Source organism: Bacillus sp. 11C, assembly GCF_055486375.1.
In genome coordinates this window covers 1-57,671 of record NZ_JBUPVZ010000017.1, presented here as the reverse complement: position 1 = coordinate 57,671, position 57,671 = coordinate 1, and the positions used below count along the sequence as shown (strand labels likewise).

The window sequence follows — 57,671 nt, the reverse complement described above, 5'->3', positions numbered from 1 at the left end:
CAAGTATACCAAACAACAATGAAGGTGAAGGAACTTGCACGTTTCAATCAGCATTGGGATCAAAGGGATGTTGATGTTCCTCTGCTCTACTATTTAGTATTCGATAGCTGGACTCTCCAATATGAAGCGGAATATCCAGCTTCTCTAAATTTGGCATTCCATTTTTTAAGAAAAGCTCTTTATCTTGATACCTCTGTAAAACTTCTCCCACAACCCACTCTTGATCGCCTAAAGTGGATATACAGTGTACTTTACACTCATAAGCAAAATACGCATCTGTTAAAATCGGTATCTTAGCTTTTCGTCCTTCTTCGTATTGAATATGAAATGCTTCAAACTTATTTATATCTCTGCCGCTATGTGTGCCTAATGCTTGAATTAATTCCGAACATCTCCCTGGAAGAAAATTCACACCGAAAACAGCACTTTTCTCAATCATTTTGTAAGTATATGTCCCTTTGCCTATTGAGACCCCATACATGCCAGGAGAAGATCCAATATACGTGTGCCATCCAGAAGCCATTGCGTTTTTTTCACCTTCATATTGAGCCGTAACGACAGCTACCATTCCAGGGTAGGAGTACCAAGTTGGTTCGTCTATCGGTGCTCTCATATTCATCGCTCCTTTTGTTTTAGATTCATTTTTTATTAGAATTTGAAATACGATAAAACGTGTTTCAACGTCTTTTTGTTGATATCCTCCAATAATGGAAGTCACTGCAACATATTTTGTAAGTTATACGCATCCCATGGAAAATGTTCTGTAATCCCAAGTCCTGCAACATCATAGGCTTTGGCTACATCCAGGCACTTCTTCAAATGAATCATTCGTTTTAGGTGCAAGCCCGTTAAATAAATGGGCTCCAAGTACATACGGAGGGTTGTTTCCGCCTTGCCATTGCCGCATAAGTAAGCGAAGCGTCTTACCTCTTTTATTTTTCATCTTATACATCCTTCCTTTTCCAAATTCATAAGAACGATGCATAAATCATAAACCCTATAGCAACGATAGGGTCAAGGGGTTCGTTATTTTTTCCGCACTCTAAATTCTGTGAGGAAGTCTTCTTCTCTTAATGAGTCGTAGCTGTTTGGAAGAGAAATTTGATATACTTTTTCATCCGTTTGGATGCCATGAGATTCAATAAAATGGTACAGTTTTTGATAGTATGAAAAATAATTTGTTGCAGAGCAATCAAATGAGATACACACATATTCACCGGATGGGAAAGAATCGATCGTCATGTTTTGTCCTCCTATCTCTATCTTTACTCCATCATGAATGGTCGTATAAACACTGTTGCAATAAATACCACCGGAATCTTTATAAGGCTTTAAATCATAAATAAGTCCATAATAGTTATCAACCAAATCTCCTCTTTCTTCAAGGACTTCAGCCAATTTTCGGTAATACAAATCTGATTGGTCATGAGGATTCACTTGAGGTGTCGCTGCTTTTAAAATGGTTTGGCCTTCTATATGTCGAACATAAACTAGACCTTCTTCTTTTTTAGTGCGTATCTCCACTTGTTCATGAAGCTGGTTCTTTCTTCTATGAAGCAATTGCCTGGCACGTTCGAGTCTTTCCATTTCACGTTCAATCACGCTTTCTTGCTCGTCAAGAAAGGTTTGCATCCGTTCAGGGGTACATGTATGTGAGATCATGCGCTTAATGTCTTCCAAAGGTGTTTTAATACATTTGAGATATTTTATGATATCTAAATAAAAGAACTGTTTAACATGATAATAACGATAGCCGTTGTTCTGATCTGTATATTGAGGCTTGAAAATTCCAATCTTATCATAGTAGCGCAATGTTTGAATTGAAATGTGATTGAGACGGGCTGTTTCCCCAATCGAAAAGTATTCCTTCATCAAACTCATCCTTTCTTCTTTGTTCGTTCTTAAAAATTTCATTATGCACGATGACAGTCAAAATCCTAACTGAACGATCTCCGAGAAAAAAACCGTTTTAAGACAATCTTCTTTTTCCTCCAGTTCGTTTTTAATCCTACGTCTAATCTTGTCTACAGATGATCTACTGTCAGATCTTCCTGAGCAAAACCATCCCTTTCTTTACCACTTTAATACGATAAAAATGGTAACCCTTTTAAGACTTTGAAATAAAAAGCATCTCTAGAAACCCATTTTAGAACAAATAAAAAGAATCCATTTCGAAAAATGTTTGATCAAAATGGATGTCTTTTTTGTGAATTCGTATACATTTTTTATAAAAAAGGTTGATCATTAATGACTTAAAAGTAAACCTATATAAATCAGTGTCTCTTTGTCATTATTATTTCCGCAAAATCTTCTCCATCGATTTCCCTTTTGCTAGCTCATCGATTAATTTATCCAAATAGCGGATTTCCCGCATCGTTGATTCTTCGATATCTTCTACTCGGACACCGCAGACTACACCTTTGATCAAAGCCCGGGAAGGATTCAGTTGGGGGGCTTTCGCAAAGAAGGTTTCAAAGTCTGTCTGTTTTTCCAGTTGCCCTTCTAACTCTTCCTGGCTATATCCTGTCAGCCAACGAGTGATTTCATCGACTTCTGATTTTGTGCGTCCTTTTTTCTCAGCTTTCGAAATATAATAGGGATAAACTTTTGCGACACTCATTGTATAAATCTTATGTTTAGTCATGATAATCCTCCTTTGTGGCTTGTTTGGGGAATAGTTACAATTCAGCTATTAACATAATTGTATCAAATTTTATTTCGATGCCACATATGTTTTTGACTTCAAAGCTTGATACAAAATAAGCACCACCTTTCGCTATAGAAAGATGGTGTTTTTATATTCAAAATCCTTATCTCTAAGAGTAAGATTCATATTCAGATGAGCAAGGATTTATTCTATTTCCGTATAGTGGTAAAATAATTATGACTTTAGGAAAGATATGATGAATGCAGATCTATGAGTTAACACTTTATTAGTTTCAAAATAATCAATACCTATATTCTTACATTGACAAGGGTATGCCTCCTCCTTAAAATGAAAATGATTATCAACATCACTTAGGAGGAAATACAGATGTATAGCGGGAAGATTCGTTCGAAAATTAAAATTACTTTCTTATCCATGCTCATCTTTTCTATTTTATTAGCAGGATGTACTAATGCAGGAAATTCAACAGAGATGAAAAAACATAACAATATGGTCACAATTGCTTGGCCTAGAGATATAGGCGAAATGAACCCGCATGTCTATAACCCTTCCCAATTGTTTGCCCAATCAATGGTATACGAGCCTTTGGTCACTTATGGAACGGGCGGGAAGCTTAAACCGCATTTAGCTGAGTCTTGGGATATATCTAATGACGGTAAAGTGTATACATTTCATTTGCGTAAGGATGTCAAATTCTCGGATGGAACAACCTTTAACGCAAAAATCGCGAAAAAGAATTTCGACTCCATTTTAAAACATCCTGAGTTGCATAGCTGGCTAGGATTTATGACAAAAATAGCTCAAACAAAAGTGATCGATGATCATACATTTCAATTGACACTGACTGAACCATATTATCCAACCATTCAGGAGCTGGCAGTTGTACGGCCTGTTCGATTTTTAGGAGAGGCTGGATTCCCTCAGGATGGCGATACATCAAAAGGTGTCGCAAAACCGGTGGGAACGGGTCCATGGGTATTGGACGAATATAAAGCTGATGAATATGCGATTTTTAAACGCAACGAAAATTATTGGGGGGAAAAGCCTAAAGTCGAGAAAATCAAGGTGAAAGTCATCCCAGACGCAGAAACAAGAGTGCTCGCATTTGAAAAAGGTGAATTGGACTTAATTTACGGTGAAGGCGTCATCAGCTTGGATGCATACAAGCAGCTGCAATCGACAGGTCAGTATGAAACTAGTCTTTCTGAACCGGTAGCGACGAGACAGCTTGTCATGAATACGAAAAAAGAACAACTTTCTGATGAACGTGTGCGCCAAGCCCTGCACTACGGTTTTGATAAAGACGCCATGGTGGAAGGCATTACCTCCGGGTTAGAAGAAAAAGCAGATCATATTTTGCCGACAACTTTCCCATACACGTCTGATATTGATGTAAAGCCAGTAAAATATGATGCAGAAAAAGCGAAAGCGTTATTAGATGCGGCCGGCTGGAAACTTCCGAATGGCAAGACGGTGCGTGAAAAAGACGGAAAGCCTCTTGAATTTAGTTTAATGTATGATTCAGCGGAATCCATTCAAAAAGCAATGGCAGAAACGCTGCAAGCAGAGTGGGCAGCGATTGGAGTGAAGTTGAATCTTGAAGGAGTAGAATTGGCGACTCAGGTTAAACGGTTCAAAGCGAATGAATTTGATATGAACTTCTTTAGCAACTATGGCGCGCCTTATGACCCGCATACATTTGTAAACATTGTCGCCTCAAAAGGATTTGGATTTAATGAAGCGATTTCTGCCTATCCAAACAAAGATAAGTTATTGAAGCAGATGGCAAAGGTTCCTCAAACAACTGATGAAAAAGAGCGTCAAAAGCTTTACTCATCTATTTTAACATCCCTTCAAGATCAGGGAGCCATCGTTCCGATCTCTTATATTAAAAAGACAGCGATCTACCAAAAGAATATGACAGACTTTACTTTCCCTGCCAACCGTGACGAACATCCATTTACAGGTATTCGCATGAAGCAGTAGGAGGCTTTTATGGGTATCTATATATTGAAACGAATCATGTCCATCATTCCAGTGTTTCTTTTAGCTGCGCTTCTGACAACTGGAATGATTCAACTCTCACCGGTTGACCCGGCTGAAGCGTATGTAGCAGCAGCGCATATCCAGCCAAACGATGACATTTTAGAACAAAAGAGACATGAGTTTGGCTTAGATCAACCATTCTTTATCCAATATGTAAACTCTATTTTGAAGATATGCCAATTCGATTTTGGCATATCTTATGTTTCGAATAAGCCGGTTTGGGACGAGGTTGCCCTCCGAATGCCAGCAACGATCGAACTTGCGCTTGGGAGTTTATTGATCGCGGTGCTTGTCAGTGTGCCTCTCGGCTTCTTTGCTGGAATCAAAAGAAATCGCGCAATTGATCATATCAGTCGCTTCATTTCCTTTTTCGGGGCATCCATTCCGACTTTTTGGTTAGGGTATATGTTGGTTTTTTTCTTTTCTGTTCAATTAGATCTTTTTCCAGTAGAAGGAATTGGGACATGGCAGCACCTCGTACTGCCGTCAATGACGCTGGCGCTTCCTTTAATTGCAATGTATACAAGGCTTTTGCGCGCCAGTGTGATAGAAAACCTGCAAGAACCGTATGTCCAATACGCAAAAATCAGAGGACTGAAAAATAAAAGCATTATGGCTAAGCATGTATTGAAAATGGCCATTTCTCCGATGATTACAGGACTAGGAATGAATCTTGGCAAACTTCTCACCGGAACAATTATTGTTGAAGTGGTTTTTTCTTGGCCTGGCTTTGGCCGTTATTTTATTGAGGCCATTTTCAATCGTGACATCCCTGTCATTCAATGCTATGTGTTCATAGCCGCCGCCTTTTTTATATTGAGCAGCTTAATCGTTGATCTCATTCAAATGTATATTGATCCGCGCATTTCCAGGAAAGAAGGGCAGTATCGATGATTATAAGCATACGCAGGATATACAAAAGTCAAAAAGTGATAACGGCATGCATCACCATATTATCCATTCTGTTTCTCATCGCTGTATTTGCCCCTTGGATTGCGCCGAATAATCCTGTTGCTGTTCATTTGGCATATAAGCTGCACCCTCCATCCTTGGAGTTCCCTTTAGGAACTGATCATTTAGGAAGATGCAACTTATCCCGCCTTTTGTACGGAACACGGATTTCTTTGGGATTTGCAATGCTCATTTTTATTTCCTCACTCGTGATCGGTCTCATTGTCGGTACGATTTCAGGGTATAAAGGCGGATGGGTTGATCAGCTGTTAATGAGATTTTGTGATGGTGTGATGGCCTTTCCAAACTTAATTTTAGTTCTTGGTCTAGTGGGCATATTCGGACCTGGACTTCCTCAAGTCATTCTTGCCCTCATGCTGGTGCAATGGGTCTATTATGCGAGAATCTTTAGAGGAATGGTGCTTAGCCTGAAAGAGGAAAACTTTATTAAAGCCGCAAAAATCAATGGATCATCACAATGGAAGATTCTGAAAAAACATATCATACCTAATGTGCTCCCTCCCCTCGTTGTCATGGGTACATTGGAAATGGGCTGGGCCATTATGGACATATCCGCTATGTCGTTTCTTGGATTAGGCGTCCAGCCCCCAGCTGCGGAATGGGGAGCGATGATTCATGAAGGTAAATCGTATATTCGGACGAACCCTGAGTTGATGATTTATCCAGGGCTGATGATCATGGTTGTCGTTGTAACATTCAATTTATTGGGCGAGAGTTTATCAGAAAAATACGGAGTTAAACGTCGATGATAAAAAGGAATGAGGAAGTTGGGAACAGAACAATCACCGGTGCTCAAAGTGAGAGATTTGCATGTACAGGCCAAAACGCAAAAAGGAGTTTCAACCCTAGTGCAAGACGTCAATTTCGAACTGAAGCGAGGTCAAATCCTTGGTCTGATTGGTGAGAGCGGATGCGGAAAAACAGTAACGGGCATGTCCATTCTTCAGATGCTTCATCAGAAAACAACCAAGGTGGAAGGAAGCATTTCCTTACAAGGCCGAGAATTAAACGGATTGGCAGATCAAGAAATGCGCAAGATCCGCGGCAAAGATGTTGCCTATATTATGCAAAATCCGATGAACGCTTTTACACCCGTTTTTACGATTGGTCATCAAATGGTCGAAACGATTCGCTCTCATACGTCTTTTAACAAAAAGCAGGCGAAGGAGCTTGCAATCGAAGCATTGCATAATGTGAACTTATCCAATCCTGTTAAACTTTTAAAATCTTACCCTTTTCAATTAAGCGGCGGAATGCTTCAACGGGTGATGATTGCAACCGCTGTTTGCTTACATCCGGCCATTCTGATTGCGGATGAACCCACAACTGCACTAGACGTCAATAATCAGAAGACCGTGCTGAAACATTTAGACGCCATGCGCTCCGAATGTGGAACGGCAATTTTGCTTATCTCTCATGATCTGGGTGTCATTGCTGAAATGGCGGATGAAGTCGCTGTGATGCAGAAAGGAAAAATCGCAGAAAAAGCAGATGTGTTTCAGCTGTTTGATGCACCAAAGCATGAATATACAAAGAAGCTATTGGGTGCACGTTTGACATTGCCAATAGATAAACGTTCCATTGGATTATGTTGACAGAATTTGATAAGGGGTGATGAAGTGAGTTTATTACAAGTGAGAGGAGTCAGTCATTGTTATGGGGCTCGGACATTGTTTAAATGGCAAACCCAATCTAAACAAGTCCTTTCCGATGTCAGCTTTTCGATTGAGCAGGGTACATGCTTAGGCATGATTGGGCCAAGCGGAGCCGGTAAGAGTACATTGGGAAAAGTATTGCTTGGTTTAGAACGGCCGCAATCAGGTCAAATCCTTTTCCAAGGCCATGATATGTATAGCGCAAATAAATCGATCCGGCGAAAAATCCGTCGTGACCTTCAAGCTGTCTTTCAAGATTCATACTCGTCCGTCAACCCGCGAATGACAGCGGAACGGATTATCGCAGAACCATTAGAAAACTATGAAACACTTACAATAGCGGAACAAAGGCGAACCATCATCGAGCTGTTGGAAAGAGTAGGCTTAAGTGAACAGGATTTAACAAAATACCCGTACCAATTCAGCGGCGGTCAATTGCAGCGGATCAATATCGCTAGAGCAATCTCGCTCAAACCGAAGCTGATCGTATTAGACGAATCAGTCAGCAGTCTGGACATGGTAACCCAAATGCTTATACTCGATTTGTTAAAAGAGCTCAAAGATGAGTTTGGGTTATCTTATTTTTTTATTACGCATGATTTGAAAGCCGCTTATCAATTGAGTGACACACTAGGTGTACTGGATAACGGAAAATTAGTTGAACTTTACGAGTCCAAACATCAGTTCTTTGCATCAGACCATCCAGCAGTAAAAGAGATGAAAAGCTCCATACTTGCAGAACACCCGCGCTTTCGTTCGATAGGAACAAAAACGGTTCAGCGATAAACTTGCTTAAGCCCTTTCATTACGTCAACTAGAAATGCCTCTTTCCTATGACAAAGGCAATGAAATCGTTCTTCGGTCAGCCTGATCATCGGCGCAATCAATCAGCACGAACACTGACAAACACAAAAAGCTGGCGCTAACGAGCACCAGCTTGATACTCTTTATGGTAAAACCCCCAGGCATCAGCACACCACGCAAACTTAATTTCCCTTGACTTTTAATTGGATACTGTTGAACTGATAGACGAGCTTCACTTTGTACTTGCTTGGCAAGCCCGTGGTTTCGATTGAAGAAAAGGATCCATTACGCTTATGATAGGTAATGGTTGTGGATCCGTCAGCCGGTACATAATTGTCCGAAAAATGGAGACGTAATGTCCCTTTTTTTTTGCCTTGCCCTTGATTTTGAGCAGATCATGCTTACCGCTGAGATTGAGTTCAAGTATACCCTTGGCTGATTGTTTGTAGTCTCCGCCGATGATCAGTTTTCCTGAGACATCTTCCTTCAGGATGCCTCTGTTGTTTGAAACATCACCTCTCCCAAAAGCTGTCTCGGAGCCGCCCTCAAGCGTACCCTGATTAATCCGCGTGCCGCCGGAGTATGTATTGTTCCCCTCCAGCTTTAACGTGCCTGTCCCCTTTTTGGTAAGCTTTCCGATGCCGGAGATATCGTTGCGCCAGCGATCGAGTGCATAGAAGCCGCCTTTGGAAGAATCCATGGCCACGATAACATTTTTGTCAAAAGCGCCATAGCCATCAGCGCGGAAAAGAGATCAAGCCTTCCCCACCCTTCCGCATCATCAAGAACAGGATAGCCGGAAGAGGACGAAAAAGCTGCTGACTCCTCGTCAGCAGCTTTTTAAAGACATCTAAGTAATCACTCTCTACAAAGGTAGACGTGTTTCCCTTTCTATCTATTTTCACAGTGGAAAAATGACCGTTTGTTTTGTGTAAAAGAAATAATACACTTCGTGGGCATGTTACTCCCCAATTAATGCGCCATCATCTCATGGGCAATATCATGTCCGTCCATTTCTGACGGATAGTAGGTAGGCCAGTTTTTGACTTCATCAAGTAAAGCTTCACGGTCATCACCCCAATACAGATGGTAATGACTAGCTTTAGTCGGATAGATACTATGATCACTAAACTGAATATACTGAGGAAGGCCTTCAGCTTTTTTATCCAGTTTGAAGATGTATCTTACCCCTCTATTGCCCGCATCATATGTTAAAATTTCATACCCGTCATAAGTATACTTACCAGAATATCCCTTTCCGTTTTTGAAGAACTTTACAGTATCTTGCTGGATTAAGATACGGTCAACATCTGTTTTATACCCTTTTTTATAATACTCTTTATATTCTTCAGCTGTCTTGTCACCTTCATGTTCTGATTTATGCGAAAATACTTCATCAAGAGTGCCATCTTGCAGGTACGGATATACTGATTGCCAGTCTCCTTCCCAATCAGAAAGTGACCGATCCTTTACTTGGCTGTTTTTAAAATAGCCTTTATAAATTTTTTCTGTCTCTTTATCATGTGCATGTGCATGACTATGATCGTGATCATGATCATGAGATTCAGATGTTTGCTCTTGGGTTTTAGAAGAGTCTTCTGCAACTGATGAACTTGTTTTATGAGACTCACCTTTTGATGAATCTGAAGCCTGACATCCTGCCAATACTAGTAATGAACCAATCGTTAATATACCTAACCTCTTACCAAATAAAATTCCCATTACAACACTCCTTCTCATCAAACCGAAATAATTACGATTTGTATTATACAACGATCTTGTTAAAATATCAAAGGGAAAATGACCGAATAATGACTGAGTGCACTTTCCAGCCCCTCTCTCCTTATAAACACCGTGCGTCTGACTTGCCTACATCCGATTAATTTGCCATAAATCAAGTCCTTTAAAAGTGGAATCATTCCTAAGTTTTCGTTTCAAAGATACCCTATCCTTATAGAAAACCCCCTTTTAATCAGTTGTTTGTAATCATTTCATTAACTTGCAGCAGGAGCCGTTAGGCCGACGTCACCGTGTACAGACTGTTCATCATTCAATTTATATTGAATATGCAACTTTTTGCGGCGCAATGTTCTTTCTGTATGCTTCAAATTCATTTAGGGAAAAGTAACGTTGATTAAAGGAGGTTAAATCAATATGGATCATCATACATTAGCTGCTCACGAGGCTGTAGATTTACATGAAATCGTGAACTTTAAAACACTTTGTATAGCGAAATCGAAATTAATGCAGGGACTTGTGTTTGACCAAGACCTGAAGGACTTGATGCAAAAAGATGTGCAGCAATCCATTCAAGACCTTACTGACTTACAAGCGGTTTATGAGCGTGCGCCATTTCAGGCCCCTGTCCCTGAAAGCCGCCCAACGCCAATCATCAATTGAAAGGAAGGTAAGCACCTTTGAACCATGATCATTTAGACCCTATTAATTCGCTAAATGTGCCTGAACTTGCAGACACTACATTTGCATTGGATTTTCTTATACGAGCAAAAGAAGGCGTGAGAAATACAGCTGTAGCATTGACTGAAACCGCATCACCTGATGTAAGAGCCTTGTTGCGGAAACAGCTGATGCAAGGAATCGCGATGCACCAAGAGATTACAGAACTGATGATAAGCAAAAAATGGTTCCACCCGTATGAGCTGAGCGAACAATATAAGCTGGATCAGCTCTCTGCAAAAAACACGATCATGGTCGGCAACATGGATCTCTTTCCTGTTAAAACAAATCGAAAAGGGATGTTTGACCGGACACCTGATGAACGCTAACACTGGAGGTTTTACAGCATGAAGGCAGTAACGTATCAAGGCATTAAAAATGTTGTTGTCAAAGATGTGCCAGATCCAAAGATTGAAAAATCCGATGACATGATTATAAAAGTTACCAGTACAGCCATTTGCGGATCGGATTTGCATTTAATCCATGGATTGATTCCTAATCTGCAAGAAGACTATGTCATCGGCCATGAACCGATGGGAATCGTTGAAGAAGTTGGGCCGGGAGTGACAAAGGTGCAAAAAGGCGATCGCGTCATTATTCCTTTTACGATCGCCTGCGGTGAATGCTTTTTTTGTAAACACCAGCTGGAAAGCCAATGTGATCAATCTAATGACAACGGCGAAATGGGCGCCTATTTCGGCTATTCAGGGGATACTGGCGGTTATCCAGGCGGGCAGGCAGAATATTTAAGAGTGCCATTTGCGAATTTTACCCATTTTAAAATTCCTGAAACCTGTGAGGAGCCCGATGAGAAATTAAGCGTGATATCCGATGCCATGACCACCGGTTTCTGGAGTGTAGACAATGCCGGTGTAAAAGACGGCGATACAGTTATTGTTCTCGGCTGCGGGCCAGTCGGCCTTTTTGCTCAAAAGTTTTGTTGGTTAAAGGGCGCAAAGCGTGTCATAGCTGTTGACTATGTAAACTACCGCTTACAGCATGCCAAACGAACAAATCAAGTAGAAATCGTTAATTTTGAAGACCATGAGAATACAGGGAGTTACTTGAAGGAAATCACCAAAGGCGGAGCGGATGTTGTCATTGACGCTGTTGGGATGGATGGGAAAATGAGCGACCTTGAGTTCCTTGCCAGCGGATTAAAGCTTCATGGCGGAACGATGAGTGCATTGGTCATTGCTTCCCAAGCCGTTCGCAAAGGAGGAACCATCCAAATAACAGGTGTGTATGGCGGCAGATATAACGGTTTTCCGTTAGGAGATATCATGCAGCGAAACATCAATATACGCTCTGGACAAGCTCCGGTAATCCACTATATGCCATACATGTTTGAATTAGTGTCAACGGGTAAAATTGACCCGGGAGATGTTGTAAGCCACGTCCTGCCCCTTAGCGAAGCCAAGCATGGTTATGACATCTTTGATACAAAAATGGATGACTGTATAAAAGTAGTGTTAAAACCTTAAAAAAACGGAGGTTGCAGAAATGGAATATGCCTTACATGAAGTGCTTGAGGTCCAAGAAATAACAGCTTTTAAGACGCTTTGTTTGACGAAATCCAAAACAATGAAAGCGCTGGTATCTGATCCGAAGCTTAAAGAAATCATGCAGCAAGACGTTGATATTACCACACGGCAGTTACAGGAATTTGCCTCTATTTTATCTAATGCAAAGCATGAATGAGGAGATGAATGATCATGAATCCTATCATTGAATATCTGACCGGCATGAACGTTTTAACAGACCAAATCATAGCCATGGACTTATTGATTGCAGCAAAAAACGGAGTCAGAAATTATGCGATGGCCGCAACGGAAGCTGGGACGCCTGAAGTGAAAGAGATCCTTACCCGTCATTTGGAAGAAGCCCTTGATATGCATGAACAAATCTCAAGCTATATGATGGAAAAGGGCTGGTACCACCCTTGGAACACAGACGAACAAGTCAAGCTGAATTTACAAAATATTAATACTGCGATTAAATTACCCACCCTTTAATACATTGATTGATTTGCTGAGGAACAGTATTGATCAACTCAACCGTTCCTCAGCTTCTGTTTTTATTAAACGCTTAATTTAGTTTACTACATGAAGATCCCGCTATTTCAAGACCCCTTGTTTACATTTTGAAAGACGGCAGTCGCATCCCACACATTTAAGCCGAATTGACCTTCGGAGAATGTTGAATCATTCGTATCAATTACAAGACGATCATCTAAATAGATTTTGAAGTGATCACCCCGAGCCTCAGTTTTCAGATGATACTTTTTATTTACGTCTATCGGTGTTTTGTATTCGGCAATGACAGAAGCAGCACCGTTCTCAAATTTAAAGAATTTCACTAAGTCATGTTTCGCATCCACATTGGCAAGATAACCGTTTTGGGCATCTTTGTCAGAGCGAAACATAAGCGCTCCTGCCCCCCTTCCGTTTCCATCCTTAATGGTGATATCAGATTCATAGGTGAAGTCAGATCCGGATGCTGAAGACAAAATAAAGGAATCACCCTCCGATCTTCCTTGTTTTCCTTCAATTGTGTCGGCCCACGTGCCATTTACAGTCGTCCAGCCAGCCAAATTAGAGATGAAAGGTGATGTTCCCCATACCTTTTTTAAAGGGTATATCGTTAAAGATTTCAGCTTTACACCGCCATTCGCCGCATATAATTCTAGACCGTTGCTTGATCGATCCGGGAGAATGATATCGGTTATGACCTGCTGTCCGTCATTCCCAAATACTTCAACTGAAGAGCGGTCGACAAAAATGCGCATCTTTACCCTTCCATTTACCGGTTTCAGCGGAGCTGTTTGTTTTCCGGTGTTAAAGGTCGGATTAAAGGTGACGTTCCCCGACTCGCTCCGGTCAACGAACAGTTTGGCATTTTTTCGATCATAGCCGACTTTTGTGAATTGATTTCGGCCTATTCGAACTTTAAAACCAAATTCAGCAGCTGAACGTGGTGTCACTTGAAATTCTGCATGTAATTCATACGCATCTCCAGATAGGCCCGCTAACACATTTTGGCTTGTGGTCGATATGGTCTGATTCTTCCACTTTTTAGAGGTTCCGCGAATGGTTTGCAGCTCTTTTACTGGTGTTTGGACGACCCTGACTCCTCCAGTAAGCGTTTTCAATTTTAACTCTCTTGGAATGGACGCCGCACTTCTCCATGGGGAGGTAGGAACATCATTCGCATATTGCCAATTGCTCATCCACCCTAACCATAGCCGCCGGCCGTCTGAGGATGGAATATCGGACCAGGATACAGCCGCATAAAAGTCTTTGCCGTAATCCGTCCAGAGAACTTTGTTTGACGGATTTTCATTTTTAAAATGAGTTCCATCAAAGTCCCCTACAAAATATTGCATGCCTGATCCTCCCGAAACCGCTCCGTTTCCGACACTGACCTGCATCACCCATTTTTTTTGATTCGGATTGCCGTCTACCGGAAGCTCAAACAAATCCGGGCACTCCCATACTCCCCCATGGCTCCCTTGTCCCTGTCCAAACTCACTTGCATATGTCCACTGCTTCAGATTTTTTGATGTATAAATGAGGATTCGGTCACCGGCCGCAAGCACCATCACCCACTTGTTTTCTTTTTCATACCAAAAGACCTTTGGATCGCGAAAATCTTTTTTTCCCGGGTTCGGAATGACAGGGTTGCCAGCGTATTTCGTCCACGTTCTTCCTTTGTCATTGCTATAAGCAATGCTTTGCACTTGATGGCCTTCCCTGTCCTGTGTATAAACAGCCACAAGCGGCTTCTCTTCGCCTGTTTGAAAACCGCTTGTGTTATTTCTATCTACAACTGCGCTTCCAGAAAAGATCGTGCCTTTGTCATCCGGAGCCAGCGCAACAGGAAGGTGCTTCCACGTAACCAAATCTTTGCTCACGGCATGCCCCCAATGCATGGGCCCCCACTGAAGTCCGTATGGATGGTATTGATAGAACAAGTGATATTCTCCAGCATAATATACCATCCCGTTTGGATCATTCATCCAGTTTGCCTCCGGCGTGAAATGATATTGAGGACGATAATCCTCATCATAGTAGCTTGAATCAGCTGCCTCAACCGAAAATGCCATAGTGAATAGCAGGGTGAACATGATGATGACTTGAGAAAGTCTCTTTTTCATTTGTTTCTTCGCTCCTCTCTTCATGTTTGAACACTTCAAGAGAGACTGCTGCACAAGTTGGTCCGTTTCTGGCAATTCTCCTCTGTTTCGCTGTTATCCGAATGATTGATATGTGATAGACTGCCGCAGTTTCCCTCTTCGTTCTTACTTCACACAGAGCTTATGCTAAGAATCCAGCCCAATACCCAAGAATTCCGATGATAAAGATGCCGCATATAATGAGAAGAGGATTCACCCCTTTCCGCAGCATCCATGCCACCAATAACGTTAACCCTAGAGGCAGCGCCCCCGGCATGATGCTGTCTAACACATTTTGTACGGTTTGAACATCCACTTTTCCGCTTTCATCCTTAATCCTGGACACAACGATGGGAATGTTGATGGTGGTCCATTTGGAAACGAGAGCTCCCATTACAAATAACCCGAGAATTGAAGCGCCCTCTGTCAGCTTTTGAATGCGATTCCCCGCTAAATCCTGCAGAATCTCCATTCCTTTCACATAGCCATACTTTAATCCGTAATATTTTGTACTTAATCTTATGGCGTTCAGCAAGAAAAAGAATAGCAAAGGACCGGCAATGTTTCCGCCTAAAGCAAGGGATGCCCCTAACGCAGCTAAAACCGGGCGAATGGTTCCCCAGAAAATCGGGTCGCCTACACCCGCTATCGGCCCCATCAAACCGATTTTCATTCCGCTGATCGCTTTTCCATCAATTCCTTTATTGTTCGCCATTTCTTCTTCCATGGCTGCCGTCACGCCAAATATAGGCGCTGTCAGCCACGGATGTGTATTAAACCATTCCAAATGCCGCTGCAAGGCTTCGTTTCTTTTCGCGCCGGGACCGTATAGTTTTTTGATCGCCGGTATCATCACATAACAATAACCCATGGCCTGCACACGTTCGAAGTTAAAGGAGCCGAGCAAAAAATTTGAACGAATAAACATGCTGAAAATTTCTTTTTTCGTTAATCGCTTTTCTTTCTCCATCTTTTTCATCCCCCCTCATGGTTTAGGCATCAAGATCATCATCGTCATCATAAACACCGACTTGGCCACTGTCAGATGCGGCGGCCACCGCTCCGTGCGCGGTATGTTTTTGCATCATCTGCTGGTATAAAAGCGCCAGACAGAGACCGAGGGCTCCAAATCCTACTAAGTTGAAATCGGTAAACGCCGCTAATAAGAAACCAATATAGAAAAATGGCTTTAAATAAGGAATATTCATCATATTGATCACCATGGCATATCCGACAACAACGATAATGCCTCCGCCTATTTGCAGCCCTTTTGTAATCACATCCGGAATATTGCCCAAGAACGCCTGAACAGCGCTGACACTGATCAATGCGACAATCAAAGTCGGTATCATGACGCGAAGCGCTTGAAACACCATCGCGGTTATATGCATAATTTCAATTCCTTTTATATTCCCTTCTTTTGCGTATTGATCAGCGCGGTGAATGAAAAAGACAGTGATCGTCCGCACAAAAATCGTCAGCGCCTGACCAGCAGCTGCCAAAGCAACAGCTACGGCAATACCTTCGCCAATTCCCTGATCAGCGGTAATGACTAAAATGGTTGAGATGACAGAGGCGATCGCTGTATCAGGCGCCATAGCAAGGCCGACGTTCATCCAGCCCAGCGCCATCAGCTCCAGTGTGCCGCCGAGAATAATTCCTGTTTTTAAATCCCCGAGCACCAAGCCAACCAGCGTGCAGGCCACAAGCGGCCGATGCGTCTGCCCTTCATCCAATACACTTGCGATGCCGGTGATGCCTGCAATGATTAACAACAAAATAATTTGTAATGAAGACATATTCTCATCCCCTTGATTATTTTGTTACGTTCCGTAAAATTTGTACAAAGTCCTCGCTGGCATCTGAAGGCAGCTGCCTCAATTCCAGTTTCACTCCCAAGTCACTTAATGTTTCAAACGCCCTTATATCTTGCTCTGTGACACTGACTGATTTTGTGACTTGCCTGCGTTGATTTTCAAACCGCATTCCCCCGACGTTTACTGTTTTGATCGGTACGCCCGCTTCTATTAGGGATACAATATCAGACGGATTTTCAAACAAGAGCATTGCCGTTACCCCTTCATAACGCGGACTATGAAACGCTTTTGCCATTTTTGAAACCGAAACGGCACTCGCTTTTACATTTGAAGGCGCAACAGAAAGGATCAGCGCTTTTCTCATGTCGTCCTGTGCAATATCATCGGAGACAACGATAATTCGGTCTGCCGCATGGACTTTAATCCACCTTGTCAGGATTTGGCCGTGAATAAAGCGGTCATCAATTCTTGCTAACACAATGTTCATCACAATTCATCCTCTCTTGTTTCTTGATTGGCTGTTTTTACTTTTTCTAAATGTTCACTGCACACTTGAAAGCTTTGCTGGCTCATTGCTTTTAAGTTGTTCAGCAAATCTTTAAGTGTCAGATGCTCTCTCAGGCTTAATACCTCCAGCAGAATCGGCAGGTTTACGCCGGCTGCCATATCCATTCTTTGATCTTCAGCAATGAAAGAAGCTGCCGCGTTATATGGCGTTCCTCCAAAAATATCGACTAAAAAAAGCACTTCATTTTCTTCCGGAATGTCTTTGAGCGCCTGATGATATTTTTCTTGCAGCGTTTGAACCCCTTCTCCTTTAAAAAACGGCACTGCAATCAGGTTATTTTCTTCACCGAATATCATCCCTGAAGACTCTTTTAATGCTATGGGAAAATCTCCATGACCACTGATAATAACTGAAATCATATTCATTGCTCCTTTCCTGTTTTGTACATCCATATATAATGCAAGGATCGTGCCAACAAAGTTGTGTTAAGCGTTTTCAATAAGTTTTCAGCAAATGACAGTCTGTTGTTGAAACACTTGAAATCAAAAAAATAAACCTGTATTAAAATGGCGTTCCATTTAATACAGGTTCACATAAAAAAACCGCTTTTAAAACAGCTGGCCAGGCACTTCTTCAGCGAAGATGGCGGCTATAAATAATTTTTCATCATCACTTATGCGAAGTCCAAGCTTTTGTTCATATGGGGCTAATGTACGTTCTGTCACGTTCAGCATTCTTTTTAGCTGTTCATTTATTTCATCTTCCTCTGAGAAAGCTATCGGATTCTGCTTCAACACCCTCTCAAAGGCGAAAGCCGTATGCATGATGACTTTGATTAAAACAGCATTATTGAAAATGACTCCCAACTCATCTTGAACGGTTTGCAGCCACTCTAATAACATCTCGATCATATGGTGGGGGTTCAAGAAGACAAGATACTTTTTCAAGCTATCCTCGCAAAGCTCCCTGACAATGATATTCGCTTCGTTCAATCCATTGCTCAAGGGGATGCTTCCTTTGGTAATCGCCTGTTGAATCAGCTTCTCTCCCTCCCCTTCAATTAACACTTCTAAAGATACATGCGGAGCATTGATTTTAGGGTCTTTCGTTCCGACTGTCGCAAGGATCTCATACTCTTTTTCAATTTCTTTTATGTTGTTTGCCAATTTAATGGATGAAACAGTCAATATGTGAATCGGGGTATCAGAGGCCTTGTTTACGATCGTTGTCAGGATGTCTTCCAGCTTTTTGGCCGTCCCGCTGCCTGTCGTACAGATGGAAACCAATGCCTTCTTTTTGCCGGCTACCGCTGGCTGCCGCTCCCATAACTCAATAAAATCCTTCGTGACCGATTGATAGATCGCATGCAAATTCAAATTCAAATAGTTCACTTTTCTGACAGCATCCAGCACCATTGAGGTCGTCACATTGCTGATTGTTTTGATGGCAATGCCTGTCTTTTCCTCCAGCTTGCTTTCCAGCATCGCAAGTGACCCCATATCTACCAGCATTAAAACACCTTCTCCTTCGTCAACCTGTTTCATTTTTTCCGCTACGCATTCGATAATGTCCGAAGGTGAAACAGAAAGCGGCATGTCAACTGCTGCAATGGGAGTGCTTCCTAACAGTTCTGTCGCGACTTCAACCATTGAACTCGCCGTGCTATTTCCATGTGCAGCCACGATAATACCGACCCTTTTGTTATCTTTTAACGATTTGATGGAATGAATCAGCATTGTTAAGTAGATGACTTCTATTTCCGGGATGGCCACTTTAAAATATTTCTGAATTTGATCTTTAAATATCATCGCCACCCGATATTCTTTCACATGAGTGTCACGGATTTCATCAGTCTCCTGTGTATTTAAAACATCAATTTGTTTTCCGCGCTTTAAAAATGCGTCAATATGCATACTCAAGAAATAAATAAATTTACGGTCAAATGTGCAAGCCAGCTCATGCTCAGCTATTTCTTTTAACTGTTTGGTCATTTGAATCACGTCGTCTTCAACGAATGTCAGCAGGCTGTCCTTTTGAAACGCCCGATGATGAAAAAAACTTCTGACATGCAAATGGATATCAGTTAAGATGTACTGATTAATATCCTTTTTGGATAATCCTTCTTTCATAAGGGTTTTCACTTTTTCCTCGATCAAATGATACAAGTTAAATGAGAGGTCTTCGTCAATTTTTGTTGTTTCATCTTCTACAATCGGAGAGATAATCGTTGTAATATTGACATATTCAGAAATAGCTTTGCTTCTTTGCATGTTTTTGCTGCTGGACATCCATTCTTGCTTGATTTCATCCGGCAGATCCCGAACAGTCAGTTCAATAACCTCATTTTTTTCAAGGTTGTGCAAAAACCCGTGTGCGCAAACTAACTGGACATTTGATTTCAGCTGTCCCACATTTCCAAATTTCGCAGAATGAATAAGCGCATTATAGACATCTATGTGCACACTCAGATTTTTCTTAATTCGCTCTGCTTCTTTCCCTAATAAAAACGTCGTCAGATCCACTCTTTCTTTAAGCGATCGTTCTTCAAGCGAAGGAATATGTATGGTCATTGGAATTCTTCGCAAAAATGTTTTCAATAAAGCAGAACTCGGATTTTCTGTTGTGGCGGAAATAAACAATACGTTCGATGTTCGTTTATGTTCCGATTCCCCAAGCCGGTTATAAGAACCGCTGTCAATAAAATAAAACAGCATTTCCTGCCCCTCAGGAGGGAGACGGTGGATTTCATCCATAAAAAGAATGCCCCCATCAGCCTGTTCGACTAAGCCAGCCTTATCCTCGCCGGCACCTGTAAATGAACCCTTTTTGTGTCCGAATAATTGAGATAGCAATAATTGAGGATTGTTGTAGTAATCTGCACAGTTAAATGTAATAAATGGTGAGTCGGCCTTCAAAATGTCAGAGTAAATGGCAAACTGGTAAATGCGGTTCGCAAAAAGGGATTTACCGGAACCAGTCGGCCCTAGGAGGAGCATATGCAGGCCGTTCGGCGGATAAAAAACAGCTGCTTTCGCCTGGGAAATGGCTTTCTTCAAACTGCCTTTTGCCCCAATCATAAGCTCTAGAGGATTCGTAGAAATAGGTTGATGTTTCTGTTTGGAATTCCCAGAAAACGGCTCCAGGCTTTTCACTTCCATCAACTCGGTATCCCATTTCTTGTTGCATAACCTTTCCGCTATTTCGACTGGGATGTATCGCACAGGAAACGATTTTATTTTTATGACCTTTTTGGACCGGACGAGATTGTTCAACTCAAAACTGACATTGGACCGCTCCATTTTCAACTGATCAGCAATTTCCTTTGCTGAACTCCCCTGTACTTTTAAAAGATGATCTAAACTGGAATCATGAAAATTATGCATAAGCTGATGGTATATTTTATCTATTCTTTTCACGTCTATCATCCTTTGTCCTTATTAGATAAGCCCTGAATATTCCGAATCTTCATGGCGGAAACATCTCATTCTACACTTCCAGAAAGGCCTCTATAGCAGATTGACATGCCGGCCTTTTATGCTTATGTGTTTAGAATGCTGAATCATTTACATCTCATATTAGTATTTTAGATTCGCGTTCCCTAGGGCTGGACTCCTTCCAAAGTAATAATCAGTAAACAGTTTATCATTCTTGAAGAATGTAATGATGTCAAAATCACGAATGACAAAAAATGAATCTTAAAGACTGGGTCAAATCACCTAAAATACATCCAATTGAAACAAAGAAATGGCGGACACTCTATGTGTGTCCGCCGCAGTGATCACGATAAAAAATCAGGATGCAGCAACTGCTCGATCTTTCTCTTTTCATTATGCAAAACTTCTTCATCTTTACAATACATCTGGAAGGTCAGTGAATCTGTAAACATAAAAACTTTATCTCCATCGGCAAAAAATAAATATTGATGATTTCTCGCAGCCATCTTGCCCAGAATTGAAAAATCTCCGATATGATCGATTTGATATCCCCTGCTGGTCTCAATCAAAGCGGGCGTATGATCATACAATCCGCTACCTATTAAAAAAGCCTTGTACGCTTCATAAGCGTCAGCAAACTCATCATCCAGATGACATTCACCCTCCCAGTCATTACTTAGAAATGGCGTAACAACTGTTTGTTCGAAAGTTGATAGATAAGGAGATATCCATTGAAAAAATAGATCCTCCATATGCACCCACTGTTTTTTTGAGATTTTTATATTTGAATACGGATTCTCGACTGATTCAAAACCGAATGATTGATAAAAATCTTTTATTTCAAGCTTATTCTCCGGGAGGCCAATCAGGATGCGATGTTTATTATTCTTTTGATGCTCCCAATCAAAAAACTGATATTCTGATAAAATTTTCAATAGCTGTGCTGTATGTAAGTTCATTATATGTCCTGCCTCATGTCATTCAATTCGCCTGTATCCTTAGTAATGCCCTCATAAGCCTACTGTTATCATCTATCCTAGCAAAACAAAAAAGACATCGTCAAAACAATGTCTTTTTGTTTGCCATTACATATTTGTTACTGTTTTCACTCGGTCACGAATGACGGTTACGCCAGTAGGACGTTTTACCAAGACCTCTTTTCCTCACTGAGCATTTACCTTTTTTCTACTATTCAATAAAACTGGGAGTGAAAATAAAGAGTGAGAGACATTTAGCACCTGTACGAACAAGCAAATGAAAATTATATTTTTAAAATTTAAAAAGTAAACATTGTATTCTTTTAGATGGTATAATATCCGATAAAACTTTATTCATCTTTTATTATTGGAGGAAAATAAAATTGAGAGGCAATTCTAACAAAGACAATTTTGGACAACAACAAAAATTGTCTAGAGGCCTTAAAAACAGGCATATACAATTAATGGCGATTGGGGGTGCAATCGGGACAGGTTTATTCTTAGGCTCAGGAAAATCCATCCATTTTGCGGGCCCATCTATTTTATTTGCTTACATGATCACCGGTGTATTTTGCTTTTTCATTATGCGTTCGCTCGGAGAACTGCTCTTATCAAATACGGGATATCACTCTTTCGTTGATTTTGTAAGGGACTATCTAGGAGACATGGCAGCATTTATTACTGGCTGGACCTACTGGTTCTGCTGGATTTCTCTCGCGATGGCTGATTTAACGGCGGTCGGGATTTATACGCAATATTGGCTGCCTGCGGTGCCTCAATGGCTGCCGGGTCTTCTTGCGCTTATCATCTTGCTGATCATGAACCTTGCAACCGTTAAACTTTTCGGAGAATTAGAATTCTGGTTTGCATTGATCAAAGTTATCGCCATTTTGGCTCTTATCGCAACTGGTATTTTCTTGATAGCGAAAGGTTTTTCCGTTGATTCCGGCACAGCCAGCCTCACGAACCTTTGGAGCCACGGCGGCATGTTTCCAAATGGATGGCATGGATTTATCCTTTCATTCCAAATGGTCGTCTTCGCTTTTGTAGGAATTGAACTTGTTGGCCTGACGGCAGGCGAAACCGAAAATCCTCAAAAAGTGATCCCTAAAGCTATCAATCAAATCCCTGTCCGGATTTTACTTTTTTATGTCGGCGCACTTTTTGTCATTATGTGTATCTATCCTTGGAATGTTTTGAATCCAAATGAAAGCCCATTTGTTCAAGTTTTTTCTGTTGTAGGCATCGTTGCCGCTGCCAGTATGATCAATTTTGTTGTATTAACATCAGCGGCATCAGCGGCCAACAGCGCTTTATTCAGCACAAGCCGAATGGTCTATTCACTCGCCAAGGATCATCACGCCCCTGGATTATTGAAGAAACTGACTTCATCTAAAGTTCCAAGCAATGCGCTGTTCTTTTCAACCATCGCCATTCTGATTGGCGTTAGCCTGAATTATATAATACCCGAGCAAGTCTTTACATTGATTACAAGTGTTTCTACCATATGTTTCATTTTCATTTGGGGCATTACGGTGATTTGCCATTTGAAATATCGAAAATCAAGGCATGATGAAGCGAAAGTAAACAAATTTAAAATGCCCTTTTACCCATTATCCAACTATTTAACACTCGCATTTCTCGCGTTCATTCTTATCGTATTGGCACTGGCGAATGATACACGTGTTGCTTTATTTGTCACTCCGGCCTGGTTTGTTTTATTGATTATCATGTATAAGGTACAGACCACCAGGGGACATAAGATAAAATAACAAAAAGACAAGGGATACACACTCCCTTGTTTTTTTGTATTAAAAATGATACTGCCGGACTAAAAGAGGATTTGAAAGGCAAAACAACTGCTTGACTGATCTCCAATTCATGTAAGCGGAATTTCAATTCATACCAGTTTTGATGCCGAAACCCACTAATATAATACCGGTTACTTTTTGAAACGCTTTCTGGAACTTCGAGTTTTTCATCCATTTTTTTGCGAAATCAATCATATAAACGAGAAAGAGGAACCACAAAACCGCTAATAAGGTTAGGATTGAAGCTAAAATGATGAGCTGCTGGTTTATATTTCCCTTTAGATTGATAAATTGGGGCATGATTGTAACATAAACCAAAACAGTTTTAGGATTGAGAATATTACTAAGTGATCCTTGCATAAAGGAAGTTTTATAATAACGTTTCGGAGAATTTTCCTTGCTTGCTTGAGATTGCGTTTCATCAAAAGAAAACATGCTTTTGGCAAAAAAACTTTTGATTCCTAAATAAATTAAGTATGCTGCTCCCAAATATTTGATTGTTGTGAAAAGAATCACCGACTTTGCAATAACCACTGATAAACCTAAAATGGCGATAACCGTCCAAAAGGAAAGTCCTGTTGCCAATCCAAGGATGTTATAACGGCCAGCCTTTGCGCCATATCTAAGGGTATTTTTCATCACAAGCATCGTATCTGCTCCCGGTATGATAACCATCATGGCAGCAATCGGTATGTATGTGAGTATGCTGTGCATTTCTTCTCCCCCTTTAAAAAATCTCCGCAATATATAGTGACTACAATAGTAACTACTCATAAAATTGTATCAATGCGTTTGGAATAAATCAATATGGTTTGTTAAAATAGCGATTACAAGGGCAGCGACTGCTCTTTATATTGGAGGATCTATGAAGGAAAATATGTTAGACATTTTAAAAAACCTTAATTTTACCGAATATGAATCAAAAGCATATCTTGCTTTATTGCAAGAATCGCCTTTAACAGGCTATGCCGTCGCCAAAAATTCCGGAGTGCCCCGTTCTAAAATTTATGAAGTCTTGGAAAGTCTTGTCTTAAGAGGAGATGTTTTTGTAAGTCATGGAAATACACCTCAGTATGTGCCTGTTCCCGCTAAAGAACTGATTAAAAACCGCCGGCTCAAAGCGGAAGAGCATTTTGATCAGGCTGAGAAATACTTTGAAAAATTCGAGCAGACCGCAAATGACCGGGAAAATATCTGGAATATCACCGGACGCAATGAAATTCTTGAAAAAGTGAAGGCTTGTATCTTATCCGCCAAAAAAAGAATTCTCTTGGAAATATGGGAAGAGGATTTTGAAGAAATAGAATCAGAGCTAAGACAAGCGGCAAATCAAGGTGTCATTGTCACCATTATTGCGTACGGAGACATCACATCTGATTTTGCTGCTGTTTACCTTCATGATATGAGCAGTGAAATTACAGAAGAGTATGACGGGCGGTGGCTTGTCTATAGCGGAGATGATTCAGAAGTTGTAGCAGGTATCGTCTCTCTTGGCAACGACAGCCGTGCTGCATGGACAATGCATGTAGGTTTAGTCATGCCTATAACTGAAGTGATCATTCATGATCTGTACCTCATGGAAATTCTGAAAAAGCATAGAGGACTTTTAGAAGAAAGCTTCGGGAAAAATCTCATCCAGCTGCGCCGCAAATTTTCAATCCACTCCGATTTCAAAAAACATTATTTGGAATAGAACAATAGTACAAAAAACATGGCTTGTATCAACAAGCCATGTTTTTTGTATGCATTTCTTTCTACAAAGTTTTTAGGATCCTCCCTCTCTGATCATTTCTTTTAAAAAATGCTATTCTGCGCAAACTATTTTTCAGCCTTCCGCGTCTATCCTAGGTAACAGCCTATGATATACGTATATACAAAAAGGAGCCCTTTATTGCAATGAAGAAAAAACAAACAATAAAAGCGTTGCTTGTCACGTGCATTACTGATCATAAACAAGATTTCTACCGGTTGGCTTTCAGTTATGTAAAAAATCAAGACGACGCATTAGATATTATTCAAGAATCTATAAAAAAAGCGCTGAGCTCAGTTGAAACGGTCAGAAACCCTGAAACGATAAAAAGCTGGTTTTATAAAATTTTAGTACGTACAGCTATTGATTTTTTGCGCAAACAAAAAAAGGTAAAAGTGATGGATGACGATACGTTAGAGTTTTTAAGCAACGGAAAAGAAGACCATTACAAGGACACTGATCTCCATGAAGCGCTTGACGAGTTGCCATACCGCTATAAAACCATTATTATATTGCGTTTTTTTGAAGATCTCAAATTAGATGAAATTGCAGAAATAACAGGGGAAAACATTAATACCGTCAAAACGCGCCTATACAGAGCATTGAAGCTGATGCGCATTCAGTTGACGAAGGAGGATCTTTCTTAATGGATAAAAGATTGCAGCAATTAAGAGAAGAATATAAAAGTGTTCAGATTCCTAAAGAACTTGATATCATTGTTGAAAATGCCCTTCAGCAAGAACCAAAAAAGAAAAAAATTGTCACGTGGCCGACATCAGCAGCTGTTGCGGCAGCTATTTTATTCACTGCACTTGTCAACATCAACCCTGACGCAGCGCAAGCAATGTCGAAAATCCCTGTCATCGGTAAGATTGTCAAAGCCATCACTTTTATTGAGATTAAAGAAGAGAAAGATCAATCGAGCATCGATGTTAAAACACCTGCTCTATCCGGACTTTCTAATAAAGAGCTTGAAAACAGCATTAACCAGAAATACTTGAAAGAAAGCAAGCAGCTGTACAAGGAATTTATACAGGCCACATCCAAAAACAAAAAAGGACATCTCAGCATCTATAGTGATTACGAGACAGTAACAGACACGCCAGATCTACTCTCTATCCGGCGCGATATTGAAAAAACACAAGCATCTTCTTACACCCAAAGCCGTTATATCACAATTGACAAAAAAAATGATATCTTACTGACATTAAAAAGCTTATTCAAAGATGAGCGTTATATCAAAGCCATCAGCCAAAACATCAAAGAACAAATGAAACAGCAAATGAAGGAAGATCCAAATAAAATATATTGGCTCACTGATGAAGATGCAGAACCATTCAAAACGATTCTTCCTGATCAAACGTTTTACATTACCGAAGATCATAAACTTGTGATCTCATTTGATGAATATGAAGTCGCCCCCGGCTATATGGGCGTTACCGATTTTAAAATTCCAACCAGCGTCATATCAAGCTTGCTCGTAGGAGATCGTTATATTCGATAATATAAAAAAACATCCAACTGACATGATGGATGTTTTCTATCTTCTCTATTTGAGGTCGTAATCTAGCTATCAAAAACAACGAGAATATCTGCACACTATTGGAGGAATACCCATGTATCACAAGACACAGCATCATCGATACATCCCTGGACTCGATGGCCTTCGGGCTTTTGCCGTCCTCTCAGTTATCGCGTATCACCTAAACTTCAATTGGGCTAACGGGGGCTTCATTGGAGTCGATACCTTTTTTGTTTTATCCGGCTATTTAATTACATCCATTCTATTGCCGGTACATGGAAATGCTATCAGCCTTGATTTTCGTGACTTTTGGGTTCGCCGAATTCGGCGGCTCCTGCCAGCGGCTTACCTTATGATCTTTTCTGCTGTTATTTGGGTTGTATTGTTTGATAGGGAACTATTGCATACTGTACGCGGAGATGCCATTTCTTCTCTTTTTTATATAAGTAATTGGTGGTTTATTTTTCACAAACTATCATATTTTGATAGTTTCGGTTCCCCATCACCTCTAAAAAACCTTTGGTCGCTGGCGATTGAAGAACAATTTTATATGATATGGCCGATGTTCCTTGTTGTTGGAATGTACATATTTAAAAGCCGCGCCAGATTGGCGGCCGCGGTGTCATTGCTGGCGCTTTGTTCAGCCGTGATGATGAGCTTTTTGTATGATCCCGGCGCAGATCCGAGCCGCGTGTATTACGGTACAGATACTCGTTCGTTTGAACTTCTCATCGGATGTTCCTTAGCATTGGTATGGCCGATGAAAAGGCTGTCGTCCAACAGGCTGCCAAACAAACTGAAGTACACTTTGCGCGCTACTGAACTTACGGCATTTTGTATATTAGTGTTGTGTGTCTATTTCACAGATGAATACGAGCCTTTTCTTTACAGAGGCGGCATGCTTTTGATTAGCATGGTCGCCGCAATTTGGCACTATCCTGTTATTGTGTTGAGCACGCCAGTCCAAGAAATCGGGAACCCTGTTTTTTGGCATATCGTGCTAAAGGTCATTGCTACATTTATACTCGCAGAGTTTTCCTATCAGTTTATTGAGAAGCCGATAAGGACTCAGGGATTTAGATCCTTTTTCCGCCGTGTTTTTATACATAGAATCAGGGAATGGAAAACGACATCTGTCATCAGTAAAATGTCAATTGGTTTCGTCATTCTCGCTCTGCTTATTTTTGCGGGAGGACTGTCTGGACTAGCCGGAGAGCAAAAGCACCCCACCAAGTGGACGTATAGCTCACAAGAAACAAACGCTCATACCAGCCAGACTTCTGAGGATAGTAAGAAAGCAGCAGCTGATAAAGACAAGGAAGACGATGCCGATCAAAAGACAACAGACTCCAATCAACACCAAAAGGAGAACAAAGATAATAGACAAGAAGCTAATAAAAATAAAGACACGCAATCTCAGCAGCAGGCGAAAGAACCCAAAGACTCTGATAAAGAAGTGTTAGCTATAGGAGATTCCGTCATGCTTGATATTGCCTCACACCTCCGTGAGTCACTTTCACATGTTACGATTAATGGAAAAGTGGGGAGGCAAATGTCTCAAGCTTTGCAGCTCACAAGGGAATACAAGTCTTTTAATCAGCCGAATAGAGCTGTCATCATTGAGCTGGGAACCAATGGCTACTTTACAAACAGCCAGATTGAACAATTGATTCAATCTTTCTCAAAAGCTCATATCTATCTTGTCAATACTAGAGTTCCCCGCCAATGGGAAAGCAAAGTAAATGAATCTTTGAAACAACAGGCCCACGCACATCAAAATGTTACGTTAGTTGACTGGCATACAGTGGCTCTTCAGCATCCAGAATACTTTACACCTGATGGCGTACACTTGGTTCCACAAGGCGCTAAAGCTTTGACTGGTCTTATTGTTCAGGCGATGGAATCGTTTTGGTAAAAAAAAGAAGCCCTATTTAAAAACATTGCTGATCTTTCTCTCATCATCTCCATTTTTTCAAACCAATTCTTATGTTTACATGTCGTTTACGTGAGGGTAAGCCAAAATAGAATGGAGGGATGATAGTGGCAGCTAATGAAGAACATGACATCAAAAAAGAACTGAAACGATACGAACTTTTTTTCAAAAAACGATATAAGATTCTTTATACAGTGAACGATTTTACCATTGGTGCTTTGTTTCTCGTCGGGAGCTTTTTCTTTTTTTATGACCAGTTCAAGTCAGCAGGGATATGGCTGTTTGCGATTGGAAGCTTGCTGCTGTTAATCAGGCCGACGATTCGGCTGATTCATGACTTTCATTACCGAAAACATGTGGAACGCCAATTTAAACATCGATCTTCAACAGATGGTTCATCTTAAGGCATACGCGAGAGCAAAATGCCATAAAACTAATGCGCAAACCAAAAACAAGACTTTCAGACTATTTATTTTTAAAAATAAGACAAAAGAACTAAACTTTTGCCCCTGTTTGACGATATGAACAATAAGGCCGGCGCGATACTCCCTATAACATCCTTTTCAGTAGATTTCATTATCGTGCCGGTTTTCTCACATGCAAAATTATCCCGCCAATCTGATGGCGGGATTTGATTTTTATTACATTCCTGTCCAAACGTCTTTACCATATCGTTTTTGGTCTTGCAGATTTTGCAGCCATTCAGCTGATTCTTCCCGGCTCGCTCCTTTTTCAGCTTCATACGCCAGTCGCAAAGTATTCTCTACATCGGGAGCCATTCGCGATCCATCACCGCATACGTATATGTGTGCCCCTTTTTCAATGAGTGATATCAATTTCTGCGTATCTTGTTTGAGCAAGTGCTGGACATAATCTTTTGGTTCGTTTTCGACGCGTGAGTAGCATCGGCGGATTGTCACCAAACCATCCTGTTCCGCTTGATCCAGCTCTTCTCTGTAAAGATCGTCATGATCGGGGTGCCGGCAGCCGAAGTATAAAAGAGCTTCACCAAGCGCGCTTCCTTCCTTCTTCAAAACAGATCTTGCCTGAATAAAGCCCCTGAATGGCGCAATTCCTGTACCCGGCCCGACCATAATCATAGGCGTTTCAGGATCATCCGGCATCTGGAATCCGGATTGCGGTGTTCGGATGAAACAGGCTGCTTCATCACCTGTATTCAGCTCTGCTAAATAATTAGAAGCAACGCCCCGGTATTCACCACGCCCGCTCCAAGCTGAGGCTTTAACAACGCCTACTGTCATGCTCACGATATTGGCCTGGACCTTCGGTGAGCTTGAAATGGAATAATATCTCGGTTTTAGTGATGGCAAAAGTTCTAAAAACCGCTCAAACGGCATTTCGCAAGCAGGGTAATCCTCTAAAAGATCAAGCATGGTGAGACGTTTTGCCAGTACCTGCTCTTTGTAAATGCCACCATCTGAAACGAGCTGTTCCAGTTCTTTTTTGTGCGGCGGACAGACTGTATAAGAAGCCAGCTCCCGCAGCTGAAGCCTTGAAGCCGGGTCCTGCAGCTCCACATAGGACGCCAATACATCCGCCACTTTAATCGGCCGATCCATCGGAAGGTGAGCCATATGAGGGCTTCCGCTCATTTTTATGACATGATTGGATTGCAAACCGAATCGGCTCAGGACCCGCTGAACAAGTTCCCGGCTGTTTTGCGGCAGAATTCCGATATGATCGCCTTCTTGATATATTTTGGCGTCAGGAATTTGCAATTCAATATGGCGGGTAGAACGCGGACTATCTGCTGTCTGGAGCTCCCGATTCTCTAACACAATCCCTTCAAACGCGCCATATGCTTTAGCAAGCGGCGTTTCTGTCGCTTCACTGAGAAAAGTAATGGATAATGAAGGCCTGTCTTCTTTCTGAGATATTCCGTTTATATCAAATGCGTCCATCGTTTCCTTCCAGAAACGGTTTTCCCACGACTCGCGATGGCTTTCAAAATCATCGGCGGCATCGCCTTCCCCGATGGTTGTTAAACGTGATGCGCCTTTTGCTTGCATCATGTCATCTATGAGTCGGGGAATTCGCTGATACGTGCTGGCCCAGCTCCGGTTTCCGCAGCCGAATACCGCATAGGAAACACCTTTCAATCGGCCCTCCTCAAGCTCCTCCAGCCACTCCACAAAGCCGGCAGCATTATCAGGCGGCGCCCCATTATAAGAAGCCGTAACAATGACCACGGCACCTTGGTCAGGAAGCTTGTCAATATAATCGTCAAGCGGAGCGATTTCAGCTGTAAAGCCCAGCTGGCGGCCGTAAGCAGACAGTTCACCGGCTATTCCTTCCGCTGTTCCAAGATTAGAACCGTAAAGAACAAGTAAAGGTGTGCCGTGTTTAGGTTTTGTTTCTTTTGGCTTCGTTTCTGTTTTGATGTCAGCCTGTTCTTTTCTTTGTACGTTGATTGCTGCTGTTTTCCGCGGTTTCACAGTAATTTTAAATTCATCCGGCTTGATCGTTAATGCCTCTTTGATTTTCAGTTCGTATCCAGTATGGTTCATCAAATCAAAATGCTTTAATACAAGACCTAGAACCATCGTCGCTTCCTGGAGAGCAAACTGCATGCCGATACAAGCGCGCTGTCCGTTTCCAAACGGCTTATACGCATGGTGAGGAATGCGCGAAGGGTCTTCAAACCGTTCCGGACGAAAATTTTCTGCATCTTCGCCCCAAGCGTTTTGATCCCTGTGCAGTTTCGGAATCAAAACGGTGACAGGCTGCCCTTTGCTGATTGGGTATTCTCCGCCTAAAACAGTATCTTCCTTAGCGTAGAGAGAAAAGGCTGGAGCTGTTGGGAACAGTCTTAGCGTTTCATTTAAAACCATCCGAATGTATTTCAGCTGCTGGATTTGTCTATATTCCGGCGTGTCATCCGTTAACACGCGATCTGCTTCCTCTTGCGCTTTTTTCAGTTTTTCCGGATGTGTAAGCAGACAGTAAATCGCAAAGGAAAGCAAACCGCTTGTTGTTTCATGCCCTGCAATCAAAAATGTGATGATTTGGTATCGAATGTTTTCATCATCCAGCGTTTCACCTGTTACAGGATCTTTTGCATAAAGCATGAGTGATAGAAGATCTTTAATGTTTTCATCCGGGTTCGCTTTTCGCTCCGCTATCATTCTATCTACAAGGGAGTTCATAACTTCTATATCCTTTTGGAACTGCAGCTTTGTTTTCACCATCACCTTATCTTGCAGACCCAGTCTTTTCGATTGATTCATCGCCTCTTTTAAGGCACGGAGCATACTGGTGATAAACGGATGCTGTGAATCACGGTAAAAGCTGTTGAAACGGTAGTTAAACCCGCATAACCCAATCGTATCAAGCGTCAGACGGGTCATGTCGTCCGCTACATCAATTTCTTCATTAGGATTAAGCCGGCTCCATTTTTGAATCAGCTGGGTTGCGATATCCAGCATCATAGAATGATAGCTTTTCATCGCTTTTTGACTGAAACTCGGCAGCAGAATGCGATGGGCTTTTTGCCAATTCGGCTCATGCGTCCAGCTTGTAAATAAGCCGTCTCCGCCAAACTCGCGCACCTTTAGCAAGCCTTTGCCAAGATTTTTATCAAAACGGTTTTCATCACACACTTCAGCCACAAGACTGTGACCGGATACAAAAACACTGGATACCCCCGGAAAATCGAAACGGAAAATCGGCCCCAATTCATCTGCTATCTTCCATAATGACTGAGAAAGCTGCTCTTTTTCCAGATGCGGAAGGTTTTTTAAAGGTCCGTATGTTTTGGGCTGAGGTATTGCGCTTGCCTGTTTCATCAACATCTTCCTTTCCTATTATTTTTGTGAAGTAAATGAATGAAGCTTAATGGCGTCCCAGCAGCATTGTTCCAATTCAGTCCTTAAATCCAAGTCCATCTCTATATCACCCGTTTGGACGAGCTGATATATCTTGAGAAACGCCCCTAACACAATCGCAATTAACACGTTTGAGGGCAGGCTGCGAATTACACCTTCCGCTTTTCCCTTATTAAAATAGTCATCAAGCATTTGAGTCAGATTTTCTATCATTTTTCTGCTTGTGGCATTTAAGTAATGAGCGTCTTTCTTCGTTTCAAGAAAGAAAAGCGCATAGTCGCTCTCTTTTGTAAATTGAATGAGACAGCAAAATACATGGTGAAAGCCTTCTCTGACAGTCAATTCCGAAAAGTCTTGTTTCAGCTTTTCCATAAAGCGCTGAATGCTTTCTTGAAACAATACGTTGACGAGTGTTTCTTTGCTGTCAAAATAGCGGTAGATTGTTCCTGTCCCCACATGGGCTCGTTCAGCTATCATTGGGATAGTGGTAGCGTCAAATCCCCTCTCTGTAAATAGTGAAACCGACGCTTTCATAATCATGTCGTATTTACTGCTGGATGCGGATAACATGGAATGTTAGTACCTCCGATTCGTTGCGGAATGAATATTCATTCCTTTTGTTCATAATGAATACCTGACCTGTCTAATATCACCTCTTTACCCTTTCTTATGATATCAGTTTATATGAAAAAAACTTTTTTTAATATAAAGTATATGCAAAAAATAAAAAATTAAGAAAATATACCCAAACCCCAAAATAAAGGCTCTGGATATATTTCCCGAGAAATGATTTTATTTAACAGCCACAATGCAAAGACAGGAATCACGCCTGATGATAGAAAGATCCCTGAAATGCTGATCTTCCAGCAGCTGAATATACATGTTCTCTTTCTCACCGGTATTTGTATCAATATTGATGTAAAATTGGCCGTCAATTTGAAGCACACGGTAAATTTCCCTTAATGCAAGCCTAATATCAGTACAGCTCTGAACCGTATGTAAGGAAAACACTTTATTAAAGGTACGGTCATCAAAGGGAATGTTCTCGGGATAGCCATGAAAAATCTCCCCTTTCCCCATGTTCTTTCGATTTACGCGTGATATTTGCCTTACCTTTCGCTTTGAAGGATCAATGCTTTTTAAGCTTCCCTTTTCTAGTTTCTCGGTTATGTTCTTAAAAACAGTGGCATTTCCGATTCCAATTTCTAAAATTCTGTCATTTTCTTGTATGTCTATAGAGTCAATCATCATATGCTCAATTGTTTTGGTTTGCTTATATTTCCGAGAAAATAATTTAAAAAGATTCAATTGTTTATAGAGTCTATTTTCTAGCATTTTAAACACCTGCTTTTGGTTTCCTATGTTTATTTATTATATTCGAAAAATAAACATCATCTTCATTTCCAAATGGGAATGAAGATATCAACTAGACGGCAATGTGTTTAAAAATGTTTCAATAGAACTGAACTTTTTCGTTTTTTCCAGCAAAAAAGCAGAAAACAAAATGTTTTCTGCCCTCTTTCTAGTGCCAATGATAAGGGAATACATACAACCTTTGCTGCTGCATGGCCATCAGCCTCTGCTGACGGAATGGATTTCCATAACCATGTTTGAAGGAATGCGGCATGGACGCATAACCATGGCCAATCGACGGCAGCCTTTTCTGATAATCGTTCATCATGCCATCACCTGCCTTACCGTAACGTTGATTTATCATATGCAGGCAGACATTTTCTTGACAGCTGTTTCGCTAAACTTGGTCCTTCTCCATCGTATAATGCATTAATAATTCCATTCTAAGCATATGTCATCTCCCCCTTCAGTTTTTTCATTGCTTTTTAGCGCCAGTTTGTTAAATAAAGATGCTTTAACTGAGACTCTTTCATTTCATCATAAATCTGCTCAATCTGCTGTTCTCGTTCGAATTCTTCCGGGTTTTTAAACCGTTTGTTAATCGTTAACGTTAAAAAGAATAGGTTAATCGTCATATCGCTCACCCCCTTTCAAAGTCCGCTTCAAGCGAAATAACCCGCGGCATCATTTCTTCTGCCGCGGGCAAATAAAAACCGCAGACAAAAGAAGACACCTAACCAATGCCTCTACTGCCTGCGGGGAGTTGCGTATGTCCGTCTATTCCGAATTTAATACGTGCGATAAGCATCGGTTAAGGAAGGACACGAACTCTTCCACAGGCTGAATGAACCATGAATTTTTTCTTGTGTATCACGTACAGGTTGACGTCGTTGTCTCATTGTCATTTTGTTCAGCCTCCTTTGCTTTTTTCTTCCTTTGTAAGTATATCCACCAAATTCCATTTTGTAAACATCTTTTTCTAAAAATGGACTGAATTTGTACGTTTCATCGAGTGGACTTGCCCTTTATTCATGATACCTGCTTCATTTCTTTTCTGGAGCGGTCTTTCTTATGATATCCAATAAAATAAATGAGGCCGACAAACACCGCTCCACCGATGACATTGCCGATAAAAGCCGGAATGATGTTTCCGATAAACTGCCCCCACGTGAACGAGCCTGCAAAGATGGCTGCGGGAATCACAAACATATTGGCGACAACGTGCTGAAATCCGATTGCCACAAAAGCCATAATCGGGAACCAAATGCCAAGGATTTTCCCTGCTCCGTCTTGGGCTCCGAAAGAAAGCCACACCGCAAGACATACAAGCCAGTTACAGCCGATGCCGGAAATGAGAACCTTGCCGAAGCTCATATCAAGCTTTCCTTGCGCAACGGCGATCGTTTTTTCTAAATAAGGGCCTGTTTCAGTCAACCCAACCAAATGCCCGAAAAAGTAGGCAACAAACAATGCGCCGATTAGGTTCATAATCGTGACGATTCCCCAGTTAACCGCCAATTCTTTTACTGATATTTTTCTCGAAAATAAGGCCATCGCAACGGACATCATATTTCCTGTGATCAACTCAGCGCCAGCGAGCACCACAAGGATCAGACCGACAGGAAATACGGCAGCCCCGATAAGGCTGGAAAGGCTTCCCCATTCTTTCGGCAGGTCGCCGATTACCCTGATATCAAGCAAGTACCCGAGCGCGATAAATGCACCGCCTAAAAACCCCAATACAAGCAGAGACGGTAGCGGAAGCTTTACTTTTTTCATCCCTGCTTCAATTGCTGCATCCGCTATTTCATCCGGTTTTCGAAAAGCCATACTAAAACCCTCCATTATTTCTTCTTTTCTCACAGTTATGGCAGAAAGGCAATAAAAAAAGGCAGCACTCAAATAACCTGTGTCAACCAGGCGTTTGAATGCTGCCTAACTTGTATGCATACCCATACAACAATATCAAGCAGAATTTAAGATATTGAAAGAGAATATATACAGTTCGTGCATACATTCCATTGCTTTAAGGCTTCTATAACTGTAGCCACATCATATCAAATGTGACAAATTTGTGTCAATGACAAATGTGCTAGCTTTGCAGGGCTTCTTTTTGATCATCTATTTTTTGGTCAAAGACAAACACAGATACAGCGATATTTTCCTCAATTTTTATATCAGAAAACAAATGGACTAGCTTAGCCCCAATCAGCTCTTCCATTCCTTCCGGCGTTTGTTTGGAATAAAGGTCTTGAATCAGGCTTGTCCGGGCCGCATGTACCATTTCTCTTCCTTCAGGTGTGCGGGCGATAAACTGTTCGCTTGCACTCAGATTTCCGTACAGTGTTGAGACTGCCATGTTTTCTACAAATACAGTATGAATCCGTTCAGGCCCTTTGCCGAACAATTCTTTACGAAGTTTTCGAATGATATCATTGAACTCATGAATTTTTTTAGACATGCTGATTACCCCTTCCGATATTGCCTCGTAAGGCTTTTCCCGGTTCCCCTCAGGACATTTCACTTGGTTAAAATTTTCCTGTTATATTGTATTATAATAAATATCACTTTATAATAAAAGCAGTGTTGATGGATTTGTAATAGGATTTTGTTATAAGTCTATCGTTTTATAAAAATCAAGGATTGGTCTGTTAGTAAAGACTTGCTAGTGAACTATTCCGCCATGTGTGTTTACACCTTCTTAGCATTAAGGACAGGTGTATCTATACATGGCTTTTTTTGACTTCTTGAAAGAAAGATGGAGGGGAATATGAATATGATGGACGTTACGTCGATCAGTGTCCGTGTAGACGGAACAGAAATTCAAGCACGAGCAGGGGCCACAATTTTAGATATTTTAAATGAAAACGGGATTGAGTACCCACAGATTTGCCACGTTCCAGAGGTTGACCCGCTTCAAACTTGTGATACTTGCATTGTAGAAGCAAACGGCAAGCTGGTTCGTTCATGTTCTACTGTCGCGGAAAATGGAATGTCAATTGACCTTTCGGGAAATCGGGTGAAAGAAGCGCAAACCGAAGCGATGGACCGCCTTCTTGAAAATCATTTGCTGTATTGTACGGTTTGCGATAACAACAATGGGAACTGTACGCTGCATAACACAGCGGAAATGATGGGGATCGAGCATCAAAAATACCCATACACGCCAAAAGAAGATCCGTCTTGCGCGGTTGATATGTCTCATCCGTTTTACCGCTATGATCCAAACCAATGTATCGCCTGCGGCCAGTGCGTTGAGGTATGTCAAAACCTTCAGGTAAATGAAACCCTCTCAATCGACTGGGAATGCGAACGTCCTCGCGTGATTTGGGATGAGGGAGTTTCGATCAATGAATCTTCTTGTGTCAGCTGTGGCCAGTGTGTCACCGTATGCCCATGTAATGCGCTGATGGAAAAATCAATGCTCGGGCAGGCTGGCTTTATGACAGGCATCAAAGAGGATGTCATGGAACCGATGATTGATCTCGTAAAAAACGTTGAACCCGATTACGGCAGCATTTTTGCCATTTCTGAAGTCGAAGCGGCTATGCGTGACACGAGAACGAAAAAAACAAAAACTGTGTGTACGTTCTGCGGTGTCGGATGTTCTTTTGAAGTATGGACAAAAGGACGGGATATTTTAAAGATCCAGCCTGTTTCCGATGCTCCGGTTAACGCGATTTCTACATGTGTCAAAGGAAAATTCGGCTGGGACTTCGTCAATTCTGAAGAGCGGATCACAAAGCCTTTAATCCGTAAAAACGGGGCTTTTGTTGAATCTTCTTGGGAAGAAGCCCTCGATCTTGTCGCAAGCAGATTAGGATCAATTAAGGAGCAGTACGGCAAAGGTTCTGTCGGATTTATTTCCTCTTCTAAAATTACAAATGAAGAAAACTATGTCATTCAAAAATTAGCGCGTCAGGTATTTGAAACAAACAACGTCGATAACTGCTCACGCTACTGCCAGTCTCCTGCTACAGATGGATTGTTCCGCACTGTCGGGATGGGCGGGGATGCCGGCACGATTAAAGATATTGCCAAAGCCGGTCTTGTCATCATTGTCGGCGCCAATCCGGCGGAAGGGCATCCGGTGCTTGCAACACGTGTCAAACGGGCGCATAAGCTCCACGGTCAAAAACTGATCGTTGCCGACCTGCGTAAAAATGAGATGGCGGAGCGGTCTGACCTGTTCATCAGCCCTAAACAAGGTACAGACCAAGTTTGGCTGATGGCTGTAACAAAATATATGATCGATCAAGGATGGCACGATCAGGCGTTTATTAATGATAACGTGAATTACTTTGAAGATTATAAAGAAACACTTCAAACCTATACGCTTGATTACGCGGAACGCATCACAGGCCTTTCAAAAGAAAACATCATTCGAATTGCCGAACTGATTCGTGACGCTGACGGCACTTGTGTCCTTTGGGGAATGGGTGTCACACAAAATACAGGCGGTTCTGGTACGTCAGCAGCGATCTCAAATCTGCTTCTCGCTACGGGCAACTACCGCCGTCCGGGTGCCGGCGCTTATCCTCTGCGCGGACACAATAACGTTCAAGGTGCTTGTGATATGGGAACATTGCCTGGCTGGCTGCCGGGATACCAGCATATTACAGATGACAATGCCCGCGCTAAATTTGAAGAGGCTTATGGTGTCACGATTGACGGAAAGCCTGGTTTAGATAATATTCAAATGCTTCATTCCATTGAAGAAGGAAAAATGAAAGCTATGTATCTTGTTGGCGAGGATATGGCACTTGTCGATTCAAACGCGAACCACGTACATGATATTTTATCAAGCCTTGATTTCTTCGTGGTTCAGGACATCTTCCTGTCAAGAACTGCTCAATATGCCGATGTCGTCTTGCCGGCCACTCCTTCACTTGAGAAAGACGGCACATTTACCAATACAGAACGACGCGTTCAGCGTTTATATCAGGCGCTTCCGACGTTTGGTGACGCGAAACCGGACTGGTGGATTATTCAAGAGGTGGCAAACCGCTTAGGAGCCGGCTGGAATTACAGCCATCCTAGTGACATTTTCTCAGAAATGGCGAGCCTTTCCCCTCTGTTTGGCAAAGCAAGCTATGAGGTTCTTGAAGGCTGGAACAGTTTTCTATGGGGCAGCTTCTCAGGTGAAAGCACACCGCTTCTATATGAAGACGGATTTAATTTCCCTGACAAAAAAGCCCGCTTTGCCCTTTCTGATTGGACTGAACCTGCCGCTTTTCCGGAAGAATATGATCTTCACATTAATAACGGACGTATGCTTGAGCATTTCCACGAAGGAAACATGACAAATAAATCGAAAGGCATTCAAGCAAAAGTGCCGAATGTATTCGTTGAAATTTCGCCTGAGCTTGCCCAGGAGCGCGGTATTTGTGACGGTTCACTGGTTCGCCTCGTTTCTCCGTTCGGAGCAGTCAAATTAAACGCGCTGATTACAGACCGCGTACGGAAAAATGAACTTTATCTGCCAATGAACTCAACAGACAAGGAATCAGCGATTAACTTCCTGACAGGGCCTGCGGCTGATAAACGCACGAACACGCCTGCTTATAAACAGACGAAGGTACGCATGGAAGTGCTGGGAGGCTGCGAAAGTACACCGCTTCCTAAAACAAATCCGCGTAACAAGAAACGGAACCCGCAAAACGGCGTCGAGGCAGAAAGAAAATGGAATCGTCCGGGCTATGTTCATCTAACTGATTAAACGAAAGGGGGACAAAAAATGGCTACTCCGATTACAACGATCAAAAAAGAAACAAAAACACCGGAGCAAATCAAGCTTGAAAAAATTGAGGAGCTGAAAGGGCTGCTGGCGGAAAATGAGGATGCTGTCTCGAAAACGATGACGTTAATGAGTGAACTGAATGAACTTGGACTCTTTGATGCGGCGGCAAGTATGCTGAGGGCGAAGGAAGACATCGCCAAGATTGCACTAGGCCAAGTCTCGCGTGAGCCTGTCACCAACCTCATCAACACGATGATGGCTGCCGGAGGCGCATTGACAAAAGCCAATCCTGAGTTTACAGGAAAGCTTTTAGAAAGCGTAATGGCAGGAACCGAACAGGCGCAAAGCTTTTTAAAAGAAGACAAGAAAGTCGGGATTCTCGACCTTCTAAAAGCAATGAACGATCCTGATATCAACAGAGCCGTCGGCTTCGGCCTTCAATTTTTAAAAGGCATGGGAAAAGAACTGCAAGAGAAATAACAAGAAACAGCCATCGCTGAGTAGATGGCTGTTTTTTTATTCGTCGGCTTCTTCCAAACGCTTCTTGTAAATCAATGAACGATCTACGCAAAAGAAGGCGCCGGCTAAAAATACGCAATCCGCTAAAAGCATCATCGATTTTTGGACTAACGTTAAGCCTTGATCGGGGAGAACTGCGCCTATATATAAAAAAGTGCTGACTGCAAGCAACGTAAAAGCAAAATGCTTGTAATCTTCTTTTAAAGATTTCATTCTATTTTTATTCAAATGAATCACCTGCCAGATTCGTAGTATACGACTATTATAATATAATCTGGCGGCTTACAGAGAAAGTAATTGTATCCATTTGTTATATATTTTTAAGTGCTTGCTCAATATCTTCCAGCAAATCTTCTGCATCTTCAATTCCTACAGAAATTCTGATTAAACCATCCGTAATACCGAGTTCAAGCCGGCGTTCTCTCGGAATAGAAGCATGTGTCATTCTTGCCGGAACAGAAATTAAGCTTTCTACCGCGCCCAGGCTTTCAGCAATGGTAAACAATTTCAGATTTCCTAAAAATGCATCAACCCGCTCTTCACTGCCGATATCAAAGGAGATCATGCCGCCGAAGCCGGACCCTTGCGTTTTTGCAAGCTCATGTCCAGGATGATTTGAAGAACCGGGATAATATAACGTTTGAACAGCAGATTGATTCTCAAGGAAACTTGCGATTTTTCGCGCATTTTGATCGATCGCTTCCATTCTGAGGCCCAATGTTTTGATTCCTCTCATTAACAGCCAGGAATCTTGCGGGCCAAGCACACCGCCTGTGGAATTTTGCACAAAATGCAGCTCTTCTCCAAGATCTTTCGAAGCTGTCACAACTAAACCGCCGACGACGTCACTGTGTCCGCCAAGATATTTAGTCGCACTGTGAAGCACGATATCAGCCCCTAAAGTAAGCGGCTGCTGAAAATAAGGGGTGTTAAAGGTGTTGTCTACGATAAGAAGTACACCGGCTTTGTTTGCGATATCAGCCATGAGCGACAAGTCGGTGATTTTGAGCAGCGGGTTTGTCGGTGTCTCAATATAAATGGCTTTCGTGTTAGGACGAATCGCCTTTTTAACTTCTTCTCTGCTGCTTGTATCGACAAATGTTGATTCAACGCCAAGACGATTGAGCACCTTTGTCATCACGCGATATGTTCCGCCGTACACATCATCAGTCAAAACAACATGATCCCCGCTGTTAAATAGCATCATAGCCGCTGTAATGGCAGCCATTCCAGAACTGAATGCATAACCTGCTTCCCCGCCTTCCAGCTCTGTCACAAGCGCTTCTAAAGCGGCTCTTGTCGGATTGGCCGTTCTTGAATATTCATAGCCTGTATGCTGTCCTGCTTTCGGCTGCTTGTAGGTGCTTACTTGATAAATAGGCACGGAAACTGCGCCTGTTTTCTCATCACCTGTGATTCCGCCATGAATCATCAATGTTTTTTTCTTCATATCAGATGCCTCCTTCATATATTTGTTTGCTGATATATCGGTCACTGCTATCAGGAAATACGGTGACAATGTTTGTTCCTGCAGATGCTTTTTTCGCTTCCTCCAACGCTGCATAAAGTGCTGCGCCTGAAGAGCTTCCGATCAGCAGACCTTCTTTTTCTGCCGCTTCTTTCACAAGTCTAAATGCATTCTCATCTGTTACGGTGTATATCTCATCAAAATGGCTCTTATTCATATATTCGGGGATGAACTCCATGCCGATTCCTTCTGTTTTATGGGCGTGGGGCTCTCCTCCGTTTAAAATGGAGCCCTCCGGTTCGACAATCACTGTTTTAACTGCAGGATTTCTTTCCTTTAAGAAGGAAGAAGTTCCTGCGAATGTGCCCCCTGATCCTGCCCCTGCGATAAACGTATGAACCTTGCCGTCAAGCGCTTCCCATATTTCAGGCCCAAGTGTCTTATAGTAAGTCGATGGATTTACTTGGTTTTTAAATTGCAAAACGCAATAAGAATTTTCAATTTCCGTCTCCAGCTGTATGGCTTTTTGAATAGCTCCCTGCATTCCATCCTGACGCGGCGTATGAATGATTGATGCTCCAAGCGCTCGCATAATTTGCTGTTTCTCTGTGCTGAAATGTTCAGGGACACAGAACATCGCTTTTAACCCATATTTTCTGGCACTCAGCGCTAGGCCGATTCCTGTATTGCCTGCCGTAGCTTCTATAATCACTCCACCGGGATTCACCTTGCCTGACTCCAGCGCGTCACGGATCAGCATATCTCCCAGTCTGTCTTTAATGCTTCCGCCGGGATTCATCATTTCAAGCTTTGCATACACTGCGACTCCTTCAGGAACATCAAAGTTCTTCAGGCGAAGAAGCGGTGTGTTTCCAATCAGCTCGGTGATGTCCGTTATAACAGTCATATATGTCCTCCTCCTTGATAGAGGTTGTTTTTAGGGAAAACGGAGGAGAACGCTCCCCCGTTTTTAATGAATTCGTTTGATCACCTTTAACACAAGCTCTGTTGAATTGACAGCAGCCTGCTCTAAAAATTGGTCAAAAGACACATGTGATTCTTTTCCTGCGATATCAGATAACGCTCTGATGACGACAAACGGCGTTTTAAATTGATGGCATACTTGAGCCACTGCCGCAGCCTCCATTTCAACCGCGTACAGATCAGAAAATCTCGCACGCACCTCTTCAACCCGCTTCGGATCGTTCATGAAAGAATCGCCTGTTGCGATCGTTCCTTTCGCAACCTGAATGCCGTCGAGTTCAGAAATCGCTTCTTCTGTAATGCTGATCAGCTTTTCGTCTGACTCATAAGCAGCAGGAAGACCCGGCACCTGGCCGTATTCATAGTCAAAGGCCGTTACATCTACATCATGATGGCGAACGTCAGTTGAAATGACGACATCTCCTACATTCAGTGTATGATGAAATCCGCCCGCTGAGCCTGTGTTAATGACATAATCAGGCTTGTAACGATCAAGCAAAAGCGTTGTGCTGATGGCAGCATTTACTTTTCCAATTCCTGATTTTAAAAGAATCACTTCAGTTCCTTCATATTCACCTGTTGTAAATTCACAGTGTGCGATTGTTTCTGTTTTTGCATGTTCAAGTTTGCTTCTCAGGATCGTAACTTCCTCTTCCATTGCTCCGATAACTGCTAGTTTCATTTATTCACATTCCCTTCACTTTACCGTTTGATCGCCTCCATTATCCACACAAAATCGTTTTGCTGAGTGAATTGAACTGCAAAACCTTCAGCTGTAAACATCTCTTTCAACGCATCCAATGTGGGATAATGCTCCGTCTCTAAATCATTTGCCAGCTGATAGAAGCCTTGAGAACGGGCTTTATCAATAGCCTGTTGATACGCTTGCGCATCTTCAAAGACGGTATCGGCAAACACTATTTTATCATGCAAGTGAAGGTATTTGCCATATTGCTTTATGGCAGCCCGCTTTTCTTCGTCGGTCAAATGATGAAAAGCATATGAACTGACAATTGTGTCAGCCTGAAATGGAGGCTCGTGAAATGTCAAGAAGTCTCCGTCAACGATTTCCACCCTGCCTGAAAGCTTGTCAGAAGCCAATTTGCGCATTGCGGGAGAGGGTTCGATTCCAAATACAGATTTGCCCGCCTCCAAAAGCTTAGCTGTCAAATTCCCCGTCCCCGGGCCAAATTCTAACACATGTGTTCCAGACCTGCTGACGATCGCATGAAGAATATCAACATAGCCTCTGAACGCTTCTTTATACTGAACATCAAAACCTTGTACTGTTTGATCATAAGTTGCTGCCCAATCTTCAAAAAGAGGGATAAATTCACGTCCCATATTTGTCACACTCCATATTTTATAATTCCTATAAGTATACTATGAATTAATGATGGAACAGTTCCTATCATACCACATCTTCTGAAAAGGAGGTACTAAAACACTTTGTGTATTTTATGCCAACGATATTGCGCGTTTACGGCAAAAAAGCTTATACTTCATATGACTTGTGAAAGCTGGAGGGCCGAGAGATGAATTTTCAATTAGATTTGATAAAAGACAAAGTGGAATTTTTCGAAGCGGCTTCATTGCAGGAGCTTGAAAAGAAAATCAATACACAAATTGAAAACAATAAAGCCATCATGCTCCGGGTGAAGTCTGTTTCACACCAGACCGCTGTGGCAGACGGTAGAATATTGTACAGCGCGGTTGTTCATTTCGCAGCTGAAGCCTAAAACAAAAGCAGCCGGTTCTAGACCGGCTGCTTTGTTTATTTTAGTTTTTCTACTTTTGTCGGCTTCCAGCCTTTGTCATCAACCCATGTAATCGTGACTTGATATTTATCTCCGGTCGTCTTGTCTAAAATCTTGCCTTTGGCATCCTGAGGGCTGCCGTTATTCCCAAGCCAGAGCACCGTCATGTTATCTTTTGAAACACCGGTTGCATATGAAATGGCTTTCAGCATCTCAGCCCAGTCTTGTGAGCTTGAGTCATAAGTGGCGGCATGTTCGCCCGTCTGCTCAGTTCCGACTGCTTTCCAATCAGAATTTTCATACGTTTTTTCCACATCGCTTGATGAGCCGCCTTCTGTTACTTTTGCGTCTTTAAGCGGGTCATCTGAGCTTGAGTCTGAATCGGAATCAGAGTCATCACCTTTAGAAGAGTCATCTTTTTTCGAATCTGAGTCTGAATCAGAAGACTTCTCAGCATCCTTTTCGCTGTCAGATGTATCTTTCTTGTTGTCTTTTATATCTTCATCCGATTTCTTTTCCGTCTTTCCTGAAGCCGGAGATTCTTGTTTTTGCGCCGTTTCAGAATCCTTGCTGACATCTTTGCTAGAAGGACTGTTAATGAAGAGATTAGCTGCTACCACGACGATTAGTATGGATACGATTGCAATTAAAATGTTAAGCACTAAATTAGTTTTCCTGCGCTTATCACGGTTTTCATAACGAGATTGATTATTGCTCAATAATTCTGCACTCCTTTATCCCTCTTGGCTCAGCATATATTTTACCATGTGCTGAGAAGTTGTTCTATTTCTGATTGATTTCAATTTCGTGTACTTTTTTAACAATATCATAAAACACGGAATTTGTCAGAGCCTTATCTCCCGGCGTATCCATGTGTAAAACGACAAGAGCGTATTTCGGCTTATCAGCCGGAAAATATCCGGCAAACCATTTTTCATAGAGTGCTTTTTGCTCTTTTGAAAGCTTGCCTGTCTGGGCTGTGCCTGACTTCCCTGCTACAGTATACGGAAGATCTTGAAACCTTCTGCCCGTTCCGGAAGGAGATTCCACCACCCGCCGCAGCATTTTTTGAAGCTGCTGTGCCGTATATTTGTCTATCGTTTCTCCGCTGAGCTTCTGATCTTTAAACTTGGCGAGCGTTGTGCCGTTTTTATATTCAATTTGTTCAGCGATTTTCACCTGCCGCTTTTCTCCGCCACGGGCGATGGCCGCCATCATATTGGCTACCTCGAGCGGCGTTACCTTCACATTTTTCTGCCCGATCGCTGTTTGCGCAATGGCTTTTTTGACTGATTTGTCTTTTTCATCCCCCCAAACCACGCCGCTTTTTTCATTATACAACTGACGGAAATTTGATTCGTGATACAGTTTTCCTTCCCAGCCTGCCCGATCTGTGAGAGCCAGCTTTTCTGCCATATCTTCAATAACCGAGCTGTCTTTTTTCATTAATTGTTCTGCAAGACTCGTAAATGTGTAATTGCAGCTCTGGGCAAAACTTTCATCAAAAGACAAGGTTCCTTTGTCGTCGCCCGATTCCCCATACAGGTTTAAATTGCAATTAAAGGTTTGACTCGGCTTCACCGTATCATTTTCGATTGCAGCTGCGGCAATGACTGTTTTAAAAACAGAACCGGGATAGATTGGCGTCAGCATGTAATTTTGAAGCGTGTTTTGCCGGGACACATCCGCATTCGGTTTGCTTACAATTCCCAGAACACTGCTATTTTCGATGTCCAGCAGTACAGCTCCTCCTTTTTTCAGCCCCTGTTCATCCAATACCTCCTCCATCGCTTTTTGAATGCTTTGATCGATCGTTGTTTTGACCTGGAGCGGATAAAACGTATTGGCTTCAGCTGTATATTTGACGTCCATGCCAAACAAAGGATTTCCTCTTCCGTCCACATGATATAAAAGTTTTGTATCTTGTTCTGGAAGCAAAAACTCATCGAATGTCCGTTCTAAGCCGGTTGTTCCGATTTTCGTTGTAATCGGGAGGTTCTCCTGGTCCGGATATTTCTTCCGGAGAAGCGCCGGATCTTGATTTGTGTTTCCTATCGTATGTGAAGCAAGGCTTGGCTTGTCTTCATTCTCCATATATACGCCGTAAATGCCGGGATATTTCAAAGAATTGATTTTTGTAATGGATTGTTTCGAAAGTGTTTTGATTTTCCTTTGATGCAAAATGACCGGTTTTTTTGCTTTTGTGAGTGTCTTGTGCAATTCATCTTCAGCCATGCCGAGGATTGCCGCAACTTTTTTGATCGGCCAATCCTGCGTCAGCAGAAAAGGGAACAAAACAACTGCAGGCTCGCTTTTGCCGGTCAGCGCCTGCCCGTTTCGATCTAAAAAGGAACCTCTTCCGTCAGAAATGAGCACTTCCTCCGTCCGCTGTTTCACACTTTCCTGGATCAAATTGATTTTCCTTTTAGAAAATGATTCGGTGAAAAACAGCTGGATTTCCGCCAGCCGCAGCAACAGCAAAAAAAACACGATCAAAAAAGCGATGACTGACAGCTTCATTCGTTTCGATATCTTCATAAAAAAACACCTCACCCACATTGTGGACGAGGTGTTTATCCGCTAAACGGATATTATGAAATTTTCACAATTTTCACGAGCATTTCTCCGCCCGGTGTTTGAACTGTGACTTCATCATCGACTTTTTTGCCCAGCAGGCTTTTTGCGATCGGTGAGTCGTTTGAGATTTTCCCTTCAAACGGATCAGCTTCAGCGCTTCCAACGATTGTATATGATTCTTCTTCACCGTCAGGCAATTCGACGAAAGTAACCGTTTTACCCAAACCGACAACGTTAGAGCCGCCGTCATCTTCAATGATTTTCGCATTGCGGATCATATTTTCTAGAGTCGTTACACGGCCCTCTACGAATGCCTGCTCTTCTTTTGCTGAATCGTATTCAGAGTTCTCGGAAAGGTCTCCGAAACTTCTCGCAATTTTGATGCGCTCTACTACTTCTTTTCGTTTAACCGTTTTCAAATATTCCAATTCTTGTTCAAGTTTTTGTTTTCCTTCTTCAGTCATAGGAAAAACTTTCTCTTGTGCCATGTCCCTTCACTCCTTCTGGTTGTCCCTCAACATCTTCGATTATGTATGAGAGCATAAACTAAAAAATACAAGAATGAGAACACAGGGCAGTCCTCGTTCTTCTCTCCCATATAGGTACTGTTTATCTTAAACTGAATCTTGTCGTTCTGCAAATATTTCGCGTTTATAAACAGGGAAAGAAGGGAATTCGCACATCCCCTTCCTGCCTATACATAATATGGTCAGAGTTATTTATGTCTATGCTATGGTATTACAAAATCGCGTTTTGTTCAAGGATGGTCTGTATTTTCGTGACCATCAGATCAATCGCGACGTGATTCTGTCCGCCTTCCGGGATAATAATATCAGCGTATCGTTTTGTCGGTTCAACGAATTGGTTATGCATTGGGCGGACAACTGACACATATTGTTCAATGACAGAATCAATAGAGCGGCCGCGCTCATTAATATCTCTCATAATCCGTCTGATGATACGCAAGTCAGCGTCTGTATCCACGTAAAGCTTGATATCCATCAGATCACGGAGTCTTTTGTCTTCAAGAACAAGAATGCCTTCAAGGATAATAACATCCTTTGGCTCTACGTGAACCGTTTCTTCTGAACGTGTGTGAAGCTTATAGTCGTAAATCGGCTTTTCAATCGGGCGGTAATTCAATAGATCTTGAATATGCTCGATTAAATAGTCATTATCAAACGCAAGCGGATGATCATAGTTTGTGTTCAGCCTTTCTTCAAATGGAAGATGCCTTTGGTCTTTATAATAAAGGTCTTGCTGGATCATTAAAATCGAGTGTCCTTTAAATTGTTCATAAATGGACCGTGTAACACTCGTTTTTCCTGAACCGGAACCTCCTGCGATTCCAATGACTACTGGATTCTTACCCATGGGTTGTTACTTCCCCTTTCTCATCATGTTGCTCGGATAAATCTTTTTGTCTAGTTTGAATTTGACAATTTGCAGGGGATGGCGGGCAGCATCTAGCTCATTTCCGTCTTCGTCCCAAATGGCTTCAATCGTATGTGTAAAGTTTTCAATTTCCGGACCGAAAAATTCCACTTCGTCGCCTTTTTTGAAGAAATTACGCTGCTGAAGCGTGACCATTTGTGTGTCTTCGTCATAATTCAGCACCAAGCCGACAAAATCAAACGTCGTTTTTTTGGCGTGCTCGCCGAACATTTGCTCTTCATAGCCTGGCGTTCCTTCAAAGAAAGCTGTCGCAGTGTCCCGGTTGGCGCACTTATCAAGCTCTTCAAGCCATTCTTTTTGAATCACAAAGTGATCCGGATCAGCGCAATAAGCGTCAATGACTTTGCGGTATACGCTGACAACTGTCGCTACATAGTGAATTGACTTCATGCGTCCTTCGATCTTTAAGCTGTCGATGCCCATTTCGATCATTTTCGGAATGGATTCAATCAGTTTCAAATCTTTAGGGCTCATTGCAAATGGCGCATCTTCTCCACCATACAAAGCGACGGCGTTGGCACCGTCTGTTTGATACAGATCATAATCCCAGCGGCATGACTGGCAGCAGCCTCCGCGGTTGGAATCCCGCGCTGTCATGTGATTGCTCAACACGCAGCGGCCGGAATATGCGATACACATCGCGCCGTGAATAAAGGATTCGATTTCGATATCTACCTTTTCTTTCATTTCTCTGATTTCGAGAGCGCTTGTTTCACGTGCAAGCACAACGCGGTCAAGGCCTTCTTCCTTCCAGAACTGGACAGCCTTCCAGTTTGAAAGAGACTGCTGCGTGCTCAAGTGAACCTCAACATTCGGCGCCACTCTGCGGCATGTTTCGATAATAAGCGGATCTGCCACAATGATACCGGCGACGTTGGCGTCTCCAAGCGCTTTTAAATATTCTTCTAGCCCGTCCATGTTTTCATTATGGGCGAAAATATTCGTCGTCACGTAAATCTTTGCGCCATATTGTTTCGCGAATTCTACGCCTTCTGCAATTTCTTCGATCGTAAAGTTATCGGCATTCGAGCGCAGACCGTATTCCTGTCCTCCGATAAAGACCGCGTCCGCTCCGTAATGAACAGCAATTTTCAGCTTTTCAAGATTACCCGCGGGTGCGAGAAGCTCGGGCTTTTTCGTAATCACACGCTTACCATTGACAATTTTGGATATCTTATCATTTACGGCAGTCATAGCTTAACCTCCTTTTGATTAATAAACCGTTTCTTTGAAGAAGAATCCGGTATCGATTTTTCTGTTTACTGGCTGGATGCTTTCAATGCGTTCGATCCAGTCTTCTTTTTTCGCTTCATATTCGTCACGGTTTTCCACACACAGATCAATGGCTTCTCTGTACATTTTGGTGACTTCTATTAAGTATTCAGACGTTTTCAGGACACCGTCGATTTGGAAAGAATCAATGCCGGCATCTATCAATTCTTCGAGCTCATCAATGATGCACACATCGTTCGGGCTCATGATGTGCGTGCCGTTTTCATCTTCGAAAATCGGATATTTATTGTCACGTTCTTTATCGTGCAAAAACATGCCCGATTCTTTTTTCTTTCCTTCAATGTCCATGACTTTGCCTTGGTATTCAAAATAGTTTCCAATCAAAGAACGCTTCGATTGGAACATACACGTCATTCCATGCACCTGGATTTCAATTTCGACTTCGGCGTTTTCTTTGATCTCCACCATACTGTCCATGTTTAACTCTCTGGCAAGCACAGAACGTGCCGCGCCTTTGCGTCCCCAGTAGTTGCATGTATAGTAGTTGGTGCCTGTCGTTTCTGTGCTCCAATGAAGCTTCAGGTCAGGCGCAGATTCACGAGCAGCCATAAGCACGGCAGGATCGCCAAACACGGCTGCATCGACACCGGTTTCCGCTAAATAAGCCAGATATTCGCCAAGCTCTCCCACTTTATCGTTATGGAAAATGGCATTTACAGCAACGTATACTTTTGCCCCTTCTTTGTGAGCGATCTCTACAGCTTTTGTTACATCTTCACGAGAAAATTCCCCGGCTAATCTCAAGCCGTATCTCTGTTCCCCAACTAAAAACGCAGTTGCCCCCGCCTGTATCAGCGGCAAAATGTCCGCCGTACTCGTCGGCGTTACTAAGAGCTCTGGTTTTTTCATGACGTTCACCTCTTCTTTTTACTAATCGCAAGTCCGTCCCCGACTGGAATAATCGCAGTTTGATAATCCGGATGATTCATCAGCCAATGATTATATTCATCAATTTTTGCTATCAGCCTGCGCCTTCTTTTCGGTTCTATTTTGCTGTAATCCTCTGCCACCAGACCTTTAAACAGCACATTGTCTGTTAAAATCACCCCATCCGGCGAAAGCATCGGTTCATATAAATGAAAAAAGTTTTGATACTGACCTTTTGCAGCGTCAATAAAAATGACATCGTAAGGCGCGGTTACATGAACGGCGGCGGCTAATTCAAGCGCGTCTCCGTAAAAAACATGAATCCGGTCATCAAGCTGAAACTCCTTGATATTGTTTACCGCTTCTTCATGCCGTTTCTCATTGCGTTCAATTGTATATATTTCGGCAGACGGCAGCTCCAGCGCCATACGAATGGCGGAATAACCAATGGCCGTTCCGATTTCTAGTATTTTTTTCGGCTGTTTCACAGACAAAATTTGAAGCAGCACCGCCATGCCCGCTTTTTCCATAATTGGGACATGATGTTCATCTGCATATGCTTCAAGCTTCTTCACGTTTTCCGGCCGAGGCTTCAATAATGCTTCTATATAGTCATTTATTTGTTCATACCGGTCAGTCACTACAAACAGCCTCCCGTTCTAAAAAGGAGTGCCCCCGTCTTTTTACACAGGACACTCTCTGAATACGTCATGATACATCGGTAAACAACCCGATATATTTTATCATAAAACCTTGCGGAAAGCGAATAAAAGGAGAGCTTTTTGCTCCCCTTTTATTGCTCATTTTTTGAGAAAATGTATTTTTCTTTTGCTTTATTATGCTCTTTTAACGTTTTTGTAAATACAACCTCACCACTTGATTTAGCCAAGAAGTACAGATAGTCCGTTTGATCTGGATGCAACGCCGCCTCCCATGACGACATGCCGGCGTTGGCAATCGGTCCTGGCGTCAATCCCGGGTTTTTATACGTATTGTACGGTGAATCGATTTCCAAATCCTTATAAAGAACACGATCTTTATGCTTGCCTGCCGCGTACAGCACGGTCGGATCTGTTTGGAGCGGCATGTTCTTCTTCAGGCGGTTATAAAAGACGCTCGCAATTTTATGGCGATCGACTTTTTCAGTCGCTTCTTCTTCAATCAAAGAAGCCATCGTCAGCAGCTTATGCACGGAAAGGTTATTTTTCTTCATTTCTGCTTTGTATGTTTCGACATAAGAATTTGTCTGTTTAACCATTGCCGTGATGATGTCTTCAAGTGACGTGTCTGGATCATGAAAAGGGTATGTAGCCGGGAATAGGTACCCTTCCAGCGGATGCTTAATGTTTTTATTGAAAACATCGTTTGTAATCGTGTCCGGGAATTCTTTCTTCAGCTGATTGATAAATGTTTCATCGTCCAGCTTCGCCATGACTTGTTTTTTAGAGTATTTCGTTTCATCAGCAATAGCGGCCGCGATTTGTGTCAGCTGCGCTCCCTCAGTTGCCGTAATTTGAAATGCATAGCCTGTAGCCCCGCTCGTCAGCTTATGAATAATGGCATCTACATCCATTCCTTTATTCAAATGGTAGAATCCCGCCTGAAACCCGGAAGCGCCTTTATATTTGACATAATACTGAAATGCCTTCTCGCTTTTTATGACATCGTTTTTCTTCAATATCGATGCGATGGCCGAAACAGACGAGCCGCTCGGAATGTTGATGTTAACTGTCGTTTCACTGTCTTTTTCAACAGGTTCAAGCAATGTTTTCCCATATAAAAATGCCCCGCCAATGATGAGAAGCAGCACTATAATGGAAGACAGTATGATTCTTTTTTTATTGAAGAATGATTTTTTTTGCTGATTGATATACATTAGGTCTCCTCCCATCAGCTCTTATACTACATGATTCATTGGATTTCGGCAATTTATTACAAAACAAGGGTGAAAGAGGCCTTATACAGCATAAAAAAAGCCGGAGCAGTATGGCTCCGGCTTTGGCGCGGTGTTTTATTCTTCGTCTTCGTCCGCTAAGAATGTGTTAAGGGTTTCTTCAATCATATCCCATTCTTCGTCAGTTTCGATCGGATGTAGCTCACCGTTTTCACTGCCTTCGTTTGGCGTGAAGCTGGAAGCAAGAATTTCTACTTCTTCATCATCTTTTGCTTCCATTGGGTAGTACAGCACATAAGACTTCCCAAACTCTTCGTTTTCAAATGTAAACAGCACTTCACAAAGCTGTTCATTTCCTTGATCGTCAACAATTGTAATATTATTTTCGCCGTGTTCCATTTTCTTCACCCCTGGCTTTAATTTAAACTGTCAAGATATCCTTGCAAAATCATAACAGCCGCCATTTTATCAATGACTTTTTTTCGTTTTTGCCTGCTAACATCAGCGGCAATCAGCATTTTTTCAGCCGCCATTGTGGTAAGACGCTCGTCCCACAGCACAACAGGAACATTGTACGTTGTTTCAAGCATTTTCGCAAATGTTTGGCTGGCTTCGCCTCTCGGGCCGACTGTTCCGTTCATATTCTTAGGAAAGCCGAGCACGATTTTATCTATAGTATACTCCTGAATCAGATCAGATAAACGGGAAAAACCATAATCGCCTTCAGCTTCATTGATCTTTATGGTCTCAATGCCCTGAGCAGTCCAGCCCATTTCGTCGCTCAGAGCAACACCGAGTGTTTTGGTTCCTAAATCGAGTCCTAATATTCTCATACTTTTTTTACGCCTCTTTATGCTGTTCTAAATAAGACTTCACCAATTCCTCGATTAATTCGTCTCTTTCAAGTTTGCGAATTAAATTACGAGCGTCACGATGCCTAGGAATATAAGCGGGATCACCTGACAGCAAGTATCCGACAATCTGATTGATTGGATTGTAGCCCTTTTCCTGAAGCGCGTCATACACTGTAATCAGCACTTCATTTACGTTAGTCTCAGCAGAATCATCGGAGAAATTAAATTTCATCGTTTTATCAAACGAGCTCACCGTTTTGCACCTCTTTCCCAAATTCGCAGGCAAAGTTCAGCCTGGGGTCCTAATCTTACCATCATTCTACACTACATGGGCAAATTATAAAACGGATTTCACCCAATCTTCTACGGAAGTCAAAGCTTCTTCTAATTTTTCCGGCTGTTTGCCGCCTGCCTGCGCCATATCCGGACGGCCTCCGCCGCCACCGCCGCAAACTTCCGCAGCTTGTTTGACCAACTTGCCGGCATGTAGGCCTTTCTCAATGAGATCCTTTGTTACGCCGGCGGAAATATTGACTTTATCGTTTTGTACCGCACCGAGCACAATCACCGCAGATCCAATCTTCGCTTTCAGTTCGTCCACCATTGTGCGGAGATGATTCATGTCTTTCGCATTTACTTTTTCCGCAAGCACACTCACACCGTCAACATCTTTCACTTTTGACAGAATCGCTCCTGCTTCCACGTTGCCTAGTTTCGCAAGAAGAGATTCATTTTCTCTTTGTGCTTCCTTCAGTTCAGCCTGCAGAGCCGCAACCCGTTTCGGCACTTCTTTGATATTTGTTTTCAGCTCGTCTGCAGCGTGCTTCAATACTGAAATTTGGCTGTTCATTTCTTCGTAAGCGCCTTGCCCCGTTACAGCTTCAATCCGTCTTGTGCCCGCGCCGATTCCAGATTCAGAAGCCACTTTAAACAAGCCGATTTCCGCTGTGTTTCTGACATGGCATCCGCCGCACAGCTCTAAACTGTAATCTCCGACTTGAACGACACGGACAATATCGCCGTATTTTTCACCGAACAGAGCCATCGCGCCCATTTCTTTTGCTTCAGCGATCGGTTTTAAATCAATGCTGACCGGGATGCTCGCCCAGATCTTTTCGTTTACGATTCTTTCAATTTGTTCAAGCTCTTCTTTTGTCACTTGACCAAAGTGCGAGAAATCAAAACGAAGGCGGTTTTCAGTCACAAGAGATCCCGCCTGATTGACATGAGTTCCAAGAACGTCTTTCAATGCCTGATGCAATAAATGCGTTGCCGTATGGTTTTTAATGACGCCGCTTCTCATATGGTCTTCAACTTCAGCAGTAACATGCAGGCCTTTTTGAACAGTGCCGCTCTCCACAACACCTTCATGCACATGCTGGCCGTTCGGCGCTTTTTTTACATCTTTAATTCTTACCACTGCCTGTTCGCTGCGGAGATAGCCTTTATCGCCGATTTGGCCGCCGCTTTCTGCATAGAACGGTGTTTCATCAAGAATCACTTGAACGCTGTCTCCTTCATGAGCCTCTTCAATGAATTGGCCGTCTTGAAGAAGCACAATGACACTGGCATCAGCTTTTGTTTGAGAGTAGCCGACAAATGTGCTTTCATCGGTCACGTCGCGCAATGCGCCGCCCTGCACCTGCATGCTGCCGACATCTTGGCGGGCGTTTCTTGCCCGTTCACGCTGCTGATTCATTTCTTCTTCAAAGCCTTCATGGTCAACCGTCATATTCTCGTCTTCGGCGTATTCTTCCGTCAGCTCAACTGGGAATCCATACGTATCGTACAATTTAAACACATCGGCCCCTGAAATCACGCTGCTGCCCTTGCCTTTTTCTTTTTTGATCATTTCTGACAGGATCGCAAGCCCTTCGTTAAGAGTTTCGTGGAAGCGCTCTTCTTCAGTTTTGATGACTTTTGCGATAAAATCCGCTTTCTCTTTTACTTCAGGATAGAAATCAGCCATGATTTCAGCAACAACCGGCACTAAGTCGTACATAAACGGACGGTGGATGTTGATTGTTTTGGCATAACGCACTGCCCGGCGCAATAAGCGTCTTAAGACATAGCCGCGGCCTTCATTGGACGGCAGCGCCCCGTCACTGACAGCAAAGGCGACCGTTCTGATGTGGTCGGCAATCACTTTAAACGCAGTATCTTTCACATTGTCTGTGCCATATGTTTCACCAGAAATTCTTTCTGTTGCTTTGATGATCGGAACAAATAAATCGGTATCAAAGTTTGTCGGAACATTCTGGATGACAGATACCATTCTTTCAAGCCCCATGCCCGTATCAATGTTTTTCTTCGGAAGCGGCGTGTACGTGCCGTCAGGGTTATGGTTGAACTCAGAGAACACAAGATTCCATACTTCCAGGTAACGGTCGTTTTCTCCGCCTGGGTAAAGCTCCGGATCTTCGGGGTCATTTCCGTATGCTTCACCGCGGTCGTAGAAGATCTCTGTGTTCGGTCCGCTCGGTCCTTCACCGATGTCCCAGAAGTTCCCTTCCAGACGGATAATTCTGTCCTCAGGAATACCGATTTTTTTCGCCCAGTACTCATACGCCTCTTCATCCTCAGGGTGAACCGTAACAGAGAGAAGCTCTTTGTCGAAACCGATCCACTTGTCACTCGTTAAAAACTCCCAAGCCCATGTAATGGCTTCTTCTTTGAAATAATCGCCAATGGAAAAGTTTCCGAGCATTTCAAAGAATGTATGATGGCGCGCAGTTTTACCTACATTTTCTATATCGTTTGTTCTGATCGCTTTTTGAGCGTTTACGATTCTTGGATTTTCCGGAACGACACGGCCGTCAAAATATTTTTTCAGTGTCGCAACACCGCTGTTGATCCAAAGCAGTGAAGGATCCTCATGTGGCACTAATGATGCGCTTGGCTCTACCGCATGTCCTTTTTCTTTAAAGAAATCCAAAAACATTTGACGAACTTCAGCAGAAGTTAAGTGTTTCATTGTATTTCCTCCTCTATAAAAATCGAAATTCTCTTTAGTGACAGCAAAAAAGCCCTCCCCCTATGCAAACCACACGTTTACACAGGGACGAGAGCTGTCTCGCGGTACCACCCTGATTACGGGCTTTATTTATCATTCGCCCGTCACCTTTTACCCTGTAACGCAGGGTGTGCGGCAGTGATTAACTGCACTCAGGATTAGCTTCCTCCGATCTTCTGATAAAGCTCCTTTCAGCTTGCGGAGCTTCTCTCTTTAACAGGGCTTCGGCGTACTCGGATCCGTCACTCGAGATTCGTATGTATTCTACGAGAAATTATAGACAAGCTGCACGTTAATGTCAATGCTCCGTCCTCATCCGCAAAAAATGGATCATCATCACTTTTAAAACAGCCGTCGCAGGAACAGCCAGAATCATCCCGACGATTCCCGCAAGCTCTCCTCCGGCAAGCAGCGCAAGCATGATGACGACAGGATGCATTTTAAGGCTTCTTCCGACAATGAACGGACTGAGGATATTCCCTTCCATAAACTGCAGAGTAAACACTGTAATCACCACAACAAGTATCGCATTCACTGAGATCGTCATCGCAATTAAAAGCGCAGGAACCGCTCCGATAAACGGACCAAAATAAGGTATGACATTCGTTATCCCTGAAATTAGGCCTAAGATCAACGGATATGGAAGCCCAAATATCCAGAATGTAACGCCCGCCAGCACGCCGAGAATGAAACAGACCAGAAGCTGGCCGCGGACGTAATCGCCAAGAGAGTCATCCACATCCCGCAAGAAGGCGCTGCCCCGCTTTCTCCACGACTTCGGAGTCAAGTACCATACCGTCTTTTTCATCAACTCAATATCCTTTACCATATAAAACACGAGAAAAGGGATTGTTGCCGCAATGATGAAATAATCAAGCACGTTGCGAATTCCGCTGATTGCACCCTCGATCGCTCCCGCGAAAAACGCCTCCGTCTGGCGGATCATTTTATCTATCCGATGGTGCATGCCGTCCGGCCAGTCATCAGTATGGTTATGCACATGAAGAAGGAGCCCGTTATACGTATCGGCAAACATAGGGATATTCTCTGATAAATCCGTCAGCTGCACAATTAAAACAGGCACCCCTTTATACAGCGCCCAGCCAATTCCACCAAAAAAAAGAACATAAATCACCAAGATGCTCAAGGTCCTCGGCAGTCCTTTGCCGTGCAGCCACTCCGTGACCGGGAGCAATAAATAAGAAATAAAAATGGAAATGATCAAGGGAATAAAGATTGTTTTTATGACGAGCCAAAAGGGCGACCATAACACATCAAGCATAAAAAAGACGTAGACTGTTAACAGGACCAGCAAACAAATGGCCACCCACAACAAAAGCTGCACCGGTTTTTGAAGCATCTGCTTTCACCTCTTCTATATCTTTTGAGGAACGGTACGAATTATTCTCTCTCCTTATAACAAAAAGGATACTCTTCCGGAGAGTATCCTCAGCTTGTAGAGAAAACGACGTTTTTTCTACAAGCTTTTTTGTTTTCTGCTGTTTCTTTAGTTGTTCAGCTAAT

57 protein-coding genes and 2 pseudogenes are annotated in these 57,671 nt (G+C 42.4%); 19 read left to right on the top strand and 40 right to left on the bottom strand.

Annotated elements, in window-relative coordinates; genetic code table 11:
- Positions 1–43: 43 nt before the first annotated feature.
- The 3 genes from ACY3LV_RS18550 to ACY3LV_RS18540 all read right to left on the bottom strand — a co-directional run bounded on the left by ACY3LV_RS18550 (position 44) and on the right by ACY3LV_RS18540 (position 2,644).
- On the bottom strand, positions 44–613 hold the full coding sequence (locus tag ACY3LV_RS18550) for a flavin reductase family protein (RefSeq protein ID WP_148962461.1): 570 nt from the start codon (positions 611–613) through the stop codon (positions 44–46).
- Between the two features lie 413 nt (positions 614–1,026).
- Positions 1,027–1,872, bottom strand: coding sequence for a MerR family transcriptional regulator (locus ACY3LV_RS18545; RefSeq protein ID WP_464864282.1), 846 nt, complete (start codon positions 1,870–1,872; stop codon positions 1,027–1,029).
- A gap of 421 nt (positions 1,873–2,293) precedes the next feature.
- Positions 2,294–2,644 carry a DUF2200 domain-containing protein gene (locus ACY3LV_RS18540; protein ID WP_150223122.1) on the bottom strand — a complete coding sequence of 117 codons (351 nt, stop codon included), beginning with the start codon at positions 2,642–2,644 and terminating at the stop codon, positions 2,294–2,296.
- Positions 2,645–3,034: 390 nt separating this feature from the next.
- On the opposite strand from ACY3LV_RS18540, the gene nikA reads away from it, so the two are divergent.
- From nikA to nikE, 5 genes are read left to right on the top strand one after another with little or no spacing between them, the layout of a single operon-like run.
- Positions 3,035–4,654 (top strand): nickel ABC transporter substrate-binding protein, encoded by a 1,620-nt coding sequence (gene nikA, locus ACY3LV_RS18535; RefSeq protein ID WP_464864281.1) that lies wholly within the window; start codon positions 3,035–3,037, stop codon positions 4,652–4,654.
- Positions 4,655–4,663: 9 nt separating this feature from the next.
- Positions 4,664–5,608, top strand: coding sequence for a nickel ABC transporter permease subunit NikB (gene nikB, locus ACY3LV_RS18530; protein WP_148962123.1), 945 nt, complete (start codon positions 4,664–4,666; stop codon positions 5,606–5,608).
- A complete protein-coding gene (nikC, locus tag ACY3LV_RS18525; protein ID WP_333517168.1) occupies positions 5,605–6,435 on the top strand; it encodes a nickel ABC transporter permease subunit NikC in 831 nt (276 codons plus the stop codon). The genes nikB and nikC overlap by 4 nt, the downstream gene beginning before the upstream one ends.
- 18 nt (positions 6,436–6,453) lie before the next feature.
- Positions 6,454–7,281, top strand: coding sequence for a nickel import ATP-binding protein NikD (gene nikD, locus ACY3LV_RS18520; protein WP_148962125.1), 828 nt, complete (start codon positions 6,454–6,456; stop codon positions 7,279–7,281).
- Positions 7,282–7,305: 24 nt separating this feature from the next.
- Complete coding sequence (nikE, locus tag ACY3LV_RS18515) at positions 7,306–8,127, top strand: nickel import ATP-binding protein NikE (protein WP_333561520.1); 822 nt, start codon at positions 7,306–7,308, stop codon at positions 8,125–8,127.
- Between the two features lie 200 nt (positions 8,128–8,327).
- Here the strand turns inward: nikE and ACY3LV_RS18510 are convergent.
- A pseudogene (locus ACY3LV_RS18510) lies at positions 8,328–8,946 on the bottom strand (autotransporter-associated beta strand repeat-containing protein); the annotation flags it as partial.
- Positions 8,947–9,117: 171 nt separating this feature from the next.
- Positions 9,118–9,867, bottom strand: coding sequence for a metal-binding protein ZinT (locus ACY3LV_RS18505; protein ID WP_333561519.1), 750 nt, complete (start codon positions 9,865–9,867; stop codon positions 9,118–9,120).
- Between the two features lie 432 nt (positions 9,868–10,299).
- Between ACY3LV_RS18505 and ACY3LV_RS18500 the strand changes: the two genes are divergently transcribed.
- From ACY3LV_RS18500 to ACY3LV_RS18480, 5 genes are read left to right on the top strand one after another with little or no spacing between them, the layout of a single operon-like run.
- Complete coding sequence (locus tag ACY3LV_RS18500; RefSeq protein WP_148962128.1) at positions 10,300–10,545, top strand: spore gernimation protein GerQ; 246 nt, start codon at positions 10,300–10,302, stop codon at positions 10,543–10,545.
- A gap of 17 nt (positions 10,546–10,562) precedes the next feature.
- Positions 10,563–10,931, top strand: a complete 369-nt coding sequence (locus ACY3LV_RS18495; protein ID WP_333561518.1) for a spore coat protein — start codon at positions 10,563–10,565, stop codon at positions 10,929–10,931.
- An 18-nt stretch (positions 10,932–10,949) separates the two neighbouring features.
- Positions 10,950–12,086 carry a zinc-dependent alcohol dehydrogenase gene (locus tag ACY3LV_RS18490; protein ID WP_087993818.1) on the top strand — a complete coding sequence of 379 codons (1,137 nt, stop codon included), beginning with the start codon at positions 10,950–10,952 and terminating at the stop codon, positions 12,084–12,086.
- 19 nt (positions 12,087–12,105) lie between these two features.
- Positions 12,106–12,303 (top strand): hypothetical protein, encoded by a 198-nt coding sequence (locus ACY3LV_RS18485; protein ID WP_333561517.1) that lies wholly within the window; start codon positions 12,106–12,108, stop codon positions 12,301–12,303.
- Positions 12,304–12,317: 14 nt separating this feature from the next.
- Complete coding sequence (locus ACY3LV_RS18480; RefSeq protein WP_333517173.1) at positions 12,318–12,617, top strand: spore coat protein; 300 nt, start codon at positions 12,318–12,320, stop codon at positions 12,615–12,617.
- A 107-nt stretch (positions 12,618–12,724) separates the two neighbouring features.
- Here ACY3LV_RS18480 and ACY3LV_RS18475 read toward each other — a convergent pair whose 3' ends face one another.
- From ACY3LV_RS18475 to ACY3LV_RS18440, 8 genes and pseudogenes are all read right to left on the bottom strand, one after another.
- A complete protein-coding gene (locus tag ACY3LV_RS18475) occupies positions 12,725–14,758 on the bottom strand; it encodes a GH32 C-terminal domain-containing protein (protein ID WP_333561516.1) in 2,034 nt (677 codons plus the stop codon).
- Positions 14,691–14,833 (bottom strand): annotated as a pseudogene (locus ACY3LV_RS18470) (hypothetical protein). Before ACY3LV_RS18470 ends, ACY3LV_RS18475 begins: the two are co-directional and overlap by 68 nt.
- An 85-nt stretch (positions 14,834–14,918) precedes the next feature.
- Positions 14,919–15,746 carry a PTS fructose transporter subunit IID gene (gene levG, locus ACY3LV_RS18465; protein WP_014114571.1) on the bottom strand — a complete coding sequence of 276 codons (828 nt, stop codon included), beginning with the start codon at positions 15,744–15,746 and terminating at the stop codon, positions 14,919–14,921.
- Positions 15,747–15,768: 22 nt separating this feature from the next.
- Positions 15,769–16,575, bottom strand: coding sequence for a PTS fructose transporter subunit IIC (gene levF, locus ACY3LV_RS18460; protein WP_333561515.1), 807 nt, complete (start codon positions 16,573–16,575; stop codon positions 15,769–15,771).
- Between the two features lie 16 nt (positions 16,576–16,591).
- Entirely contained in the window at positions 16,592–17,080 is a 489-nt protein-coding gene (gene levE, locus ACY3LV_RS18455) for a PTS fructose transporter subunit IIB (RefSeq protein WP_333561514.1), read from the bottom strand.
- Entirely contained in the window at positions 17,080–17,520 is a 441-nt protein-coding gene (gene levD, locus ACY3LV_RS18450; RefSeq protein WP_087993808.1) for a PTS fructose transporter subunit IIA, read from the bottom strand. Before levD ends, levE begins: the two co-directional genes overlap by 1 nt.
- A gap of 189 nt (positions 17,521–17,709) precedes the next feature.
- Entirely contained in the window at positions 17,710–20,517 is a 2,808-nt protein-coding gene (gene levR, locus ACY3LV_RS18445) for a transcriptional regulator LevR (protein ID WP_464864280.1), read from the bottom strand.
- A gap of 362 nt (positions 20,518–20,879) precedes the next feature.
- Positions 20,880–21,470, bottom strand: coding sequence for a hypothetical protein (locus ACY3LV_RS18440; protein WP_464864279.1), 591 nt, complete (start codon positions 21,468–21,470; stop codon positions 20,880–20,882).
- A gap of 425 nt (positions 21,471–21,895) precedes the next feature.
- Here ACY3LV_RS18440 and ACY3LV_RS18435 point away from each other — a divergent pair, with 425 nt between their 5' ends.
- Positions 21,896–23,284, top strand: coding sequence for an amino acid permease (locus ACY3LV_RS18435; protein WP_464864278.1), 1,389 nt, complete (start codon positions 21,896–21,898; stop codon positions 23,282–23,284).
- A 123-nt stretch (positions 23,285–23,407) separates the two neighbouring features.
- Here ACY3LV_RS18435 and ACY3LV_RS18430 read toward each other — a convergent pair whose 3' ends face one another.
- The gene (locus ACY3LV_RS18430) at positions 23,408–24,037 is read right to left on the bottom strand and encodes a LysE family transporter (protein WP_333517181.1); all 630 of its coding nucleotides are present in this window, start codon (positions 24,035–24,037) and stop codon (positions 23,408–23,410) included.
- A gap of 151 nt (positions 24,038–24,188) precedes the next feature.
- Between ACY3LV_RS18430 and ACY3LV_RS18425 the strand changes: the two genes are divergently transcribed.
- The 5 genes from ACY3LV_RS18425 to ACY3LV_RS18405 all read left to right on the top strand — a co-directional run bounded on the left by ACY3LV_RS18425 (position 24,189) and on the right by ACY3LV_RS18405 (position 28,932).
- Entirely contained in the window at positions 24,189–25,016 is an 828-nt protein-coding gene (locus ACY3LV_RS18425) for a TrmB family transcriptional regulator (protein WP_087993803.1), read from the top strand.
- Between the two features lie 203 nt (positions 25,017–25,219).
- Positions 25,220–25,720: an RNA polymerase sigma factor SigV gene (sigV, locus tag ACY3LV_RS18420; RefSeq protein WP_166850309.1), complete on the top strand. Its 501-nt coding sequence runs from the start codon at positions 25,220–25,222 to the stop codon at positions 25,718–25,720.
- Positions 25,720–26,577: an anti-sigma-V factor RsiV gene (gene rsiV, locus ACY3LV_RS18415; RefSeq protein ID WP_464864277.1), complete on the top strand. Its 858-nt coding sequence runs from the start codon at positions 25,720–25,722 to the stop codon at positions 26,575–26,577. Before sigV ends, rsiV begins: the two co-directional genes overlap by 1 nt.
- 112 nt (positions 26,578–26,689) lie before the next feature.
- Complete coding sequence (locus ACY3LV_RS18410) at positions 26,690–28,510, top strand: acyltransferase family protein (protein ID WP_464864276.1); 1,821 nt, start codon at positions 26,690–26,692, stop codon at positions 28,508–28,510.
- A 125-nt stretch (positions 28,511–28,635) separates the two neighbouring features.
- Positions 28,636–28,932: a YrhK family protein gene (locus tag ACY3LV_RS18405; RefSeq protein WP_464864275.1), complete on the top strand. Its 297-nt coding sequence runs from the start codon at positions 28,636–28,638 to the stop codon at positions 28,930–28,932.
- A gap of 237 nt (positions 28,933–29,169) precedes the next feature.
- Here ACY3LV_RS18405 and cypB read toward each other — a convergent pair whose 3' ends face one another.
- From cypB to ACY3LV_RS18370, 7 genes are all read right to left on the bottom strand, one after another.
- Positions 29,170–32,334 carry a bifunctional cytochrome P450/NADPH--P450 reductase CypB gene (cypB, locus tag ACY3LV_RS18400; protein WP_464864274.1) on the bottom strand — a complete coding sequence of 1,055 codons (3,165 nt, stop codon included), beginning with the start codon at positions 32,332–32,334 and terminating at the stop codon, positions 29,170–29,172.
- Positions 32,335–32,352: 18 nt separating this feature from the next.
- Complete coding sequence (gene fatR / locus ACY3LV_RS18395) at positions 32,353–32,943, bottom strand: transcriptional regulator FatR (protein ID WP_464864273.1); 591 nt, start codon at positions 32,941–32,943, stop codon at positions 32,353–32,355.
- A gap of 222 nt (positions 32,944–33,165) precedes the next feature.
- The gene (locus tag ACY3LV_RS18390) at positions 33,166–33,708 is read right to left on the bottom strand and encodes a class I SAM-dependent methyltransferase (RefSeq protein WP_148962142.1); all 543 of its coding nucleotides are present in this window, start codon (positions 33,706–33,708) and stop codon (positions 33,166–33,168) included.
- A 187-nt stretch (positions 33,709–33,895) separates the two neighbouring features.
- The gene (locus tag ACY3LV_RS18385) at positions 33,896–34,054 is read right to left on the bottom strand and encodes a hypothetical protein (protein WP_003229817.1); all 159 of its coding nucleotides are present in this window, start codon (positions 34,052–34,054) and stop codon (positions 33,896–33,898) included.
- Positions 34,055–34,211: 157 nt separating this feature from the next.
- On the bottom strand, positions 34,212–34,361 hold the full coding sequence (locus tag ACY3LV_RS18380) for a YrzI family small protein (RefSeq protein WP_087992248.1): 150 nt from the start codon (positions 34,359–34,361) through the stop codon (positions 34,212–34,214).
- A 394-nt stretch (positions 34,362–34,755) separates the two neighbouring features.
- The gene (locus ACY3LV_RS18375; protein WP_087992460.1) at positions 34,756–35,556 is read right to left on the bottom strand and encodes a formate/nitrite transporter family protein; all 801 of its coding nucleotides are present in this window, start codon (positions 35,554–35,556) and stop codon (positions 34,756–34,758) included.
- 262 nt (positions 35,557–35,818) lie between these two features.
- Complete coding sequence (locus ACY3LV_RS18370; RefSeq protein ID WP_024714924.1) at positions 35,819–36,187, bottom strand: Na-translocating system protein MpsC family protein; 369 nt, start codon at positions 36,185–36,187, stop codon at positions 35,819–35,821.
- Between the two features lie 315 nt (positions 36,188–36,502).
- Between ACY3LV_RS18370 and fdhF the strand changes: the two genes are divergently transcribed.
- Together fdhF and ACY3LV_RS18360 are read left to right on the top strand one after the other, a co-directional pair.
- On the top strand, positions 36,503–39,445 hold the full coding sequence (gene fdhF / locus ACY3LV_RS18365) for a formate dehydrogenase subunit alpha (protein ID WP_464864284.1): 2,943 nt from the start codon (positions 36,503–36,505) through the stop codon (positions 39,443–39,445).
- A gap of 18 nt (positions 39,446–39,463) precedes the next feature.
- The gene (locus ACY3LV_RS18360) at positions 39,464–39,946 is read left to right on the top strand and encodes a helical membrane plugin domain-containing protein (RefSeq protein WP_464864272.1); all 483 of its coding nucleotides are present in this window, start codon (positions 39,464–39,466) and stop codon (positions 39,944–39,946) included.
- 36 nt (positions 39,947–39,982) lie between these two features.
- Here the strand turns inward: ACY3LV_RS18360 and ACY3LV_RS18355 are convergent, their stop codons facing one another.
- The 5 genes from ACY3LV_RS18355 to ACY3LV_RS18335 form a co-directional block, all read right to left on the bottom strand.
- Positions 39,983–40,213 carry a YrhC family protein gene (locus tag ACY3LV_RS18355; RefSeq protein WP_333561354.1) on the bottom strand — a complete coding sequence of 77 codons (231 nt, stop codon included), beginning with the start codon at positions 40,211–40,213 and terminating at the stop codon, positions 39,983–39,985.
- Positions 40,214–40,295: 82 nt separating this feature from the next.
- A complete protein-coding gene (locus ACY3LV_RS18350) occupies positions 40,296–41,435 on the bottom strand; it encodes a bifunctional cystathionine gamma-lyase/homocysteine desulfhydrase (protein WP_333561355.1) in 1,140 nt (379 codons plus the stop codon).
- Position 41,436: 1 nt separating this feature from the next.
- Positions 41,437–42,360, bottom strand: coding sequence for an O-acetylserine dependent cystathionine beta-synthase (locus tag ACY3LV_RS18345; RefSeq protein ID WP_148962145.1), 924 nt, complete (start codon positions 42,358–42,360; stop codon positions 41,437–41,439).
- A gap of 63 nt (positions 42,361–42,423) precedes the next feature.
- Positions 42,424–43,119, bottom strand: a complete 696-nt coding sequence (gene mtnN, locus ACY3LV_RS18340; protein ID WP_148962146.1) for a 5'-methylthioadenosine/S-adenosylhomocysteine nucleosidase — start codon at positions 43,117–43,119, stop codon at positions 42,424–42,426.
- 20 nt (positions 43,120–43,139) lie between these two features.
- Positions 43,140–43,781 carry a methyltransferase domain-containing protein gene (locus tag ACY3LV_RS18335; protein ID WP_333561356.1) on the bottom strand — a complete coding sequence of 214 codons (642 nt, stop codon included), beginning with the start codon at positions 43,779–43,781 and terminating at the stop codon, positions 43,140–43,142.
- A 191-nt stretch (positions 43,782–43,972) separates the two neighbouring features.
- Between ACY3LV_RS18335 and ACY3LV_RS18330 the strand changes: the two genes are divergently transcribed.
- On the top strand, positions 43,973–44,176 hold the full coding sequence (locus ACY3LV_RS18330; RefSeq protein ID WP_003225924.1) for a YrzA family protein: 204 nt from the start codon (positions 43,973–43,975) through the stop codon (positions 44,174–44,176).
- Between the two features lie 35 nt (positions 44,177–44,211).
- On the opposite strand, the gene ACY3LV_RS18325 is transcribed toward ACY3LV_RS18330, so the two are convergent.
- The 14 genes from ACY3LV_RS18325 to ACY3LV_RS18260 form a co-directional block, all read right to left on the bottom strand.
- On the bottom strand, positions 44,212–44,913 hold the full coding sequence (locus tag ACY3LV_RS18325) for a YrrS family protein (protein ID WP_148962148.1): 702 nt from the start codon (positions 44,911–44,913) through the stop codon (positions 44,212–44,214).
- A 64-nt stretch (positions 44,914–44,977) separates the two neighbouring features.
- Complete coding sequence (locus ACY3LV_RS18320; RefSeq protein WP_333561357.1) at positions 44,978–46,732, bottom strand: penicillin-binding protein 2; 1,755 nt, start codon at positions 46,730–46,732, stop codon at positions 44,978–44,980.
- A gap of 53 nt (positions 46,733–46,785) precedes the next feature.
- A complete protein-coding gene (gene greA, locus ACY3LV_RS18315) occupies positions 46,786–47,259 on the bottom strand; it encodes a transcription elongation factor GreA (RefSeq protein ID WP_010327863.1) in 474 nt (157 codons plus the stop codon).
- A 250-nt stretch (positions 47,260–47,509) separates the two neighbouring features.
- Positions 47,510–48,145, bottom strand: a complete 636-nt coding sequence (gene udk / locus ACY3LV_RS18310) for a uridine kinase (protein ID WP_464864271.1) — start codon at positions 48,143–48,145, stop codon at positions 47,510–47,512.
- Positions 48,146–48,151: 6 nt separating this feature from the next.
- Positions 48,152–49,420, bottom strand: coding sequence for a peptidase U32 family protein (locus ACY3LV_RS18305; RefSeq protein ID WP_087992257.1), 1,269 nt, complete (start codon positions 49,418–49,420; stop codon positions 48,152–48,154).
- Positions 49,421–49,438: 18 nt separating this feature from the next.
- On the bottom strand, positions 49,439–50,368 hold the full coding sequence (locus ACY3LV_RS18300) for a peptidase U32 family protein (RefSeq protein WP_087992258.1): 930 nt from the start codon (positions 50,366–50,368) through the stop codon (positions 49,439–49,441).
- Between the two features lie 5 nt (positions 50,369–50,373).
- On the bottom strand, positions 50,374–51,027 hold the full coding sequence (locus ACY3LV_RS18295) for an O-methyltransferase (RefSeq protein WP_148962197.1): 654 nt from the start codon (positions 51,025–51,027) through the stop codon (positions 50,374–50,376).
- Positions 51,028–51,179: 152 nt separating this feature from the next.
- Positions 51,180–52,262, bottom strand: coding sequence for an endolytic transglycosylase MltG (gene mltG, locus ACY3LV_RS18290; RefSeq protein ID WP_202327081.1), 1,083 nt, complete (start codon positions 52,260–52,262; stop codon positions 51,180–51,182).
- A 135-nt stretch (positions 52,263–52,397) separates the two neighbouring features.
- Positions 52,398–52,679: a DUF1292 domain-containing protein gene (locus tag ACY3LV_RS18285; protein ID WP_087992261.1), complete on the bottom strand. Its 282-nt coding sequence runs from the start codon at positions 52,677–52,679 to the stop codon at positions 52,398–52,400.
- Between the two features lie 17 nt (positions 52,680–52,696).
- Entirely contained in the window at positions 52,697–53,113 is a 417-nt protein-coding gene (gene ruvX, locus ACY3LV_RS18280) for a Holliday junction resolvase RuvX (protein ID WP_087992262.1), read from the bottom strand.
- Positions 53,114–53,120: 7 nt separating this feature from the next.
- A complete protein-coding gene (locus ACY3LV_RS18275) occupies positions 53,121–53,387 on the bottom strand; it encodes an IreB family regulatory phosphoprotein (RefSeq protein WP_003225903.1) in 267 nt (88 codons plus the stop codon).
- Between the two features lie 84 nt (positions 53,388–53,471).
- Positions 53,472–56,108: an alanine--tRNA ligase gene (alaS, locus tag ACY3LV_RS18270; RefSeq protein WP_333561361.1), complete on the bottom strand. Its 2,637-nt coding sequence runs from the start codon at positions 56,106–56,108 to the stop codon at positions 53,472–53,474.
- 337 nt (positions 56,109–56,445) lie between these two features.
- The gene (locus tag ACY3LV_RS18265; RefSeq protein ID WP_087992264.1) at positions 56,446–57,507 is read right to left on the bottom strand and encodes an AI-2E family transporter; all 1,062 of its coding nucleotides are present in this window, start codon (positions 57,505–57,507) and stop codon (positions 56,446–56,448) included.
- Positions 57,422–57,671 (bottom strand): hypothetical protein (locus ACY3LV_RS18260; RefSeq protein ID WP_464864270.1); only part of this gene is annotated, 250 nt, incomplete at its 5' end. The genes ACY3LV_RS18265 and ACY3LV_RS18260, both read right to left, overlap by 86 nt.

Coding starts and splice junctions, on each gene's coding strand:
- fatR (WP_464864273.1), bottom strand. CDS start 32,943: ATGTTATCCGCATCCAGCAGTAAATACGACATGATTATGAAAGCGTCG.
- nikC (WP_333517168.1), top strand. CDS start 5,605: ATGATTATAAGCATACGCAGGATATACAAAAGTCAAAAAGTGATAACG.
- ACY3LV_RS18545 (WP_464864282.1), bottom strand. CDS start 1,872: ATGAAGGAATACTTTTCGATTGGGGAAACAGCCCGTCTCAATCACATT.
- ACY3LV_RS18385 (WP_003229817.1), bottom strand. CDS start 34,054: ATGATGAACGATTATCAGAAAAGGCTGCCGTCGATTGGCCATGGTTAT.
- levD (WP_087993808.1), bottom strand. CDS start 17,520: ATGATTTCAGTTATTATCAGTGGTCATGGAGATTTTCCCATAGCATTA.
- ruvX (WP_087992262.1), bottom strand. CDS start 53,113: ATGAGAATATTAGGACTCGATTTAGGAACCAAAACACTCGGTGTTGCT.
- alaS (WP_333561361.1), bottom strand. CDS start 56,108: ATGAAACACTTAACTTCTGCTGAAGTTCGTCAAATGTTTTTGGATTTC.
- rsiV (WP_464864277.1), top strand. CDS start 25,720: ATGGATAAAAGATTGCAGCAATTAAGAGAAGAATATAAAAGTGTTCAG.
- levF (WP_333561515.1), bottom strand. CDS start 16,575: ATGTCTTCATTACAAATTATTTTGTTGTTAATCATTGCAGGCATCACC.
- ACY3LV_RS18285 (WP_087992261.1), bottom strand. CDS start 52,679: ATGGAACACGGCGAAAATAATATTACAATTGTTGACGATCAAGGAAAT.
- greA (WP_010327863.1), bottom strand. CDS start 47,259: ATGGCACAAGAGAAAGTTTTTCCTATGACTGAAGAAGGAAAACAAAAA.
- ACY3LV_RS18305 (WP_087992257.1), bottom strand. CDS start 49,420: ATGACTGCCGTAAATGATAAGATATCCAAAATTGTCAATGGTAAGCGT.
- ACY3LV_RS18475 (WP_333561516.1), bottom strand. CDS start 14,758: ATGAAAAAGAGACTTTCTCAAGTCATCATCATGTTCACCCTGCTATTC.
- fdhF (WP_464864284.1), top strand. CDS start 36,503: ATGATGGACGTTACGTCGATCAGTGTCCGTGTAGACGGAACAGAAATT.
- ACY3LV_RS18490 (WP_087993818.1), top strand. CDS start 10,950: ATGAAGGCAGTAACGTATCAAGGCATTAAAAATGTTGTTGTCAAAGAT.
- ACY3LV_RS18350 (WP_333561355.1), bottom strand. CDS start 41,435: ATGAAGAAAAAAACATTGATGATTCATGGCGGAATCACAGGTGATGAG.
- ACY3LV_RS18380 (WP_087992248.1), bottom strand. CDS start 34,361: ATGACGATTAACCTATTCTTTTTAACGTTAACGATTAACAAACGGTTT.
- ACY3LV_RS18335 (WP_333561356.1), bottom strand. CDS start 43,781: ATGGGACGTGAATTTATCCCTCTTTTTGAAGATTGGGCAGCAACTTAT.
- ACY3LV_RS18410 (WP_464864276.1), top strand. CDS start 26,690: ATGTATCACAAGACACAGCATCATCGATACATCCCTGGACTCGATGGC.
- ACY3LV_RS18370 (WP_024714924.1), bottom strand. CDS start 36,187: ATGTCTAAAAAAATTCATGAGTTCAATGATATCATTCGAAAACTTCGT.
- ACY3LV_RS18390 (WP_148962142.1), bottom strand. CDS start 33,708: ATGCTAGAAAATAGACTCTATAAACAATTGAATCTTTTTAAATTATTT.
- ACY3LV_RS18500 (WP_148962128.1), top strand. CDS start 10,300: ATGGATCATCATACATTAGCTGCTCACGAGGCTGTAGATTTACATGAA.
- nikA (WP_464864281.1), top strand. CDS start 3,035: ATGTATAGCGGGAAGATTCGTTCGAAAATTAAAATTACTTTCTTATCC.
- ACY3LV_RS18265 (WP_087992264.1), bottom strand. CDS start 57,507: ATGCTTCAAAAACCGGTGCAGCTTTTGTTGTGGGTGGCCATTTGTTTG.
- ACY3LV_RS18485 (WP_333561517.1), top strand. CDS start 12,106: ATGGAATATGCCTTACATGAAGTGCTTGAGGTCCAAGAAATAACAGCT.
- ACY3LV_RS18550 (WP_148962461.1), bottom strand. CDS start 613: ATGAGAGCACCGATAGACGAACCAACTTGGTACTCCTACCCTGGAATG.
- ACY3LV_RS18505 (WP_333561519.1), bottom strand. CDS start 9,867: ATGGGAATTTTATTTGGTAAGAGGTTAGGTATATTAACGATTGGTTCA.
- ACY3LV_RS18345 (WP_148962145.1), bottom strand. CDS start 42,360: ATGACTGTTATAACGGACATCACCGAGCTGATTGGAAACACACCGCTT.
- levE (WP_333561514.1), bottom strand. CDS start 17,080: ATGAACATTGTGTTAGCAAGAATTGATGACCGCTTTATTCACGGCCAA.
- ACY3LV_RS18300 (WP_087992258.1), bottom strand. CDS start 50,368: ATGAAAAAACCAGAGCTCTTAGTAACGCCGACGAGTACGGCGGACATT.
- ACY3LV_RS18425 (WP_087993803.1), top strand. CDS start 24,189: ATGAAGGAAAATATGTTAGACATTTTAAAAAACCTTAATTTTACCGAA.
- ACY3LV_RS18430 (WP_333517181.1), bottom strand. CDS start 24,037: ATGCACAGCATACTCACATACATACCGATTGCTGCCATGATGGTTATC.
- udk (WP_464864271.1), bottom strand. CDS start 48,145: ATGGGTAAGAATCCAGTAGTCATTGGAATCGCAGGAGGTTCCGGTTCA.
- nikB (WP_148962123.1), top strand. CDS start 4,664: ATGGGTATCTATATATTGAAACGAATCATGTCCATCATTCCAGTGTTT.
- mtnN (WP_148962146.1), bottom strand. CDS start 43,119: ATGAAACTAGCAGTTATCGGAGCAATGGAAGAGGAAGTTACGATCCTG.
- ACY3LV_RS18480 (WP_333517173.1), top strand. CDS start 12,318: ATGAATCCTATCATTGAATATCTGACCGGCATGAACGTTTTAACAGAC.
- ACY3LV_RS18540 (WP_150223122.1), bottom strand. CDS start 2,644: ATGACTAAACATAAGATTTATACAATGAGTGTCGCAAAAGTTTATCCC.
- mltG (WP_202327081.1), bottom strand. CDS start 52,262: ATGTATATCAATCAGCAAAAAAAATCATTCTTCAATAAAAAAAGAATC.
- levG (WP_014114571.1), bottom strand. CDS start 15,746: ATGGAGAAAGAAAAGCGATTAACGAAAAAAGAAATTTTCAGCATGTTT.
- ACY3LV_RS18330 (WP_003225924.1), top strand. CDS start 43,973: ATGAATTTTCAATTAGATTTGATAAAAGACAAAGTGGAATTTTTCGAA.
- sigV (WP_166850309.1), top strand. CDS start 25,220: ATGAAGAAAAAACAAACAATAAAAGCGTTGCTTGTCACGTGCATTACT.
- ACY3LV_RS18360 (WP_464864272.1), top strand. CDS start 39,464: ATGGCTACTCCGATTACAACGATCAAAAAAGAAACAAAAACACCGGAG.
- ACY3LV_RS18320 (WP_333561357.1), bottom strand. CDS start 46,732: ATGAAGATATCGAAACGAATGAAGCTGTCAGTCATCGCTTTTTTGATC.
- ACY3LV_RS18375 (WP_087992460.1), bottom strand. CDS start 35,556: ATGGCTTTTCGAAAACCGGATGAAATAGCGGATGCAGCAATTGAAGCA.
- cypB (WP_464864274.1), bottom strand. CDS start 32,334: ATGAAACAGGCAAGCGCAATACCTCAGCCCAAAACATACGGACCTTTA.